We start from the raw sequence: 57,671 nt of genomic DNA, 5'->3' as shown, positions 1-57,671 counted from the left end.
AAAGATGATAAGAATCGCTCTGCTGCTTCTGATACCGGAAAAAGAACAGAGAGGAGAAGACGTTGAAAAAGTGAAACAACTGGTATTAAAACTGGGGAAGAAAGAAAATGCCAGGCGTCTTCTGGAAGTAAGCACAAAACAGGAAGTGCTTAAGATATTAAACGGTGAGGTGAGAAAATGACAAAAACAAAAGTAAAAGTTGTATCAAAATCAGGGCTGCATGCCAGACCGGCAGATACACTGACCAAACTGGCAAGTAAATTTCAGTCAAAAGTAGAACTAATCTGCGATGAAACCAGAATCGTAAATGCGAAATCCATTTTGAGCGTTCTGGCGGCAGGCATTGACTGTGGAATGGAGGTAGAGCTGGTTTGTGACGGCGAGGATGAAAAGGAGGCATGCAGGGAACTTGTTAAAGCCATAGAAGCGGGATTGGGTGAATAATATGAAAGGAATCGGAGTATCCAGGGGCGTCTGTCTTGGAAAAGCATTGGTGTATTCTGAAATACCGGTGAAACTGAACCGGCCCTTTAAAGGAAAAGAGACAGAAGAAGCAGATTTTGAAAAAGCGCGCCTGGAGGTATTGGAAAAGAACCAGAACCTGGCCAGGAAAACAAAAAGGGGGATAGGCCGGGAAGAAGCTGCAATTTTTGAAGCGCATTGTTCCATTTTACAGGATGAAGAAATGATTGTCCCCATCAGAGGAGAGATTTCCTTGGGCGCCAGTGCAGTAGATGCAGTGGAAAAGGTGATGAATCAGTATATGGAACTATTTGCCGCTATGGACAGTGAATATATGAAACAGAGAGCTTCCGATATACAGGACATTAAGATGCAGCTTCAGAGACAGATGCAGGGAATTTCCCTTCCGGACACAGGCTCCCTGCAGGAGCCAACGGTTCTGATAGGGGAAGACATTCCGCCGTCCGTTACGGCAGGGCTGGACTTTCGTCACATTGTGGGCCTTGTTATGGAAGGGGGAGGGAAAACTTCTCACACAGCTATTCTGGCAAGAACCATGGAACTTCCCGCGGCTGTGGGGGTGAAAGGGATTCTGGAAAATGTAAAAAACGGAATGAGAATCGCTCTGGACGGAAACAGCGGAGAAGTCTTTCCGGAACCGGAGAAAAAGGTAACAGAGAGATTTAGAAAAGAAATAGAAAAAGAGAAACAGGAACGGAAACGCAGAGCTGAAAGGGCAAATCTTCCCTGTGTTACCAAAGAAGGAAAGAGGGTGCAGCTTTTCGGAAATATCGGAAATGTGCAGGATGCTCAAAAAGCGCTCCAGTACGGAGCCGGAGGAATCGGACTGTTCCGTTCGGAGTTTCTGTATCTGACCGGGGAATTTCTTCCCACAGAAGAGCAGCAGTATCAGGCTTATGCCTCTGTTTTAAGAAGCATGAAAGAAAAGCCGGTGATTGTAAGAACCCTGGACATAGGCGGAGACAAAGAAGTCCCTGCCCTGCCCATGAAAAAGGAGCAGAATCCTTTCCTGGGAAACCGGGCAATCCGACTGTGCCGGAAGGAAAAAGAGGTGTTTAAAACGCAGCTTCGGGCCCTTTTGAGAGCTTCCGTATATGGAGAGCTTCAGATTATGTTTCCCATGATTTCTTCGGTAGAGGAACTGCGGTGGGCGAAAGGTATGGCAGAAGAGTGCAGAAGAGAATTAGAAAAAGAAGGAAAGGAAGTAAAAGAGAAGATCCCCATGGGAATGATGATTGAAATTCCCTCTGCGGCTGTGATGGCGGAGACTTTTGCAAAGGAGGCAGACTTTTTCTCCATTGGGACAAACGATTTGACTCAGTACACGCTTGCCGCAGACAGGGGAAATGAAGAGATTGCGGATCTTTATACCTATTTCCATCCGGCCGTATTAAAACTGATACAACTGGCCATAGAAGGAGCCCATAAAAACGGAAAACCCTGCGGAATGTGCGGGGAAGCCGCCGGGGATAAAAAAATGATCCCCATATTGCTGGGGCTGGGGCTGGACGAGTTCAGCGTATCACCGGGAGGAATAGGAGAAGTTAAGGAGTGGATAGGAAGACTTTCTGCCAGGGAGTGCAGAGAAATCGCTCTGGAAGCCATAAAGGCAGAATCAGCAGAAAAAGCAGAACAACTGGCAGAAATATTCTGGGAAAAGCAATGAGATAAAAAAGAGGAGGAAACAAAATGGGAAGAACAGTAAAATTAATGGTTGCCTGTGGCTCAGGGATTGCCACATCCACCCATGCGGCATCTATTGTACAGGAATATATGGATGAAAGGAAAATACCGATTTCGATTATGACATGCAGCGTGCAGGATCTGGCCAACCGGCTGACAGGCTGCGACGTGATCTTAAGTACCGCTCAGGTTTCTTTTGAGTCAGGACTTCCGGTCTTTAACGGAGTTCCTCTTTTAACCGGGGTGGGGGATGAGGAACTGCTGGAGAAACTGGCAGAGAAAATAAAAGAAATTTCGGAGAAGAATTAAAGAACAAAGGACAACGGGGCTATTAGCAAGGAGGAAAACTATGGTTGAAACAATTACAAAAATTTCAAATGCACTTACCAGTTTAGGCGCTTCTGTATTAATTCCGATTTTCATTTTCATTATCTGTATGATTTTCGGGGCGAAACTGAAAAAGTCGCTGATGGCAGGTCTGACATTTGGCGCAGCCTACATCGGACTGAATCTGGTAATTAACCTGATGATGACCACAGTAAATCCCATGATTGAGATCATGGTGGAAGAATGGGGACTGAAAAATGACATTCTGGACGTGGGCTGGGCTGTGGGATCGGCCATTGCCTATAGTACTACCTGCGGTGCACTGATCATTCTGGTGTCTCTGGGGGTGAATATCATCATGCTTGCCACAAAACTGACTAAGACACTGAATGTGGATATATGGAATTTCTGGAATCATGCCTTTACTGCATCAGTTGTCTACATTATATCCGGGAATCTTATTTTAGGCCTGATAGCAGGCGCCATTCATGCGGCTTTCTGTCTGGTGATGGCGGACAGGACGGCCAAACGGGTACAGGACTTCTACCAGGTGCCGGGCGTTTCCATTCCTCATGGATGGGCGGTTACCAGTATTCCTATTATTGCAGGAGTAAACTGGGTGCTGGATCGGATTCCGGTGATAAAGGACATCAACTGGGATGAGAAACATATTCAGGAAAAATGGGGGATTTTCGGAAGTCCGCTGGTACTTGGAACGGTGCTGGGACTGATTTTAGGACTGCTGTCCGGATACTGGAGCGATATTCCTCTGCTTTTAAGCTCTGCCATTTCCATTGGGGCCGTTATGATGATTATACCCAAATTCATCGCCCTGTTTATGGAATCCCTGTCCGTTGTATCGGATGCGGCGAAAAAATTTATGAAAAAACACTTTGGGGACAGAGAATTCTATGTGGGACTGGATTCCGCGATTTTAATCGGACATCCGGTAACTGTGGCGGCAGGCCTGATTCTGATACCGGTTACCCTGATTCTGGCTGTGATTCTGCCCGGAAACAGAGTACTTCCCTTTGGGGATTTAGCTTCCCTGGCCTACTTCGTAGCATTGGTACCCTGTCTGAGTAAAGGGAATTTATTCCGTTCTCTGATTTGCGGCGTCGTGATTATGAGCGTGGTTATGCTGATTTGTACCAGTTTCGGATCCTCTATGACGGAGATGGCAGTATCCGCAGGGTATACCCTTCCGGAAGGAGCGGTAGATATAACGGCATTGTCCGCCGGCAACTGGCTGACCTGGATTTTATCAAAGATTGCGGGATTATTTGCGTAGGAACCAAAAGCAGTCTGGAATAGGAGAGATTTATGAAAGCGGCAGTATATTATACCAACACAGATGTGAGAGTAGAAGAAGTAGAAAAGCCCTCTGCAGGGCCGGGAGAAATCCTGGTAAAGACAGACACCTGCGGCGTATGCGTGGCAGATACCATGGAATGGTACAACAAGCCTAAAGCTCCTGTTATTCTGGGGCATGAAGCGGTGGGAACTGTGGCAGAAGCAGGAGAGGGGGTGACAGATTTCCAGGTGGGCGATCGGGTATTTGTACATCATCATATTCCCTGTATGCGCTGCGAAGAGTGCAGAAAAGGGCATTATACCCTCTGCAGACAGTTTAAAAAGACCCATTATCAGCCGGGCGGTTTTGCAGAATATTTTAAGGCGGGGGCAGAACATGTGAAAAAAGATACTCTGAAACTTCCGGATCACGTGAGTTTCGAGGAGGCTTCTCTGATTGAACCTCTTGCCTGCGCCCTTCACGGAATTGAGAGAATGGACGTGAAACCTTCAGACAGGATTGCAGTTGTGGGAACCGGAACCATAGGATTGATGCTGATTGAGGCATTAAAAGCTTATGGGGTAAGCGACATCGTGGCTTACGAGATTATTCCCTGGAGACAGGAAATGGCAAAGAAGAAAGGTGTTTTGTCTGCCCGCGCAGCAGAAGAAGATCCGGAGAAAGAACTGGAGAAGTTACAAGAGGAATTTGGCTGGAATCAGTTCGACAAAGTGTGCGTTATGGCAAAAGATGTACGGGCTATGGAGACGGGATTCAAGTTGACGGGAAAAGGGGGAAAGCTGCTTTTATTTGCTACCCCGGCTCCGGAAGAATACCTGAAGTTCTATGTCAGTGAAGCGTTTTTTAAAGAGATGGAAGTCCTTTTAACCTATTCGGCTAATCAGAACAATACCAGGGAGGCGCTGCGTCTTATTGCCAGTGGCATGATAGATGCGAAATCTTATATTACCCACCGGTTTTCCCTGGGGGAACTGGATAAGGCCATCGCGCAGACAATCGGCAGAGGACAGTGTCTGAAGTGCATTATAAAAATAGATAAGACGGAAGAAGGGTCGAAATGAGCTATGAGATAGATATGGGAGGCAAAGTTGCGGTAGTAACAGGGGCGGCACAGGGAATCGGAGCGGCAATCGCAGAAAAGCTCACACAGGCAGGGGCGCAGACGGTGATTCTGGACGTATGCCAGGAAGAACAGGTGCAGGAACTCCTGGATAAAACGGAAAAAACAGGAAAACGCGCCGGTTACCGGCAATGCGATATATCCAAAGAAGAGAAGGTAAAGCAGGTTTTTGAGGAAATTGCAGGTACTTACGGACGCGTGGATATTTTAGTGAATAATGCGGGAGTGGTGGCAGACTGGAATACCAGCTATCAGGTCAATGCTCTGGGAACCTACTATTGTTCTGAGGCGGCCAGGCCGTATCTGGAGAAAACAAAAGGAAACATTGTCATTCTCACGTCCGCGTCCGTATTCAGCGGCGGAACCGGAATTCCTCAGTACGTGACCACAAAAGCAGGATCCTATGCGCTGACACGGTTTCTGGCCCGGGAATATGCCAGGCTGGGAATCCGGGTAAACGGGATTGCTCCGGCCGTAGTGATGAGTAAAATGCTTGCCACACGATTCGGTTCAGAGGAAGCTGCCAGAGAACATTATAAGAGCGTGATGCCTCTTGGGAGAATGGGAGAACCGGAAGATATAGCCTCTGTTGCATTATTTCTGGCAAGCGATATGGCTTCTTACCTGTGCGGAGAAGTTCTGATCGCGGACGGCGGAAGAATGCATATTGGATAAGAATCAGGAAAGAAAGGAAACGATATGAATTTTGAAAAAGACATGAGGGAATTGACGGAAATTCCTGCTTTAAGCGGACATGAAGATAAAATGATAGCCTATCTTTTAAAACGTCTGGAAGGGCTGTGCGAGGATGTTCATGTGGATAAGTTGGGAAATATTACTGCAACCTATCCGGGAACAGAAGAAGGCGGGGTTTCCATTGCCTATTTTGCCCATATGGACGAAGTGGGACTGATTGTGAAGAAAGTAGAAGAGAACGGGTTCTTGCGTCTGGAGAGAGTCGGCGGCGTGCCGGAGAAAGTCCTGCCGGCTTCCATGGTGGATGTACATACGCTGGATGAGACGAAGGCATACAGAGCTGTAATAGGAAATACTTCCCACCATCTCACGCCTGCGGATAAAAAGTTTGCAGTGACTCCCATCGGGGAATTGTATGTGGACTTAGGATGCAAATCCAAAGCAGAGGTGCTGGAAAAGGGAGTAGACATCGGAAGTATTGTTACCTACATTCCCAACTTTACCCTGCTGGGGGACTATGTGGCTTCCAAAGCCCTGGATGACCGGATGGGAATCTATACCCTGCTGTATATGGCGGAAGAACTGGGAAAAACAGAGCATAAAGCTACAATACATCTGATTTTTACGGTGCAGGAAGAATTTAATATCCGTTCGGCAACTCCTACCTTTTGCAGGCTGCAGCCGGATGCGGCAATCTGTGTGGATATTTCACCGGCCTGTGATACACCGGAGTTAAAGGGACGCTACGAAATGGCTGTGGGAGAAGGCGTGGCCATTATGTATATGAACTTTCATGGAAGAGGGACTCTGGGAGGCCTCCTTCCGAACCCGAAACTAAATGCGTTTTTAGAGAAAACAGCGAAAGAAGAAGGGCTGAAGTGCCAGAAAGAAGTGGTAATCGGAGTGATTACAGACGATGCGTTTACACAGCATGCGGGCACGGAAGGAATTCCCATGGCCCATCTGTCCATCCCTCTTCGGTATACCCATTCCCTTGCGGAGGTGGCAAGCCGCCGGGATGTGGAAGACTGTGCCAAGCTGATGCTGGCGTCTGCCTGCAGATTCGGAAAAGACATTGACATCTGCAGAGGATAAATAAAAAGAAAAAATAGAAAAGGATAAAGGAGAAAGAATATGAGCGTAAAGTGGACAAAGGAAATTTTAGGAACAGAGAAACCGATTATTGCCATGTGTCATTTCATGGCCCTTCCGGGAGATCCGGGATTTGACAAAGCCGGGGGCATGGATGCTGTGATCTGCCGGGCGAAAAAAGAAATGCTTGCTCTGCAGGAAGGCGGCGTAGACGCTATAATGTTTTCCAATGAATTCAGCCTCCCCTATCTGACGGATGTAAAGACGGAAACTGTAGCGGCAATGGCGAGGATTATCGGGGAATTAAAAGCAGATTTGAAAATTCCCTTTGGGGTGAATGTTTTATGGGATCCGGCAAAGTCTCTGGATCTGGCGGCTGCAACGGGAGCGAAATTTGTGCGGGAGATTTTCACAGGAGTATATGCCAGTGATTTCGGCCTGTGGAATACAAACTGCGGAGAAGTGGTGCGCCATCAGCATGCTATCGGTGCAGAAGATGTGAAATTGCTGTTCAACATTGTGCCGGAAGCGGCAAAATATATTCAGAGAGACGATATTAAACAGATTGCAAAAAGTACGGTATTTAACTGTAAGCCAGACGCCCTCTGCGTATCCGGACTGACAGCCGGATCAGCCACAGACTCTCAGGTTCTGGCAGAGGTGAAAAAGGAAGTGCCGGAAACTCTTGTATTCGCCAATACAGGTGTTAGAATTAACAATGTGGAAGAACAGTTAAGTATTGCAGACGGAGCTGTGGTAGGAACCACCTTTAAGAAGGACGGAAAATTTGAAAATGAAGCAGACGAAAAGCGCGTCAGAGAATTTATGGATGTTGTAAAGAAGTTCAGAGCTTCCTTATAAAGAAAGGGTGAGAGAATATGCAGATTCTTCCTTCCCTGGCATCTGCGGATCAGATGCATCTGGGAGAAGCCATCCGGGCGTTAAAAGGCTGTCCCTGTCTGCATTTTGATATTGAGGATGGCAACTTTGTGCCAAATATCACATTTGGCATGAAAACCATCCGGGCAGCAGCGAAGCTGTGGGAAGGCCGGATGGACGCCCATCTGATGGTGACAAACCCGGCAGATTATCTGGACTTTCTTGCCGAAGCAGGATTCTGTGCGGCGGCCTTTCACTGGGAATCCACAGGGTATCCCCTGTATCTGATTCACCGTATTCATCAATTGGGGATGAAGGCAGGCATTGCTTTAAATCCGCGCACCTCTGCCAGAGAGATCCTTCCCTATAAAAATCGGATTGACTACGTTCTGGTTATGACTTCTGAGCCCGACGGGGAAGGGGATCTCTTCCAGGCAGAGATGCTGGATAAAATAAAGACACTGGCGGAGTGCTCCGGGGGACGATACCAGATTCTGGCGGACGGCGGCATCGGGGAAAAAGAATTTTATGCGGTGAAAGAAGCAGGCGCTTCTGGAGTTGTGATGGGACGGACGGTTTTCCAGTCGGAAGATCCGCTGTCTGTAATTCATAAATTTAAATAGAACGGGGGCTGGGTTATGGCATTGATAGATTCTATCAGAAAAGAAACCTGCTATGTGGGGGTTGAAGGCGCAACGGATCAGGAAGTGCTGGAAATTCTGTCGGACAGATTATTTGAGCTTGGAATTGTAAAAGAAGACTTTAAAGAGAATGTGATTCTGCGGGAGCAGAAATTTTCCACCGGGCTGCCTCTGGAAGGATATAAGGCAGCGATTCCACACACCGATGCGTGCTATGTGAATGAAACCTGCATCTGTGTGGCAGTCTTAAAAAATCCGGTGGACTTCCGGGTAATGGGAAACCCGGACGGAGAGAAGGTGGCGGTACACCTGGTTCTCATGCTGGCCATAAAGGAGCAGCATGCGCAGTTGGATGTATTAAAAGAATTAATTAATTTAGTGGTACAAAAGGAAGAAATGATAGAGAAAATCATTCAGGCGAAAGACGGAGAAGCGGTTTACCGGATTCTGTGCAGCAACCTGAAAAAAACAGAGGAATAAAAAAGAGGAAGTGCGGACTGTCTGCACTTCCTTTTTATATCCCTTATTTCCGGCGTTTCTTTCTGCGGGAAATCAGTTTTATTATCATCACCAGAAGACCCAGAAGGATTAAAACTCCCAGGACGGCAATGATTTTCATATAAGTGGAACGGGAGGCCTGCCGGGCCGCTGCCACTGCTTCGGTGTTTGCCTGTTCCTGCTCCTTCTGTTCCTGAAGCTTTTGTTCTTCCTGCAGTTTCTGCTCTTTCAGATCACTGATAACCTGAGCGCTTCCCTTGGGTACCAGCATATAGCTGTCTCCCTCCAGGGTGAGTTTTTCGTAATTTTCATAGCCGTATTCAAATAATTTTTTGGTATCCAGCACAATCTTGGCTCCGTCCCCTTTAAAGACTGTGGCGATGAACAAAAGGCCGTCTTTTTCGGCAAAGGTAACCAGCGTACTCTGAGAGGCGTCGGTGTAACCGGTTTTGCCTCCGATGGCGTATTCGTAATAATATTCAGTTCCCGGAAACAAAATGGCGTGGTGGTTCTTAAAAGTCCTGGGAGCAGGATTTACGTTGGTGGCCGGGAGGGTGTATTCCTGGGTGTGGATAATCTCCCGGAATAAGTCGTGTTTGATAGCCTCCTGAGAGATTAAAGCCATATCGTGGGCGGTGGTGTAATGATTGTTGTCAGGCAGGCCGTTGGGGTTATTGAAATGGGTTCCGGTACAGCCCAGTTCTTCTGCCCGCTGATTCATCTGCTCCACGAAAGCCGCTTCGGATCCGGCTATGTATTCAGCTACCTGTGCGGAGACCTCATTGGCGGACTGAAGCATAATCAGATAGAGGCACTGCTCGATGGTAATCACTTCCCCAAGCTGCATTCCCGCATTGGTGCTTCCGTAGTTTACATCCCGGATACCGGTTTCTGTAAAAGTGACCTGTTCGTCCAGGGAACAGTTCTCCATTACCAGCAGGGCTGTCATAATCTTAGTAGTGCTGGCAGGAATAATCTGTTTATCCATTTCTTTATCATAAATAATTGTTCCGGTTCCCGCTTCCATCAGACAGGCAGTCTCTTCTGAGATAGAAGGCTGTGCGGCAGCCTCAGGAAGAAGTCCCAGACTTTCGGCTTCATTCAGCAGCGCCTGGGTATCGCCGTTATTGGAAGCGGCGGTTTCTGCCGCAGTTTCTGTCTGAGGGATGGGGGTGGCAGTCTGGCTCGCTGCTCCTGCTGAGACAGCAGTGGAAACAGAGAGAATGAGAGATACTGCCAGGGCTGTCCATTTGTTTTTCATAGAATTTTCTCCTTTATTTTTCAGGTTTGCTTCATTATAGTATGTTTTTTGGCAATACGCAACTGGTAAAAACAGAACAAATGTTTGCAAAAGGCAGATAAGTATAGTATACTCGAACTGACAGATGCGGATGTGTATTTGTCTGAGAAAGAAAGGGAATACTAGATAGAAAGATAGAAAAGAGGTATACTATGCCGGCACAGAAAGTACAAAAGCAGTTTATTAAAATCAGAGGGGCCAATGAAAACAATCTGAAACATCTGGATGTGGATATTCCCAGGAATGAACTGGTAGTATTGACCGGACTGAGCGGTTCAGGGAAGAGTTCCCTGGCATTTGATACCATATATGCAGAAGGGCAGAGGAGATACATGGAGTCACTCTCCTCCTACGCCCGTCAGTTTCTGGGACAGATGGAAAAACCGGATGTGGAAAGCATTGAAGGACTCTCCCCCGCCATTTCCATTGATCAGAAATCCACCAACCGAAATCCCCGTTCGACCGTGGGAACTGTGACCGAAATATATGATTACTTCCGTCTGCTGTATGCCAGAATCGGAATTCCCCACTGCCCGGTATGCAAAAGGGAAATCAGCAGGCAGACGGTGGATCAGATGGTGGATCAGATTATGACCCTGCCTGAGCGGACCAGAATTCAGCTTCTGGCTCCGGTGGTCCGGGGAAGGAAGGGAACCCATGCCAAATTATTTGAACGGGCCAAGAAAAGCGGCTATGTGAGAGTCCTTGTGGACGGAAACATGTATGAGCTGTCAGAAGAAATCAAACTGGATAAAAACATCAAACATAATATCGAAATTGTGGTAGACCGTCTTGTGGTAAAACCGGGGATTGAGAAACGACTGACGGATTCCATTGAAAACGTGCTGGAGCTGTCGGACGGCCTTTTAATGGTGGATAAAATGGACGGAACCGCCATGAATTTCAGCCAGAGTTTTTCCTGTCCGGACTGCGGGATCAGTGTGGATGAAATTGAACCCAGAAGTTTTTCCTTTAATAATCCGTTTGGGGCCTGCCCGGAATGTGCCGGACTGGGATATAAGATGGAGTTTGATCCGTCTCTGATGATTCCCGATGAGAGTTTAAGCATCAGTCAGGGGGCAATCACCGTTCTGGGATGGCAGTCCTGTACAGATAAGGGAAGCTATACCAGAGCCATTCTGGACGCTCTGGCAGAAGAATATCACTTCAGCCTGGATACGCCCTTTGAAGAATATCCGAAAAAAATACGGGACATTCTTCTCTACGGAACCAATGGAAAATCGGTGAAAGTTTATTACCGGGGGCAGCGGGGAGAAGGCATCTATGACGTGGCCTTTGAAGGGCTGATTAAGAACGTGGAACGCCGTTACCGGGAGACCGGATCGGACACTACCAAACAGGAATACGAAACTTTTATGCGGATTACTCCCTGTCATGTCTGCCACGGACAGCGTCTGAAAAAAGAAGCCCTGGCTGTAACTGTGGGAGACAGTAACATTTATGAAGTAACCTCCCTGTCTGTGGATAAGCTGAAAGAATGGCTGGAGAACCTGGAACTGACCAGACAGCAGGAACTGATCGGGGAGCAGGTTCTAAAGGAAATCCGGGCCAGGGTAGGATTTCTCTCCGATGTGGGGCTGAATTATCTGACCCTGTCCAGAGCAACCGGGACCCTTTCGGGAGGAGAAGCCCAGCGAATCCGTCTGGCGACTCAGATTGGATCCGGTCTGGTAGGAGTGGCCTATATTTTAGACGAGCCCAGTATTGGTCTTCATCAGAGAGACAATGACAAACTTCTGAAAACACTGATGCATTTAAGAGACTTGGGAAATTCCCTGATTGTGGTGGAACATGATGAAGATACCATGCGGGCGGCAGACTGCATCGTAGATATTGGGCCGGGAGCAGGAGAACACGGAGGAGAACTTGTAGCCATCGGAACGGCGGAAGAACTTATGAAGAATAAGAATTCCGTAACCGGCGCATACTTAAGTGGTAGAAGGAAAATACCCGTACCGGAAGAACGGAAACAGCCCACCGGATTTTTAAAGGTTGTACAGGCAGCGGAAAACAATCTGAAAAATGTGGACGTTTCCATTCCCCTTGGGGTAATGACCTGCGTAACCGGAGTTTCCGGTTCCGGAAAGAGCTCCCTGGTCAATGAAGTTCTGTATAAGCGGCTGGCCAAAGAGCTGAACCGGGCCAGAACCATTCCGGGAAAACATAAGAAGATTCTGGGAATGGAGCAGCTTGATAAGGTAATTAACATCGACCAGTCTCCAATCGGGAGAACACCCCGATCCAATCCGGCCACCTATACGGGAGTCTTTGATCAGATCCGGGATCTCTTTGCCTCTACGGCCGACGCCAAGGCTAAAGGCTATAAGAAAGGCCGCTTCAGTTTCAACGTAAAGGGCGGCCGGTGCGAGGCATGCAGCGGAGACGGTATTATTAAAATAGAGATGCATTTTCTGCCGGATGTATACGTACCCTGTGAAGTCTGCCGGGGAAAACGCTATAACAGAGAGACTCTGGAAGTGAAGTATAAAGGGAAGAGCATTTATGACGTGCTGGATATGACCGTAGAGGAGGCGCTGGATTTCTTTGATGCCATACCTTCTATAAAACGGAAAATTCAGACCTTATATGATGTGGGTCTCTCCTACATCCGTCTGGGACAGCCTTCGACTACCCTATCCGGAGGCGAGGCCCAGAGGATTAAGCTGGCTACGGAACTGAGCAAACGCAGTACAGGAAAGACCATCTATATTCTGGATGAACCAACGACCGGTCTGCACTTTGCAGATGTGCATAAGCTAATCGAAATCCTGAAACGTCTGTCTGAGGGCGGGAATACCGTTGTGGTCATCGAACATAATCTGGATGTCATTAAGACGGCGGATTATATTATTGACATCGGTCCGGAAGGCGGCGACGGAGGCGGTCAGGTGATTGCTGTGGGAACCCCGGAGGAAGTGGCCCAAAACCCGGTTTCCTATACAGGAAAATATGTGGCCAGGTATCTGCAGACAGAGTAAGCTGAAATTTTCGGTTGGGGGTTCCATTTTCAGAAGTTTTGTATATAATTATCTATATTGGAAAATGTGAGTGAATCTGAGAAAGAAAGGGGACAAGTATGCCGGCAAGTGATATTGGAATTGACCTGGGCACCTGCAGCTGCCTGGTGTATTCTACAGGAAAAGGCATCGTATTAAAAGAACCCTCTGTGGTTGCTTATGATAAAGATACCGAAAAAATTAAAGCAATCGGCGAAGAAGCCAGGCAGATGATAGGAAGAACCCCCGGGAACATAGAAGCGATCCGCCCGATCCGCCAGGGAGTTATTACGGATTATACAGTAACTGAGAAAATGCTGAAATATTTTATATCGAAAGCCATGGGAAGAAGAGCTTTCCGTAAGCCGAGAATCAGCATCTGCATCCCAAGCGGCGTGACAGAAGTGGAGAAGAAGGCGGTGGAAGAAGCCACTTACCAGGCCGGGGCAAGGGAAGTGTTTCTTATTGAAGAGCCCATTGCGGCGGCTATCGGCGCCGGCATTGACATTACCAAGCCCTATGGCAACCTGATCGTAGACATCGGCGGCGGAACCACCGACGTGGCCGTGATTTCACTGGCCGGGATTGTGGTATCCAGCTCACTGAAAGTGGCAGGAGATAATTTCGATCAGGCGATTATGCGGTATGTGAGGAAGAATCACAATCTGTTTATCGGTGAACAGACAGCAGAAGATATTAAAATTAAAATCGGAACGGCCTGCGAACAGGCGAAGACGGCAACCATGGAAGTGAAGGGACGAAATGTAATCACAGGACTTCCCAGGATTGCCACTCTGACATCAGAGGAAATCAGAGAAGGACTAAAAGAAGAAGTCGGTCAGATTGTGGATACGGTTCACGGAGTACTGGAGAAAACACCGCCGGAACTGGCTGCGGATATTGTAGACCGGGGAATCATTCTCACCGGAGGCGGTTCCCTGCTGCAGGGAATGGAGACACTGATCGAAGAAAAAACAGGAATTCACACACTGACTGCCGAGAATCCCATGATGGTAGTGGCGGAAGGTACGGGCATGTATGCCCAGGTGATTTCAGAGATGAAATAAACCAGAATATGGCTGACGGACGGAAGGGATTTCCGGCCGGACAGCCTTTTTTCTATAAAAGATTCCACAGGAAAGAGGCATTGGGATAAGGATGAGCGATACAGTAACGGGATACATTGATCATATCATTTTTCGGAATCAGGACAATGGTTACACCGTTTTGGTTTTAAAAAGTGAAGAGATAGAAGAACTGACCTGTGTGGGGACCTTTGAATATATTTCCCAGGGAGAATGGATAGAAGCCCGGGGACATTATACAGAGCATCCCATGTACGGACAGCAGTTCCAGATCGAATCTTATAAAGAAAAAGCTCCGGAGGACGCCCTGGCTATGGAGCGGTATCTGGGAAGCGGAGCAATTAAAGGAATCGGGCCGGCTCTGGCAGCCAGGATTGTAAAAAAATTCAAAGAAGATACTCTGAGGATTGTACGGGAAGAACCGGAGCGGCTGGCAGAAATTAAGGGGATCAGTATGCGTATGGCCAGAGAGATTTCCCAGCAGGTGGCAGAGAAGGAAGACCTGCAAAAGGCCATGATCTTCCTGCAGCAGTATGGAATCTCTCTGAATCTGGGAGTGAAAATCTACCAGAAATACGGGAACGGACTTTATCACGTGCTGGAGGAAAACCCCTATCGTCTGGCAGAAGACATAACGGGAGTGGGCTTTAAAATTGCAGATGAAATCGCCTCGAAAATCGGCATCCATACAGATTCCGATTACCGGATACGAAGCGGAATTCTCTATGTTTTCGTACAGGCAGTGGGAGAGGGCCATACCTATCTTCCAAAAGAAGAGCTTCTGCTAAGAGCATCCCGGCTTTTGGGGGTGGAGGCTTCCTTTATGGAGAAGCATCTGATGGATTTGGCTATGGATCGGAAAATTATACTGAAAGAAAGAGAAGAACAGGTGATTGTCTATGCCAGTCAGTACTATTATCTGGAATTGAATACGGCCCGAATGCTAAACGAGCTAAACGTCCGCTGTCAGACCGACGAGGCCATGGCCATACGGAGACTGGAAGCTATTGAGAAAAATAACCGGATTGAGCTGGATGAACGGCAGAAAGAGGCGGTATTAAAGGCAGCGGAATACGGATTGTTTATTCTGACGGGTGGACCGGGAACCGGAAAGACCACAACCATTAATACCATTATCCGTTTCTTTGAATCGGAAGGGATGGAAATCCGGCTGGCAGCTCCTACGGGACGGGCGGCCAAGCGAATGACGGAAGCTACCGGCTATGAAGCCCAGACCATTCACCGGCTTCTGGAACTGAGTCAGGGAGGAGAGAATTCCGAACAGATGGGATATTTTGAGAGAAATGAGGATCATCCTCTGGAGGCGGATGTGATTATTATTGATGAGATGTCCATGGTGGATATTCATCTGATGCACGCCCTGTTAAATGCCATCTGCGCCGGAACCCGCCTGATTCTGGTGGGAGACGTGAACCAGCTTCCTAGTGTGGGACCCGGAAACGTGCTGCGGGATGTGATCCGTTCCGGGATTTTTCCGGTGGTGGAGCTCAATAAGATTTTCCGCCAGGCGTCCCAGAGCGACATTGTGGTAAATGCCCACCGGATTAACCGGGGAGAGGCGGTACCCATACATAATAAAAGCCGGGACTTCTTCTTTTTGAAACGATATGATGCAGACGTAATCATCCGGGTGCTGATTGCATTGATTCAGGAGAAACTGCCCCCCTACGTAGACGCGAAACCGTCGGAAATTCAGGTTCTGACTCCTATGCGAAAGGGACTTCTGGGAGTGGAGAGACTGAACCAGATTCTGCAGAGATATTTAAATCCTCCTGATAAGAAAAAGAAAGAGAAGGAAAGCGGAGAACGGATTTTCCGGCAGGGAGATAAGGTAATGCAGGTGAAGAATAATTACCAGTTAGAGTGGGAAGTCCGGGGAAAATACGGAATTCCCATAGAGAAAGGCGTGGGTGTTTTCAACGGGGACATGGGACTGATAAAGGAGATCAATGACTTTGCCGAGCTGGTTACGGTGGAATTTGAAGACGGAAGAACCGCGGAATATTCCTTTAAACAACTGGAGGAGCTGGAGCTGGCCTATGCCATTACCATACATAAATCTCAGGGCAGCGAGTATCCGGCGGTTCTTCTTCCTCTTCTGGGAGGTCCGCGGATGCTGATGAACCGGAACCTGCTGTATACGGCAGTGACCAGAGCCAGAAAATGCGTGACCGTGGTTGGAAGTGAGGAGACATTCCTGGAAATGATACGCAACAGGCAGCAGCAGAAGAGATACAGTTCTCTGGATACTTATATTCAGGAACTGGCATAAAAGAGAGTCTGATTCGGGGTGGAAAGGATGAAAGAAGATGAGAAACGGATGGGATTTATTCTACCCGCCCTGCTGTCCTCTCTGCCATCAGATACTGCAGGGACAGGAGCAGATGATCTGCGTAAAATGCCGGGCAAAACTTCGGCCCATAGGGGAACCCCGGTGCAAAAAATGCGGCAAACCTCTGGAGGACGGACAGGAGGAACTGTGCCGGGACTGTCGGGTACGGCCCCACTGGTTTGAAGAAGGGAGAGGGATTTTTCTCTATGACCAAAAGATGAAAGATTCCATTATCCGCTACAAATACGGAGGAAGAAGAATTTACGGGGAATTCTATATCCGGGCGCTGGCTCTGTACGGAGAATCCTCCATGAAATTATGGAGGCCGCAGGCGGTCTTTCCGGTCCCTATGGAGAAACGAAAGAAACGAAAGAGAGGGTTTAACCAGTCCGAGCAGCTTGCTCTGGGAATCGGCAGGCAATTCGGGATTCCTGTCTGCACAGACTGGATTCAGAAAGTGAAGAAGACCAAAAGCCAGAAAAAGTTAAATGCAGCGGAGAGAAGGCGGAATCTTCAGGAGGCTTTCCGGGGAAAACCGGGCGTCTGGAAGATAGAGAGGGCTTTAATTGTGGACGATGTATATACCACAGGGGCCACCATAGACGCAGTGGCCGGAGAATTAAAGAAACATGGAGTAAAAAAGGTTTATTTTCTGACCATTTGCACAGGCTTTGTCTAAGCCAAAAAATCCTTTTCATGGTTAGAGATCTATGTTACAATCAATCTGTATGAGTATTTGTGGTGAAAGAAGATAAGGAGTTATTTATGTTAAACACAGAGAAAGTAAAACTGATGACGAAGCTTGCCATGTATGAAAACGGAGAAGGCAAACAGTATCTGCCGGTGAGCAAATATTACAGAACAGACTACATCGGACTGGCTCTCATTAAAAATTTCTTTTTAGTGACTCTGGGATACGGTCTTATACTGCTGGCAGGGCTTGGATATTTCGCTGAATATTTAATGGAGAATATACATAAGATGAATCTGGTATCTCTGGGAGTCCGGATATTGCTCGGGTATATTGCCGTTTTAGTTCTTTACAGCATTCTTACGTATATTCAGTATGCATGGAGATACCATAAGGCGAAAAAAAGTGTAAAAGATTATTATGTACAGCTTACCCGACTAAATAAAATGTATAACAAGGAAGAGAAGAAGCTGGGCAGGAGGGGACAGAAATGACAGGATTACTGGAACTAAAACAGAAAATAAAAAACTTTTACGGTCAGTATGAGGTATATCTGCTGCCGTGTCTGAAATTTGCTTTGGCGCTTATCTATTTCTTATGGATTAACACAACCCTGGGCTTTATGGAAAAATTAAACAGCCCCTTTGTGATCCTGGTGCTTGCGCTGATATGTTCAATCCTTCCTTCCAATGCCATTGTTTATCTGGGATTTCTTCTGATTGCAGGGCATTGTTACGGAGTGGGAATTGAAGTGGCAGGCTTTGCCCTGGTATTAATCCTGTTTCTGATGATTCTGTTTCTGCGGTTTTCCGCGAAAAATAATCTGATACTGGCATTTACACCTCTTGGTTTCGCAGCCGGAATTCCTACGGTGATTCCCATGGGCGGCGGTCTTCTTTCCAGCCCTCTGGCATGTATTCCGGCAGGCTGCGGAGCAGTTTTTTACTTCTTTGTAGAGTATGTCAGCGAGCAGGCGAAAGTGCTTCAGAATGCAGATACGGAAATGACAGAGAAGATTAAAATGCTTGCAGACGGACTGATGAAAAACCAGGAAATGTGGATTACAGTGGTGGCATTTGTGGCTGTTACCTTACTGGTGAATCTGATTCGTACCAGAGCCATTGACTATGCATGGAGAATTGCCATAGTGGCCGGAGGCGTACTGTATATCTTTCTGATGCTGGCCGGCAGTCTGTTCCTGAATACGGATACTTCTCTTCTGGGTGTTATTATTTCGTCCGTGGCGGCAATTGCAGTGGGAATTGTGCTGGAGTTCTTTGTATACGGCGGGGATTATACCAGAACAGAACGGCTGGAATATGAAGACGACGAGTACTACTACTATGTGAAGGCAGTTCCCAAGCTGACCGTTGCAACCAGTGAGAGAAATATTAAGAAGATTAACGCAGAACCCATAACAGAAGAACCGGCGCCCAGGCAGCCGGCAGATTATGTGGCGCCTATGTATGCGGACGACAGAATTATTCCTCAGGAGAAAGAAGAGGACAATCCGTCTCCGGCAGAGGGACCGGTGGTTCATGAAATAGACTTTGAGAAAAAACTGGAAGAGTCTCTGAAGGATTTATAGATTCAAAAAAGAGCTGAGAAAGTAAAGCAGAAAGGAGCGCATACATGGATGTCTTAAACCAGATACTGAACGACTATCTGCCGAAAATCTCCCTTCCCAGAATTGGCTTTACAGACATTATCGAGATACTTCTGATTTCGTTTTTTATCTATCAGTTTATGTTCTGGATTAAGAGTACACGGGCGTATGCATTGTTAAAAGGCATAGCGATTGTGCTTCTGTTTATTCTGCTGGCATATATATTCAGGATGAATACGATTTTGTGGATCGGGAAGAATCTGGCGACCATTGCCATTACTGCTGTATTAGTTATTTTCCAGCCGGAGCTGAGAAAAGCGCTGGAACAATTAGGGCAGAAAAATATTATGGCAAGTCTGATTCCTTTCGACAGCGGTAAAACAGAAGGGGAGGAAAGGTTTACCGATAAAACCATTAATGAAATTGTAAGGGCATGTTTTGATATGGGCGAGGTAAAGACCGGCGCCTTAATCGTAATCGAGCAGAATGTGGTTTTAAATGAATACGAGAGAACCGGAATCAATATTGATTCTGTGATTACCAGTCAGTTATTAATTAATATTTTTGAACATAACACCCCCCTTCACGACGGGGCGGTGATTATACGCGGAAACCGCATTGTGGCGGCTACCTGTTATCTTCCTCTGTCGGACAATATGGCTTTAAGCAAACAGCTTGGAACCAGACACCGGGCAGGAGTGGGCATCAGTGAAGTCAGTGATTCTCTGACCATCATTGTGTCAGAAGAAACCGGCCAGGTATCCGTAGCAGTGGAGGGGATTCTTACAAGAGATATTACGGCAGAACAGCTCCGCGGATTTTTAAGGAAGATCCAGAATAAAAAGAAAACCGTAGACAGCAGCAAATTGAAACAGCTTTGGAAGGGGAGAGTGAAACATGAAGAAGAGTGATTTGACCGCGAACCTTTCATTAAAAGTGTTTTCAGTTGTCATTGCAGTTATTATCTGGCTGCTGGTGGTTAATATTGATAATCCCATTATTACCCGTCATTTCCGGGTTCCTGTAGTAGTCCAGAACGAAGCCTATATTGAGAGCGGCGGGAAAATGTGTCTGATTCAGGAGGAGCAGGATACTACCCTGGTATCTGTTACCGGACAGAGAAAAACAGTAGAAAATCTCACTGCCGAAGATATTACAGCTACGGCAGATCTGAAGCAGATTGTGGATATGAATACAGATCCGGTTATGGTACCCATCAGCGTTTCCTGTGATCAGATAAGCAGCGGAAACTTATCGGCTTCTCCCGGAAATATGGAAATTATTATTGAAGAAATGATGACGCAGGAGTATATTATTAATGTGACTCAGGACGGACAGCCGGGAAAGGGGTACGAAATCGGTACAGTACAGGCAAACCCTGAGAAAGTGAGGATCACAGGCCCCAGTTCCCTGATACAGAAAATTGATACAGTAACAGCCACTGTTAAAGTGGACGGAGCGACCTCTGATATTAATGCGACGGCCAATCTTCAGATTATTGATAAGAATCAGGAAAATCTGTCCGAGAGCCAGATGCGGTATCTGAAATATGATATTGCCAACCCTTCTGTGAATGTGACAGTAAACCTGTGGAAGGTACGGAGCAATATAAGTATCAAAGCAGATTATACAGGAACACCGGCGGCCGGCTATAAAGTGGACGGCGTGACGATGACCCCAAGTGAAGTCAGCGTGGCAGGAAGCGATGAGGCTTTAAACAGTCTGAACCAGCAGGGGAATGTTATCTGGATACCGGCAGACTATGTAAATGTGAGTGAGAAGAGAGAAGACTTTGAGACAAAAGTAAATCTGGTGGATCTGCTGCCGGAAGACTTAAAACTCACCACAGGTACGGCAGAGACGGTGATTGTACACGCGGATATTATGCCTGAGAACAGTCAGGAGTTTACAATTCCCACCAGGGACATCAAGATAGAAAAACTCTCAAAGGGACTGGATGCAGTATTTGAAACGGATAAGATAGACGTGCGTGTGGAGGAAAACGGCGCAAGCCTTTCTGCACTCAGCACAGACGACATTGAAGCATCCATTAATCTTTCAGATAAGGAAGAGGGAAGTTATGAAGTTCCGGTGGAAATCAAACTTCCGTCCGGCTATAAGCTGCTTACAGAGGTAAAAACAGAGATCAAGATTTCCGGAGAAGCAGATGCCGAAGAATAGGGGGAAAGGATACTATGATTAGCAGAAAAGTAGTTATCAAGAATCCCACAGGCCTTCATCTCAGGCCGGCCGGGATTTTGTGTAAAGAAGCTATGAAATATAAATCTCTGGTTACATTCACATTTGAAGGGGGTACTGCCAATGCCAAAAGCGTTTTAAGTGTTCTCGGCGCCTGTGTGAAGTGCGGAGATGAGATTGAGCTGGTATGTGAAGGGGTTGATGAAGAAACAGCAATGGAAGCGTTAGTAAAAGCGATTGAAGATGGATTGGGAGAATAATGAAGGAGGAAGAAAAGTGAAGAAAAGAGTACTGGCATTTATGCTGAGTGTATGTATCTGTGCCTGCACAGTGCTGGAAGTAGGAGCCGCTGTGATCACAGACGGCCAGACAGTGCAGGAGGAAGACAGTGTACAGACCGATAGTACAGATGAAGGTTCTCAATCAGAACAGGAACAGGAACCGGCAGATACTTCTTCAGATGAGACAGAGGATGACGAGACAGTAGATACCGACGAAGAAGAACAGGAAGATGAGGAAGAAGCTGTTCAGGAAACAGAGGAGACACAGGAGACACAGGAGATACAGGAAGACCCGTCAAATGAATTAGTGGCCGAAGAGGAGCCCATTTCCACTTTGGAGCCCCAGGCAGCCGTTTATGCAGCAAAAGCCGCAGACAGCATCGTGGTACAGGAGAAGGATGCGGTATGGGAACAGGATGCAGCAAGCGGACTTTACAAACTGAGAAGAGTTCAGCCTCAGGACGGACAGCCGGAATATTATGTACAGGAAGACGGACTGGTTACTGTGGCCTATGCCCAGGGAGCAGCAGGCTACTATTTTGATGAGAACGGAGTTCTTCAGACAGGTGAAGTAGAAGTGCCGGCCGGCACCAGAGGATTTTCCAATACAAAAGATACCTCTTACTATTTTATGCCAAATGACAGCGTGGACTATGTAGGCGGTGCCATGAAGACATCCAATCTGGGAAGACTGCAGAAGAACTTCTGGTATTATACAGGAAGCGCCTGGAGATTTTTCTGTGCCGGAGACGGAAGCTTTATGAGTGTTACCGAATACTGGAACCGGTATACCGATGGAAAACAGGACTGGATTAAAGTCAAAGACAAATACTTTATTTTCCCCAATGCAAATGGTGTGCCGAGAACCGGCGTACAGATAATTCCGGGACATAACAACCAGAGATATTATATGGAGAAAGAAAGCGATCCGGTATACGGAGCTCCCGGAAAGATGGTACAGGGAGAATGGAGACAGGTTCCGGGTGCAGAAGGAACCGTAGCTCCCCGTTGGTGGTATTTCGGACCCTATGGTTACTGGGTAAAGAAATATGACAAACAGAGAATTCCTCAGTTAGACGGCGGAAAATACTATTATGTATTGTCTGAAACAGGATATTTGTTTAAAAATACCATGAAAGAGGCAATTTCTGCCAAAAGCACGGTAAGTAAAAAGAAATACTGGTATTTTGTAGACAGCAATTACCGTGTTGTACAGAATAAACTTTATACATATAAGGGAAAAAGATATTATATCAATGAATACGGCCACCGCGCAGAATATACAAGCGGATGGCATATGGTAAAACCTGCCGGAAACAGATTCTATAAATTCGGCGCAGGCAGTGCGGTTGTAGAAGTGAAGAACCAGTTTGCCATTGTAACCTATAATGGAAAGAAGGCCTGGTATTACTTTAACGCCAACGGAAATCATTATAAAAACCTTTGGAATGTAGGTTCCATTTCCCATTATTACTTCCTGCCAAGCGGTGTTCTGGCAAGCGGAGTGACAGAATATAACGGAAACAAATACTTCTTTAAGAAATCCAGCACCAAGAAGGTGGAAGGCGCAAGGCTGACCGGCTGGATTGGAAGTGCGGGACATTACTACTATGCAAATCCTAAGACGGCGATCCTGGCCAAAGGCTGGACAGCCATTGACGGAGCATGGCATTATTTTGATCCCAATACCTGCGCTGCCGTTTCCAATAAAGTGGTAACCAGAAACGGTGTGAAAGGATGGCTGGATTCCAAAGGAAAATTCTGTACCGGCTGGATTGTAACCAGCAACGCCAACAACCAGGTAAAATATTTCGACAGCGCCTCCGGTTCCTTTGTGAAGTCTAAGTGGAAGACCATCAATGGATTAAAGTATTACTTTGACGCCAACGGATACCGCAGAAATGATGTAAGCAATGTAATCAAAGGACCATACGCTTTACAGGTAGACAGAAAGAACGGAGTTATTACTATTTATACTTCCGACTGGAAGACGCCGGTAAAATCAGTGAGAACCTCTGTAGGAGCCGCATCTACGCCGACACCGCTGGGGAATTATCACATCTACCGGGCAGGCCGGTGGCAGCTTCTGATGGGACCGTCCTATGGACAGTATGCAAGCCATGTATCGGGCGCCGGCCAGGGTGGAATCTTCATTCATTCGGTAGCCTGCACAGCACCAAGCAGTTATGCACTGCCGGCTAATGAATTTAATAAGCTGGGCAATCCGGCATCCCACGGATGTATCCGTACCAATGTGGCAGATGCATTATGGATTTATAACAACTGTAACGGCGCTGCAATCAGCATCGTAGATAAGGCAGTAGTTGCCAATGATGCTTTAAAGGGACCACTGGGAAAACCGAAAAAGATTACCATACCAAACAGTCAGAAGTATGATCCTACGGATCCGGCAGTTTAATAAGTAAAAAGCAGGCGTGTTCTAAAACAGTTCCTATAAATGGCAGGAGGTTTTAGAACACGCCTTTTGTTTGGCGGAAGAAAGGAAAAAGAAAATGGAAAAATGGAAGAACTATCTTTTGCTGCATTTGAATATTCTGCTGTTTTCGTTTACAGGAGTTTTTTCAAAAGCAGCTTCCATACAGTATAATGAACACGGACTCAGAGGAGCGGGCGTCTATCTGTTTGCCGGACTGATGATTCTCAATTGCTTTATTTATGCATTGGCCTGGCAGAAGGTAATCAAGAGATTTGATTTGAATGTAGCCTATGCCAATAAGAGTGTCTATCTAATCTGGTCTCAGGTGTGGGCGGCTCTGATTTTCAGGGAGAATTTGTCCATTCGAAACATTTTGGGACTGTTAGTGGTGCTGATTGGAGTATTGGTGGTGACGAGAAATGAATAGAATGTATATGCTGTTAATGTTTGCGGGGACGTTTTTCACAGCGATTTCCCAGGTTCTTCTGAAACAGAGTGCAAACCGTTCCCATAAAAGCTGGATTTATGAATATTTAAACTGGAGAGTGATTTTATCTTACGGGATATTCTTCGGCGTCCTGTTATTGAATACCTATGCCTATACCCGGGTGGATATGAAATACGGGGCAGTAATTGATACCTTCAGTTATGTGTTTGTGATGCTGCTTTCTTTCTTTTTGCTGGGTGAGAAATTTACCAGAAGAAAGGTGATAGGAAATCTGATTATTATCGGAGGAGTACTTCTGTATACCCTCTGAATAAAAAGGCCGTTTGCCAGAGCCGGAAAAATTTTGGTCTCTGGTAAACGGCTTTTATGTATGGTATCAGCTCCAGCTCTCCTGATAAAAAGAATAGAGGGTCTGAATGACGTATTCCTGATCTTCCCGTTTCAGTCCGTAGTAAAGAGGCAGGCGCAAAAGACGGGAGCTCTCCCTGGTAGTATAGACGTCTTCCCCGTGGAAACGTCCGAACCGCTGACCTGCCGGGGCGTTGTGAAGAGGGATGTAGTGGAAAACGGCCAGAACTCCGTGCTCCTTGAAATAGGTGAGAAGCCGGTTGCGAACCGTTTCATTTTCCGCTTTCAGGTAATACATATGGGCGTTGTGTTCTGCATAAGGAGGAATGTACGGCTGAACGATATATCCTTTTTCCGCCAGGGGGCGCAGGGCCTCATGGTAGAAATTCCAGCTCTCCATCCGGTTGTTCTGAATCTTGTCCGCCTGTTCTAACTGGGCCCAGAGATAGGCGGCATTCAGATCGCTGGGAAGGTAGGAAGAACCGTAATCCACCCAGGTATATTTATCAATCTGTCCACGGAAGAATTTGCTTCGGTTGGTTCCCTTTTCCCGGATAATCTCTGCCTGTTCTCTCCATCTCTCGTCCTGGAATAAAAAGGCACCGCCTTCCCCCATGGTGAGGTTTTTCGTTTCGTGAAAACTAAGACAGCCGAAATCACCGATGGTTCCCAGGGAACGGCCTTTATAATAAGCGTCAAAGCCCTGGGCGGCATCTTCAATAACCAGAAGATTTCTTGCTTTGGCAATGTCTGTAATGGTATCCATTTCACAGGAGACGCCGGCATAGTGAACCGGAACAATGGCCCTGGTTCTGGCAGTGACTGCGTCTTCAATCAGGCGTTCATCCAGATTCATGGTTTCCGGACGGATGTCTACAAACACAATATTTGCACCCCGCTGAACAAAAGCGTCTGCTGTGGATACAAAGGTATAGGAAGGCATAATTACTTCATCGCCTTCTTTCACCTGGGCCAGCAGAGCCGACATTTCCAGCGCATGTGTGCAGGATGTGGTAAGAAGGGAATAATTCACATGAAAATGAGAATTGATCCATTCGCTGCATCTGTGTGTAAACGCCCCGTCACCGCATATCTTCTGGTTCTGAATCGCTTCTTTTATATATTTTTCTTCTGTTCCCACATAGGGAGGTACGTTAAAATCAATCATATGGCAATTATAGTATAGTCTTTTGGAAATGTAAAGATTGTTTCAAAAGATCAGAAAGAGGTTGATTTTTTTGATAGACCGTGTTTTAATGGAGGTGAAAATTAATGAAAAATTAAAAAAAATGTAATATCTGGAAAACGGGAGTTGAAATTATGAAAAATGAGAGGATTTGGAAACGGTGTCTGATGGGCATTTTGGCTGTGGGAAGCGCAGTGGCGCTGTCTGCATCTGTGTATGCCATGGGCGGTCAGACAGAGGCAGAACGGGCACAGCAGAGTCGGGACGCCGTGGCAGAAGAAGAACTGACAGCAGAAAACTCGATGGATACAAGAGCCCTGTCTCCCAACCGTTGGGCAAAAATAGACGGAAAATGCTACAATGGCAGCGGACAGGTGATTCCCGGAGCCATAACAAGGGGAATTGACGTCTCTTTCTGGCAGGGAGAGATTGACTGGGACGCTGTGGCCGGCGACAATGTGGACTTTGCCTTCATCCGGGCAGGCGGATATGGCGGCACCACCTATGATTCTCAGTATGTAAACAATATGAAGGGAGCCAATGCAGCCGGTCTTCCGGTGGGCGTTTATTATTACAGCACAGCCAAGACCACAGAGCAGGCCCTGGCAGACGCCCAGTGGGTCATTGAGAAAATGCGGGGATATAAAGTTTCCTATCCGGTAGTTGTGGATATGGAAGACGGATCCCTTACTTCTCTTTCCCCTACGCTTTTATCTGAGCTGGCAAAGACTTTTTGTGATGAAATTGAAAAAGCCGGATACTATCCCATGATTTACTGCAACACGAACTGGTATAAGAATTATCTGGTTCCCAGTATTATCAGCGGGATCGATGTATGGATTGCCAGCTATGGGGATAAAATCATGGCGCCTTCAGGAAACTATTACACCATCTGGCAGGCCACAGACGGAGACGGCGGAGGAACGATGAATCCTACTATGGGATTGATTGACGGCATTGATCCTTATAATAATGTGGACATCGATTTCGGCTTTACGGATTATACAAAGATCATTGTTCCGAGGACTGCGCCTGTTTCTACCTACGAACCGACTGTGGATCCTTCCAAAAAGAACGGGTTTGTTACAGAAAACGGATACAAATACTATTACCAGAACGGGGTCAAGGTAAAGGGCAAATGGGTCAAAGATAACGGAAAGTACTATTACTTTACCAAAAATACAGGACTGATGGTGACTTCCACCTTACTGGCCAATTCCGATAAATCGGTGATCTATTATGTGAATCGTTACGGCGAGAGGGTAACCAATCTGCTGGGAACGGTAAACGGGGATAAATACTACTTTGGAACCACGGGAAACGCAGTGCGGGGATGGAAGGGAACGAAAGGGAACTTCTATTATTTCAATCCTTCCGATGGAAAGATGGTGAAAAATAAGTTTATCACCTCCTCTCTGGGAACCAGATACGTGAAGGCTGACGGCGTAATGGTAGACACCTACGGAACCTTTGATGTGGGAAAGAATACCTATTTCGCCCTGGGGAAAAACAACGGTTATTTCATTCAGAAGGGATGGCTGCAGACCAAGGCAGGAAACTGGTATTATTTTACCCTGGGAACAGGAATTATGCTGAAGAATACTACTCTTACCAATACGGCAGGATATACGTATAAGTTTTCCGCATCAGGAAGATGTACCAATAAAATATAAACCAGACAGGGACGAGTCAGAAGAGCGGACGAAAGGGGAAAGACCTTTTCGTCCGCTTTGCCTTGAATCGCCTATATAAAAATGCTATACTATCATTAAATATGACCATTTTTGAGAAAAGGAGAAAAAACATGAGAACCTATCTTGTGACCGGAGGAGCAGGTTTTATCGGCTCTAATTATATCCATTATATGTTTGAGAAATACGGAGAAGAGATTCGGATTATCAATGTGGACAAACTGACCTATGCAGGGAATTTAGAGAATTTAAAAGACGTGGAAGGAAGGGAAAATTATACCTTCGTAAAGGCCGATATTTGCGACAGCGAAAAGATTAACCAGATATTCGCGGAAAATGACATTGACCGGGTGGTGCATTTTGCAGCAGAAAGCCATGTGGACAGAAGTATTAAGAATCCTACTGTGTTTGTGGAAACCAACGTACTGGGCACTCTGGTTATGCTTAATGCTGCCAAGGCAGCCTGGGAACTTCCCGATGGAACTTACAAAGAGGACAAGAAGTTTCTTCATGTTTCCACCGATGAAGTCTATGGTTCTCTGGAAGAAGACGGGGGATATTTCTATGAGACTACCCCGTATGCGCCTCACAGCCCCTACTCTGCAAGTAAGGCTTCTTCCGATATGCTGGTAAAGGCCTATATGGATACCTATAAATTTCCGGCCAATATTACCAACTGCAGCAACAATTACGGTCCCTATCAGTTCCCGGAGAAACTGATACCGCTGATTATCAACAATGCTCTTCACGGAAAGAAGCTTCCTGTATACGGAGACGGAAAGAATGTCAGGGACTGGCTGTATGTAATGGATCATGCCAAGGGAATCGACATGGTACAGGAGAAAGGACGTCTGTTTGAAACCTATAATATCGGAGGCCATAACGAGAAACAGAACATCCAGATCATTCATATCATTCTGGATACGCTGCAGGAGATGCTTCCCGAGGGAGATCCCAGAAAAGAACTGGTAAGCGAGAAACTGATCACTTATGTGGAAGACAGAAAAGGCCATGATCGCCGTTACGCCATTGCGCCGGATAAGATTAAAGAAGAAGTGGGCTGGTATCCGGAGACCATGTTTGAAGACGGAATCCGCCTGACCATCCAGTGGTTCTTTGAACATGAGGACTGGATGGAACATGTAACCAGCGGAGATTATCAGAAATACTACCAGGAAATGTACCAGGATAAATAGAGGAGAAAACGAGTATGAAAGGAATTATTTTAGCCGGAGGTTCCGGAACCAGATTATATCCCCTGACCAAAGCCATCAGCAAACAGATTATGCCGGTGTACGACAAACCGATGATTTATTATCCTCTTTCTACGCTGATGCTGTCGGGAATCCGGGAAATTTTAATCATTTCCACCAGAAGAGACCTGCCTGTTTTCCAGGAACTGTTCGGAACAGGAGAGCAGCTTGGCCTGTCCATGTCCTATGCGGTACAGGAGACTCCAAGGGGGCTGGCGGATGCCTTTCTGGTAGGAGAAGAATTTATCGGCAATGACAATGTGGCCCTTGTACTGGGAGATAATATTTTCTATGGACAGAGTTTCTCCCGGGTTTTGCTTCAGGCAGCTTCCAGAGAAAGCGGGGCTACCATCTTCGGATACTATGTGCGGGATCCCAGAGAGTACGGTGTGGTGGAATTTGATGAAAACGGTAAAGCACTATCTATAGAAGAGAAGCCGGAACATCCCAAATCCAATTATGCCGTTCCGGGACTCTATTTCTATGACAACGATGTGGTTGAAATTGCAAAACATGTGAAACCTTCCGCCAGAGGCGAGATTGAGATTACCAGCGTCAATAACGAATATTTAAGAAGGGGCACTCTGCATGTGGAGACTCTGGGACGGGGATTTGCCTGGCTGGATACGGGAAATCATGATTCTCTGCTGGATGCGGCAGACTATGTGGCCGCCATTCAGAAACGGCAGGGACTTTACGTCTCCTGTATTGAAGAGATTGCTTATAAACGAGGCTTCATTACCAGAGAACAGCTGGTAGAGCTTGCCCAGCCTCTTTTAAAGACGGCCTACGGCCAGTATCTGATAGAGGTATCTGAGGGATTGTAGAATACAAATAAAGAGAGGAAGAAAAAAATGGGTAAAATTACAGTAACACAGTGTGGAGAAATTGAAGGACTTAAAGTAATTGAACCTGCCGTATTCGGCGATGAACGCGGATATTTTATGGAAACCTATAATTATAATGATTATAAAGCGGCAGGTATTGATATGGAGTTCGTCCAGGACAACCAGTCCAGTTCTAAAAAGGGAGTTCTCAGGGGCCTTCATTTCCAGATTCAGTATCCACAGGACAAACTGGTGCGTGTGGTCAGCGGGGAAGTTTTTGACGTGGCCGTGGATCTGCGTCCCGGTTCCGCGACCTACGGGCAGTGGTATGGCGTGGTGCTTTCAGCGGAGAATAAGAAACAGTTCTTTATTCCCAAGAATTTTGCCCATGGATTTTTAGTGCTGTCCGATTACGCAGAGTTTGCGTATAAGTGCACAGATTTTTACCATCCTAACGATGAGGGCGGAATTGCATGGAACGATCCGGATCTTGCTGTCAAATGGCCCATTCCGGAAGGAATGGAACTGATCCTTTCAGAAAAAGATAAGAAATGGGGAAGTTTCCGGGAATTTTCGAAACGATAGGATGGGTGTAATTCATGTTGAAGAAACTATTTTCTTTGCCTGCGGAGGTGTACCAAAACCGCAGACTGGTATTAAAGCTGGCAAAAAACGACTTTAAAACAAAATACGCAGGCTCTTATCTGGGAATTGTATGGGCTTTTATCCAGCCCATCGTCACAATTCTGGTTTACTGGTTTGTATTTTCAGTGGGCTTTCGGGCGGATACCGGAGATCTGGGAATTCCCTTTGTGCTGTATCTGGTGGCAGGAATTGTGCCCTGGTTCTTTTTTCAGGATGCGCTGAACGGGGGAACCAATGCCCTTTTGGAATACAATTACCTGGTCAAAAAAGTAGTGTTTAAAATCAGTGTTCTTCCCATTGTAAAAATCGTATCCGCCGCATTTGTACATGTGTTTTTTGTTGCGTTTATTATTCTTCTTTATATATTTTACGGACGCTTTCCGGATTTCTACTACCTGCAGCTTGTGTACTATTCCGGCTGTCTGTTTGTACTTGTACTGGGACTGTGTTATATGACCTGTTCGGTGGTGGTGTTTTTCCGGGATTTAACCCAGATCATCAATATTGCCCTTCAGGTAGGGATCTGGCTGACGCCCATTATGTGGGTATCAGAAAATGTTCTGGGACCGGATTCCCTGCTGGGAAAGATACTGAAGCTGAACCCGATTTATTACGTGGTATCCGGGTATCGGGATGCGTTTATATTTAAAGAATGGTTTTGGGAACATCCCTGGTGGACCCTTTATTTCTGGGTCTTTACAGCCGTGTGTTTCCTGTTTGGCGGATGGGTGTTTAAGAGACTGAAAATCCATTTTGCCGATGTATTATAAGATTAATAGAAAGGATTTTTTTCGTGGGCAAAAAAGTCATTCAGGTTCGGAATTTAGATAAAATGTATAAGCTCTATGAGAAACCTTCTGACCGACTGAAGGAATCTCTGGGGCTTACCAGAAAAAAGTGTTATCGTGAACATTATGCGCTCCATGACATTAATTTTGAAGTGGAGCAGGGGGAAACGGTAGGTATTATCGGAACCAACGGTTCCGGTAAATCCACAATTTTGAAAATTATCACCGGCGTGTTAAATCCTACGGCGGGAGAAGTGGTGGTGGATGGAAGAATTTCAGCTCTTCTGGAGTTGGGAGCAGGATTCAACCCCGAATATTCCGGGCTGGAGAATGTATATTTAAACGGCACCATGATTGGATTTTCCAAAGAGGAGATCGAACAGCGTCTGGATGATATTTTAAGTTTTGCAGATATTGGGGACTTTATCCATCAGCCGGTAAAGATGTATTCCAGCGGTATGTTTGTACGGCTGGCTTTTGCCGTTGCCATTAATATTGAACCGGAAATTCTCATTGTAGACGAGGCCCTGTCTGTGGGCGATGTGTTCTTCCAGGCCAAATGTTATCATAAATTTGAAGAATTTAAGAAACAGGGAAAAACAATTTTATTCGTAAGCCATGATTTAAGCAGCGTTTCCAAATACTGTGACCGGGTAATTCTGCTGAACAAAGGCCAAAAGCTGGATGAAGGAGAACCGAAAGAGATGGTAGACCTCTACAAACAGCTTCTGGTGAAGCAGGATCCGGTGAAACAGGGAACCCAAGGGGCAGAGGCAGAGGTGCAGGCCCAGTCCCAGACTCAGACCGGAAGCTGGCAGAGCAGTTTCCAGACCAATCCCAATACCCTGGAATACGGGGAAAAACAGGCGGAGATTGTAGATTTTGTGGTGGAGGACGCAAGGGGCCGGTATACAAATACCATTGAGAAAGGTGAACGGTTTAAAATTAAAATGAAAATTCATTTTAATGAAGACATTCAGGAGCCGATTATGGCCTTTACTTTTAAAAATATCCGGGGAACGGAAATTACCGGAACCAATACCATGTATGAAAAAGCAGTCGTACCCCATCCTGAGGCCGGGAAAGAATGTATTGTGACATTTCAGCAGAAAATGGATCTGCAGGGAGGGGAGTACCTCCTTTCCTTCGGCTGTACCGGGTATAAAGAAGGAGAGTTCCGGGTATTTCACAGACTGTATGACGCCTGCAATGTGACAGTAATATCTGCAAAGAATACGGTAGGATTCTATGATATGAACTCCAAAGTCACCATAGAACAGGAAGGGGAATAAGATGGAGAGGGAAACGATAGGAAAGGTGTCTCTGGATTATACGTATTATCCGGGGAAAGATTTATACAGCGATGGGCCTGTGGAGGAAGAACTATTAAAAATTGCCCAGACCTGTACGGAAGAGCAGTTGAATCAGGTGATTGCAGAACGAAAAAGCTGGCCGGTTCTGTACCACTTTTCTCATATCCGGCAGAACATCGTAAACTGGCTGCCCATCACAAAAGAAGATTCCATTCTGGAAATCGGTTCCGGATGCGGGGCCATTACAGGCGCTCTGGCTGAGAAAGGAAAAGACGTTACCTGCATAGAGCTTTCCAGAAAGCGCAGCCTGATTAATGCCAATCGAAATAAAGAGTATGGAAATATCGAAATTCTGGTGGGGAATTTCCAGGACATTGAAAAAAATCTTCCGGAAACCTACGACTACATTACTTTAATCGGAGTATTTGAATACTCGGAAGGGTATATAGGAGGGGAAAATCCCTATACAGAGATGATGACCCGCATCTCCAGGCATCTGGCGCCGGGGGGCAAACTGGTGATTGCCATTGAAAATCAGTTAGGTTTAAAATACTGGGCAGGATGCACGGAAGATCATGTGGGAAAATATTTTGAGGGACTGGAGGGGTATCCACAGACGGAAGGTGTGAAGACTTTTTCCAGGAAAGCATTAAAAGACTTAATTGAAAGTGCGGGAAACTTCCGCACAGAATTTTATTATCCCTATCCGGATTATAAATTTCCGATGATTCTGTTTTCCGATGATTATCTTCCAAAGAAAGGAGATCTGAGCCAGAATTTCAGTAATTTCGACAGAATGAGAATTCAGTTGTTCGATGAGCCCAGAGTATACGATACGCTGACGGAGAGCGGACTGTTTCCCGAGTTTTCCAATTCGTTTCTGGTTCTGGTGGAGAGAGTGTAGCTATGGCAAAGGTGATATATGCAAAATATTCCAATGAACGAAGCCGGAAATTCTGTATTCGCACAGAAATTTTAGAAGAGCAGGATAAAACCCGGTATGTGCGGAAACTGCCTGCAAATCCGCAGGCCAGAGAGCACGTAAGCAATTTATATAAATGGTACGAGCTGTTTTCCAGTGAAAAAGGCCAGAGTGCTGTTGTCTACAATAAATGTCAGAAGCAGAAAGAAGCCGTCTGCCTGGAATATGTGGAGGCCCCCAGTCTGGAGACGGTTCTGGATTCCTGCCTGGAAAATGCAGAAGTGGATAAGGCGGCGGAGCTGTTCCGGAAATATCTGCGGATCATACAGGAATTATATGAAAAGGTTCCTTTTGTAAAAACTCCCCGTTTTCAGGAAGTGTTCGGCGATGCCAGGCTGCCGGAAGGATTAAAGTGCGCACTGGTTACCAATATTGATACAGTCTGTGGAAACATTGTTCTGACCGAACCGGCCACCATTATTGATTATGAATGGACCTTTGATTTTCCGGTTCCGGCAGGTTATGTAATTTACCGGATGATTCATTATTACATTGACTGCCGTAATATCCGCAGTGTGTTAAAAAGTTATAATCTGTATGAGGAGTTTCAGATCACCCCGGAGCTTCAGAATACGTACAAAAAGATGGAAAAAGCCTTCCAGGCATACATTACGGGAAAGCATGTGCCTATGCGGGAAATGTTCCGGTCCATCACTCCCGGAGTGGGAAGAATGGACTTTCTTAAGGAAGAACGGCTGCAGGTGTATTATTCATTCGGGGAAACTTACTGCGAAGAAAATACCCTGAACTACCCTATTAAGGAAAATAAAGTTGCGGTAACTGTGGTTCTTCCGGAAAACGTACGGAAAATCCGACTGGATCCGGGCGATAAGGCATGTGCGGTAAAAATCAGAACACTGATGTTTAAAGGAAAGAAAAAACAGCCGGACTTTCAGGTTCCGGAAGGAACAACCCTTGGCGGCTGGATTTACATCGGAAAAGACGATCCGAATATTGACGGAATACAGGTTCCCAAAGGCTGCACACAGTTAAGGGTGGAAATGGAAATTCATCCCTTTAACGGGGAATGTATTCGTGAACTGGTGCGTGATACCAGGAAACTGGAAGAACAGAACCGGCGTCAGAAACGGCTGATCGAAGACATGCAGAATACAAAAGTATGGAAGTTATATCAGAGTTATCGTAAGAAAGTGGAAAAAAGATAGGAGGATTTGTATGGAACAGCAGGTTTGCGAAATACGCAGGGAGAGGTTTCATCTCCTGGAACCGGATGTGTATCTTTTGCAGGGAACCATACCGGAAGGAAGCGAAGTTACCGCATATCTGGATGAAGTCAGAATTGAGGCAGATACAGAAGACTGGGTTGCTGAGAGCGCGCTGGAGAGATTCCGGGAGGATGAGCTTTTAAATGGAAGAAAAGTTACGGTTTCCGTGCGGTTTCCATCGAACCTGGAAGAATATAAAGAGCTGAAAGTTTACGTTTCAGACCAGGAAGAGAAGGTCCTGTGGTTTTGCATTAAAGTAAAAGAACTGCTGAAAAGAAAAGACAGACCCCAGTATTATGTGGATGAAGAAGCCATTGACTTAAAAAACAAAACCTGCCGTCTGCGGGGATGGGCTGCATCGGCCAGTCATGTCTCCATTAAAGTTTTTGACGAAAAGAAACAGCCCATAGACTGCGAAATCCAGAGAAACAGCCGGGTGGATGTGGTTCAGGTATATAAAGAGTGCCAGGTGGAAGAAAAATGCGGCTTCTATACAGAAGTGAAAAATATCCAGGGGAAAATGCTCTATCTGGTATTCTGGACGCCCCAGGGAAAGGCTATTCATCCCATCGATTTAAGACGTTCTGTTATCCTGAAAAACCAGTGGGCCAAGTATCAGCGTAAAGGTGTGGATTACTGGCACAGATACGGCGTCCGGGGACTGATTTCCAGAAGCTATAATAAGCTGAAAGAAATAAGGAATAAGCCGGAGGAATATGGAAAATGGCTGAAGAAACATCTTCCCACCCAGGAAGAGTTAAAGAAACAAAGAAGCACTACCTTTTTGAAAAAGCCCCGGATCAGCATTGTAGTTCCCCTCTATAAAACAAAGAAAGAGTATCTGGAACAACTGATTGCATCGGTTCAGGATCAGACGTATACCAACTGGGAGCTGTGTCTGTCCGACGGAAGCGGAGCGGATTCCCCCATTGCAGATCTGCTGGCAGATTATGGAGCAAAGGATAAGAGAATCAAGGTGATTTCTCACAGGGAGCCTCAGCATATCTCCGCCAATACCAATGCAGCCATAAAAGCTGCCACAGGAGACTTTATTGCCTTTGCAGATCATGACGATGTGCTGACGCCCAACGCCCTTTATGAATGTGTAAAGGCGTATAATAAAAACCCGAAAATCCAGGTGTTCTATTCAGACGAAGATAAGATGACCATGGACGGAAATAAATTCTTCCAGCCTCATTTTAAACCGGATTTCAACATCGATCTTCTCTGTACGGTAAACTATATCTGCCATTTGTTTGTGGTAAATAAAGAAATTATCGGGAAAGTGGGAATGCTGCGTCAGGAATTTGACGGCGCTCAGGATTATGATTTTATTTTCCGCTGCATTGAGGCTACCAGGGAAATTTATCACATTCCTAAGATCCTCTACCACTGGAGATGTCATGAGGACTCCACGGCAGAAAATCCGGAAAGCAAGATTTATGCTTTCGAGGCAGGACAGAAAGCGGTGCAGGCTCATTATGACAGAATCGGCGTGAAAGCAGAAGTGAGCAAAGGCGAATTCCTGGGACTGTACAGAACCCGTTTTCTGAGGGAGTACGATCCGCTGATTTCCATTTTGATTCCCAATAAGGATCACATTGAAGATTTGAAGCGGTGCATTGACTCTCTGGAGAGTAAGTCCACCTATAAAAACTATGAGTATATTATTATCGAAAACAACAGCGAGGAAGAGGAGACATTTGCTTATTATAAAGAGCTGGAAGCAGAAAATGAAAAAGTGCATGTAGTTTACTGGGACGGCCCATTCAACTATTCAGCTATCAATAACTTCGGAGAGACCTATGCAAAGGGAGAATATCTCCTCCTGCTGAACAACGATACAGAATTTATTAATGAAGACTGTCTGGAGGAACTGCTGGGTTACTGTATGCGCCGGGATGTGGGAGCCGTGGGAGCCCGTCTGTACTACGATGACGATACCATTCAGCATGCGGGTGTGGTTCTGGGATTCGGCGGAATTGCAGGACATTGTTTCGTTCAGCAGCCCAGAGGATTTACCGGTTATTGTCACAGAATTATCTGTGCCCAGGATTACAGTGCGGTAACAGCCGCCTGCATGATGGTAAAAAGAGAAGTCTTTCATGAAGTGGGCGGATTCAGTGAAGATCTGGCAGTTGCCTTTAATGATGTGGATTTATGCATGAAGATTACAGCGGCAGGGTATCTGGTTGTTTATAATCCCTATGCAGAGCTGTACCACTACGAATCCAAATCCAGAGGGCTGGAGGATACTCCGGAGAAAATCGCAAGATTTAATAAGGAAATTGCAACTCTGGAGAAACACTGGCCGAGAATCTTCAAAGATCCGGACCCCTATTATAACCCCAATCTGACACTGGAAAGTCAGGATTTTTCATTAAAGAAGTTATAGGAGGTAGAAAACATGCGTGTGTTAGTAACCGGAGTAAAGGGCCAGTTAGGCCATGATGTGATGAATGAACTTGCAAAGCGCGGTTATGAAGGAATCGGCGTGGATGTGGAAGAGATGGATATTACGGACGCAGAAGCGGTGGAAAAAGTCATGCGAAAGGCAAACGCAGATAAAGTAGTACACTGCGCCGCCTGGACAGCCGTGGATGCGGCGGAAGATCAGGAAGAGATCTGCAGAAAAGTCAATGCACAGGGAACGGAAAACATTGCCCGAATGTGCAAAGAGCTGGATTTGCCTATGATTTATTTAAGTACTGATTATGTATTTGACGGGGAAGGGACAAGACCCTGGGAACCGGACGATGAACGCCACCCCCTGAATGTATACGGACAGACCAAATACGAAGGAGAGCTGGCAGTAGAAAAATATCTGGACAAGTATTACATTGTGCGGATTGCCTGGGTGTTTGGTTTAAACGGCAAGAACTTCATTAAGACCATGCTGAATCTGGCTAAAACTCATGACACCCTTACGGTAGTAAACGATCAGACAGGTTCTCCTACTTATACCTATGACCTGGCAAGACTGCTGGTGGACATGTTGGAGACGGATAAATACGGCCGCTACCATGCTACTAACGAGGGACTTTGCACCTGGTATGAGTTTGCGAAGGAGATTTTCCGGCAGGCCGGTGTGGATGTGAAGGTAGTTCCCGTATCCAGCGAGAAATTTGCAGCTAAGGCGAAACGTCCTCACAACAGCAGGATGAATAAAGAAAAACTCAGCCAGATGGGATTTGAACGTCTGCCCGCCTGGCAGGACGCCCTGCAGAGATACTTAAAAGAGATTCAGGAATAAGGATAAGAAATGAAAAAGGTAAAGCAACAGGAACTTTTATTTATTTTGGGAATCGGTTTGTTTGCCCTGCTCTGGGCAGTGGTTCAGCCCTTTAATTCTTCACCGGATGAAAAAATGCGGTACGAGGTGGCGGAGTATATGTATCGGTACGGACGGATTCCTCATGGCGGTGATCCGCAGCTGCGTAATGTAAACTGGGGAATTTCTTACGCATTTTCCCCGGTTTTATCGTATATGTTTTCGGCAGTGTGTATGAAGATTACATCCCTGTTTGCAGATACAAAGGAGGCGCTTGTGATAGCGGCCAGAATCCCCAATGTTTTATTTACGGCGGGAACGGCGGCCTTTACCCTGCAGATAGGAAAGAGAATGCTTTCTGAGAAAGGCAGATGGTTGTTTGCGGCTCTGGTTACGTTACTTCCGGGCTTTCTGTTTCTGGGGTCTTATACCAATACAGATGCCATTGCCATTTTTTCCACTGCCTGGATCTTCTATAGCTGGGTTTGTTATCTGAAGGAAGGATGGAGCTGGAAGAACTGCATTTTACTGGCTGCGGGGATGTCGGTCTGCTTTCTGTCGTACTATAATGCCTACGGATGGATTCTGACCAGTTTTCTCTTTTTTACAGCAACCATTTTTCTGTGTTCCAGAGAGGCCATAGGAAAGCGCTTTAAATTCTGGCTTTCCAGAGGCTCTGTGATAGCTGCGATTGTGGCTGTGCTGGCCGGATGGTGGTTTATCCGCAACGGGATCATTTATGACGGCGACTTCCTTGGAAGGAAGACATCGGCTCTCTATGGAGAACTGTATGCCAGAGAAGACCTAAAACCTTCTGTGAAGGCTACGCCGCAGAAACTGGGCTGGAGCCTTAAGGATATGTTTCTTTATGTGGAACCGGGGTGGGGACACAACTGGGTGATTACGGTTCTGGTAAGTTTTATAGGAACCTTTGGTTATATGAAGATTTTTATGCCTTACTGGTTAAGCAAGATATACTTTTTCTACTTTGTCATCGGATTTTTCTCAATGGCGCTGGCTCTTCGGGAATTTCGCTGGAGAGAGCGCTATCAATGGAAGGTAAATAAGAGAGAGAAAGGAAGAGAGATTTCTGTACAGGAAGAGCATAAAGCGGTAAAAACGGTATGGAACAAGGTGGGATTTTTCCACACAGGATTGTTTTTAAACCTGGTTATTCCTGTGATTCTGCTGATTTCCTATGCTTATTCCAGTGATTTGCAGGCCCAGGGACGTTATCTTATGCCTGCGCTTCTGCCCCTGATGTATTTTGTAACCCGGGGCTATGAGGCTCTATTGGAAAAACTGGTGAGAAACGAGACAGGACGCAGAGTTTTCTATGGAATCAGCATGGGATTTCTCCTTGTCTCAGCCATAGGGACTTATGCTTTCGTATTTCTGCCCAATTACATATAAAAAAGCGATTCAGAAAACTGCGTTTTCTGGATCGCTTTTTTATATGCTTTATTACCCCGCTCAGGACTTTGCAACTTTCCGAATCAGGAAAATAAGAAGTCCGAATAAGAGAACGCCTGCAGCGGCAATTCCTGCATAAGGAAGGGGAGACTTATCGCTGCTGTACTGTCTGGCTTCTTCCAGTGCCTGCTCATGATCCGAGGCGGAGAAACCGGGGGAATCGTTCATTTCATCCAGAACAGCAGTTCCCACCGGTACGTTTTCGTACAGATACTGGCAGGAAACCGTTCCGTCATCCAGAGGCGTTTCCTGAGCGGTAAGCGCATCTGCAGTAACGCCTGCAGGTACGAAAACGGTTCCGCCGGAAACAGTGGAAAGGCTGTCTGATACAGACAGAGGCTGGAAGTTCTCAAAGCCGTAATTGAATAAGGCGGCCGCATCTGCGGAGTCTGAAGCGTCGGCAGACAAGACACAGATTAAGGTGGTTCCGTCTTTTTCAGCGGCTCCGGCCAGAATGGCCCCGGCGCTGTATTTTCCTCCCAGGCTGCCCTCATAAGGGGCAGAACCGGAGACAGGAAGCAGGGGATAATTATTGGTAAGCTGTCTTTCAGCAGCAACGTTAGTTGCCGGGATGGTATAAGCTGTTGCAGAAGCCATAGTACGGAAGGTTTCGTTCTGGAAGGCGGCTCTTAATATCAGAGCCATATCGTGAGGTGTGGTATGCTGACTCCCATCCGAAATTCCGGTGGGATTGGTAAATACCGTATCGGTACAGCCCAGCTCCTGAGCCTTTGCATTCATCATCTCCACGAAAGGTTCCACGGTTCCGCCGCCGATATGGGCTGCCGCCTGAACCGCAGAGTCATTGGCAGAGGCAAGCATGACGGCATACAGACACTGCTCCAGGGTAAACACTTCTCCGTTCTGGCTGCCGATATTGATATTGGCAGAAGCCACCTGATTGACGCCCAGTTCGTTGATGGTGATTTGATCCTCCAGTTGTCCGTTTTCCAGAGCGACCAGAGTGGTCATAATTTTAACGGCTCCGGAAGGATCGATCTGGCCGTCTGCATTTTTGGCATATACAACGGTTCCTGTGGAACTCTCCATCAGGATGCCGGCCCCGGCTGCGTTCTCTGGAGCAGCGGGCCATCCGGCAGCAGAAGAAGGATCTGTGGTTTCTGCCGAAACAGGGACAAAGAGGCAGAGAAGAAGACAGATTCCCATAAGACTGCTTAAAAAGATTTTCCTATTCATTTCCAGGTCCTCCAATAACATGTGTTCTTAAAAAGATTTTGCAATATTATATCATAGGATCTCCTTCCTTGCAAAATATATAAGTTAATGATAAAATAAAAAATATTGTAAAATAGCAGGGTTTCAGTACATGGACACTGCTGAAAATCGGTGAATGGGGAACGAAAACAGATGAGGAAAAAGACAGACGCATCTTCCGCGAAAATTCAGTGGGGGAAGATGTTTAAGAAATTATCGCCTTATACCATTCAGAAAGGGTTTCGTTATTTAAAGCACTATGGACCGAAAGAGTTCTGGGTACGCCTTCACGAACGCTTTGAACAGGAAGAAATTCCTTACGGGCCCTGGTATGAAGAGTCGCTTCCGTCCGGGGAAGAATTAGCCAGACAGAGGGAACGGGCTGCCAGATGGGATACTTTAGTAAGTGTGGTAGTTCCCGCTTACCGTACGCCCGGACTTTTCCTGCGCCAGATGATGGATTCCATGATACAGCAGACGTATCCCAACTGGGAGCTCTGCATTGCCAACGGAAGTCCGGAGGATCAGGAAATGCAGGAAATACTCAGGGAATACGCGGCCAAAGACAGCCGGATACGCTATCAGAATCTCAGGGAAAACCTGGGAATCGCCCAAAATACCAACGCGGCTTTTGCCATGGCGAAAGGAGAATTTATCGGGCTTTTGGATCACGATGACCTGTTAGCCAGCGATGCCCTGTATGAAATTGTGAAAGCGCTGAAAGAGCATCCACAGGCGGATGCGATCTATACAGATGAAGATAAGGTGACTACAGATTTACAGGAGCACTTTCAGCCCCATTTTAAACCGGATTTTAATCTGGATTTGCTGCGTTCCAATAATTATATCTGTCATTTTTTCACAGTCCGCAGAAGCGTTGTGGAAAAGGCGGGAGGATTCCGGAAGGAATTTGACGGTGCACAGGACTACGATTTTGTCTTCCGCTGCGTGGAGAACTCCCGGGAGGTACTTCATGTTCCCCGGATTTTATATCACTGGAGAACCCATAAAGCGTCTACAGCAGACAATCCGGCCAGTAAGATGTATGCGTTTGAAGCGGGAAAACGGGCGATAGAGGCGCATCTGCAGAGACAGGGAGTCAGAGGACTGGTCAGTCATACTAAGGATCTGGGATTTTACCGGGTGCAGTATCCGGTGAAGGGGGAACCTCTGATTTCCATTATCATACCCAACAAGGATGAAAAGGAAAGTCTGAAAGCCTGCCTGGAATCCATATGGGAGAAGTCTACCTATAAAAACTATGAAATTCTCATCGTAGAAAACAACAGCCAAACGTCAGAGATTTTCCAGTATTATGAAGAACTGAAAGAACAGAAAAAGGCGAGGATTCTGTACTGGAAACAGGGATTTAATTATGCGGCAATTAATAATTTTGCTGTAAAAGAGGCAAAAGGACAATACTATCTGTTTCTGAATAATGATATTACCGTGATTGCTTCCAACTGGATGGAAGAGATGCTTGGGAACTGCCAGAGAGAAGAAGTGGGGGCAGTAGGAGCAAAACTTTATTATCCCGATAATACCATTCAGCATGCCGGCTGCGTTGTGGGACTTGGAGGCATAGCCGGTCATTTATTTATCAATATGCCGCGAAACCGTACAGGGTATCTTCATAAAGCGTCTATTCAGCAGGATCTCAGCGCTGTGACGGCGGCCTGTATCATGGTGAAGAAAGAAGCCTTTGAAAAAGCAGGGGGATTTACTGAGGAGCTGGCTGTGGCCTTTAATGATGTGGATTTATGTCTGAAAATCAGAAAGAACGGATATTTGATTGTTTATAACCCTGCTGTGGAAATGTACCATATGGAGTCGAAAACCAGAGGAGCGGAAGACAGTAAGGAAAAGGTCAGACGTTTTCAGAAAGAAATCGAATATATGCGGTGTCATTGGATAGAGATCCTGAAAAACGGGGATCCCTGTTATAATAAAAATTTGTCATTGACGAAATGGAACTATTCCCTTCGTCCCCATAGAAAGTAGAGGAAAACCATGAGGGAAGAAGTATCAATTGTAATTCCGAATTTTAATGGAAGGAAATATCTGGAGGGATGTCTGAAAAGTCTGGACAGGCAAAAGATGAAACAGTTTGAGGTGATCTTAGTGGACAACGGATCCACTGACGGAAGCAGTCAGTGGGCGCTGGCTCAGTATCCCCAGATTAAAATTATACAGTTTTCAGAAAACACAGGATTCTGCAAAGCAGTAAACGAGGGAATCAAAGCTGCGGAAACACCGTATGTGCTCCTGCTGAATAATGATATGGAAGTGAAAGAAAACTTTGTTTCTGAAATGCTGGCGGCCATTAAACGCCATAAGAAAGCCTTTGCCTGCCAGGCTAAGATGGTCAGCTTCTATGACCGCTCTCTGATTGACGATGCGGGAAATTATTACTGCGCCCTGGGATGGGCTTTCGCCAGAGGGAAAGGAAGACTGGAAAATCACTATCAGAAAGAGGAGAAAATCTTTGCCTGCTGCGGAGGGGCCTCCATTTACCGGAAAGAATTATTTGACAGGATTGGATATTTTGATGAAGAGCACTTTGCCTATCTGGAAGATCTGGACATTGGTTATCGGGCCAGGATTTTCGGCTATCAGAACTGGTTCGTGCCCCGGGCAGTTGTTTACCATATCGGAAGCGGAACCACCGGTTCCCGGTATAATCAGTTTAAGACCCGTTATTCCTCCAGAAATAATGTCTATATGCTTTACAAGAATATGCCGGCAGGACAGATTGTTCTGAATCTGCCTCTTCTGGTTCTGGGGTTCGGGACCAAGATTATGTTTTTTACGGTCAAGGGATTCGGAAAAGAGTATCTGGCCGGGATAAAAAACGGGCTGTGCCTGTGTAAAAGAGACAGAAAAGTCCCCCGAAAAAGCGGGAGAATATCTGTTTACTGTAAGATACAGTTGGAATTATGGTATAATATCCTGAGAAAACTGATGAATAATTAGAAAATATACCGGATTTTTTTCTGTTAAAAAAGAATAACTTGTTGCCTTTTGAAAGCAACTATTATATAGTAGTAATGATAAAATCAGTAGGGGTGATAAACCGTTGATTAAGGATAATCAGAAGAATTTCAATCGCCTGTGTGTACTGATTGATGGAGCGGTAATTATCATATCCTATTTAAGCGCCTGGTTTCTTCGTTTTGTGGCGCCCATATGGGAATCTACGGTTCTTACCTTATCCTTTCGGCAGTATATGCTGGCGCTTGTGTTTATTGTACCCGGCTTTTTGATTCTGTATCAGGCCTTTAATTTATACGCCCCTAAAAGAATACAGGGACGAAGACTGGAACTTGCCAATATTATCAAGTCCAATACTCTTGGCGTGCTTTTGATTATGTTTGCGCTGTATATGCTGAAGGAAAATAACTTTTCCCGAGGCCTTATTTATATTTTTGTGTTTATTAATATCAGTGCAGACTGGATTGTGCGGCTTATAATCCGCTATGTCCTCAGAGATATGCGCAAGAGGGGACTGAATCAGAAACAGATCCTGCTGGTGGGATACAGCCGAGCGGCGGAAGAATTTATTGACAGGGTACTGGCAAATCCGCAGTGGGGATATGTGATTCGGGGAATACTGGATGATAACATTCCATCCGGGACAGAATATAAAGGAATTAAAGTTATCGGAAGAATTGCAAATCTGATGATTATTCTTCCTGCGAACCGTCTGGATGAGATAGCGATTACGCTGGGATTAAGCGAATACTATCGTCTGGAAGAGATTGTTGCCCTTTGTGAGAAATCAGGAGTGCATACAAAATTTATTCCTGATTATAATAACATTATTCCTACGAAACCTTACACAGAAGATATACTGGGATTACCGGTAATTAACATCCGGTATGTGCCCCTTTCCAATAATTTCCAGGCGGCTCTGAAACGTCTGATGGATATTGTTGGTTCCATCTGCGCGATCATTCTGTTTTCTCCTGTGATGCTGACAGCATCCATTCTGGTGAAGGCCACTTCCAAAGGACCGCTGATTTATAAGCAGGAACGGGTAGGACTTCATAATAAAACCTTCCGGATGTATAAGTTCCGCTCTATGGAGATCCAAAAAGAAAGCGAAGAAAAGAAAGCCTGGACGGTGAAAAACGATCCCAGGGTGACGAAAATTGGAAAGATTATGAGGCGGACAAGTATTGATGAGCTTCCGCAGCTTTTCAATATTTTAAAAGGAGATATGAGCCTTGTGGGACCGAGACCGGAAAGACCATTTTTCGTGGAGAAATTCCGAGAGGAAATTCCCAGATATATGGTGAAACATCAGGTTCGTCCCGGTCTGACCGGATGGGCGCAGATAAACGGGTATCGCGGCGATACCTCTATCCGTAAGCGTATCGAATGCGACTTATATTATATCGAGAACTGGTCCATTGGATTGGACATTAAAATACTTTTTTTGACCGTATTCAAAGGATTTGTAAACAAAAATGCTTATTAGATAAGGGGAAAACATAATGGCTAAGAAAAAACACGGAAAAGGAAGAAAAGTCCTGTTTGCAGTAGAAATCATTATACTGATTCTGTTTATCGGTTGTCTGGTTGCATATGGGCAGATTAATTCCAAGCTGAATAAAATCCAGACCCAGGAACTGGATTTAAACAAAGTACAAATGAACAACGTGGATTCTTCTCTGTCCGGATATTTGAATATTGCACTCTTTGCAATTGACTCCCGGGGAGAAGGTTCTGATTATTCGGCAGAGAACAGCGACACCATTATTGTGGCCAGCATTAATAACGACACCAAACAGGTGAAACTGACCTCCGTATACAGGGACACTCTGTTGGATGTGGGAGAGGGCTCCTACCAGAAAGCCAATGCCGCCTATGCTTACGGCGGACCGGAGCAGGCGCTGTCCATGCTGAATACCAACCTGGATTTGCAGCTTACAGAGTATGCCACTGTGGACTTTAACGCACTGGCTACCACGATTGACCTGCTGGGAGGACTGGATGTCCCCTTATCATATGCAGAAATCGTATTTATGAACGACTATTGTATTGAAACCTCGGAAGTAACGGGGAAAGATTACACACCCATAGAACTTCCTGCGGAGAAACCGGAGGATGAGGACGCTGATCTGGGTACTTATCATCTTAACGGCGTACAGGCCACCTCCTATTGCCGTATCCGTTATACGGCCGGTCTGGATTTCAAACGTTCGGAACGTCAGCGTGAGATCATTCAGATGATGGTAGCGAAAGCGAAGAAATCAAGTCTTTCCACCTTGTTCAGTATCATGGATCAGGTTTTCCCCATGATTCAGACCTCTCTGGACAAACAGGAAATTGTAAGTATGATTCCCAATATGCTTTCTTATGAAATCGGAGAAACGGCAGGTTTCCCCTTTGATCATTATGAAATGCAGGTGTCCCAGAAAGGTGATGTGGTTGTCCCGGTAACACTGGAAAGCAATGTACAGCAGCTTCATGAGTTCTTATTTGATGACAGCAGTTATACGCCTTCTGTGGAAGTACAGGATAAGAGCAGCCAGATTACTTCTATTACCGGATTGGGAATTGAGTCTGTCTGGCAGATACCGGGGTATGCGGACAAAGTAGCCCAACAGCAGGAACAGACCCAACAGACGGAAACAACGGGAACACAATAAAGATCACAGGCAGGCCTGCATCAGCAGGTCTGCCTTTTCCATGTAACAGGAAATTCCGTAGGATTTTCTGTTACATAAAAATCGCTCCGCTGTGGATGCGACCAGAAAAGACGAAAGGAAAAAGGAAATGAAAGCAGCGACTGCAGATATTCTGATTCCGGCCTATCATCCGGGAGCTGAGATGGAAGAGCTTCTGAAACGGCTGAAGAAACAGACATATCCCATTGAACGGATTTATATTATAAATACAGATGAAAAGGGTTGGAATCCCAGGTGGCAGGAAATAGATTCCCGCATTCTTGTGACCCATATTTCAAAAAAGGAGTTTGACCATGGGGGAACCAGAAAAATGGCGGCCGAAAAATCAGAAGCAGACTATATGATTTTTATGACTCAGGATGCAATGCCTGCGGATACCCGTCTGGTGGAACATCTGATAAAGGCCTTTGAACAGCCGGGGGTAAAAGCCGCATATGCAAGACAGCTTCCCAGGGAAGACTGCCGCCTTGCAGAGCGATATACCCGTTCTTTTAATTATCCGGCAAAAAGCTTCTGCAAAGGGAAGGAAGATCTTCCCCGTCTGGGAATCAAGACCTACTTCTGCTCCAATGTCTGTGCCGCTTATGAGAAGAAGGCCTATCAGGAGCTGGGCGGATTTATTGACAGAGCGATTTTTAATGAAGACATGATTTTTGCGGGAACTTTAATTCAGAAGGGATATCAGGTGGCTTACGTATCGGAGGCCAGAGTGATTCATTCTCACAACTATAACTGTATGCAGCAGTACCGCCGGAACTTTGATTTAGGCGTATCTCAGAAGGAACATCCGGAAATTTTTGAGGGAATCCGTTCAGAGGGAGAGGGAATGCGTCTGGTACTTTCTACGGTTAAGTACTTAATCCGAAAAGGAAAACCTTATCTGGTGCCGGGAGTTTTTCTGCAGAGTGTCTTTAAATACCTGGGCTATTTTTGCGGCAGACATTATGAAAACCTGCCGGGAAAATTTTTGCTCTGGAGCACCATGAATAAGGAATACTGGAAGAAGTAAAATTGTGTCCTGGTTTCACTTATTTTTAAAAAAATCATCACATTTTAAACACAATTGGCTGATAGACTAAAGTCATCGTAAAGAGAATGAAATGATTTGAGATAGATGGTCTGAAGGAGGAAAAGTTATGAGTGACGAATTTAACAGAAACAGCCAGGAGAGCAGTTCGGGGAAGACAGGAGGTACTTCCGGGGAAACCTTCTCCAATACCGGAAGCAACGGATTTGTGATGCGCCCCGCATCAGAGAAAAAGGAAACAGCCGGCCAGACCCCTTCATCGGAGACACAGGGAGCCGGCCAACAGAAGCCATACAGTTATGGAAATCAGAGCCAGCGTTATTCCCAGACGTCGGGAAACTCTCAGTATACCGGACAGCAGCAGAACGGACAGAGTTCGTCAGCGGGAAACAAATATTCCCATTATCAGGTACATCAGAACTGGCCCGGCAGTCAGATGAGTCCGTCCAAACCGGCGCCCAAGAAGAAAAAGAAATCAGGCATCGGCAGTAAATTCGGGATTACCGTGGCTCTCGCCCTGGTATTCGGTCTGGTTGCAGGTGTGGTTTTCCAGGGAGTGAATCTGGTAAGCGAAAGACTCATGGGTGATAACAGGAAAAGCGAAGTCCGGATCGAAAGCACAGAAACTTACGAAAACGATTCCGAAGGCTCTTCCGATTCCCAGGAAGCAAACGCCAGCACCGTTTCTTCCGGCGGCTATTCGGTAGCTCAGGTAGCGGACAATGCCCTGCCTTCTGTTGTAGCCATTACTTCCGTAAGCGTTCAGCAGATACCGGATTTCTTCGGATTCGGAGGTCAGGAATATGAGGGGACAAACGCAGGTTCCGGTATTATCGTGGGCGAAAATGACGATGAACTTTTAATTGCAACTAATAATCACGTAATAGAAGGTGCGAATACCCTGAGTGTGTGCTTCTTAAATGAAAATGCAGATGCCGGGGGAACAGATACAGAGAGCGCAGAGAGCACGGCTGCTTCTGTGGATTCTGAGGGAAGTGTTGATACGGAAAACGCTGTGTCTGCAAAAGTAAAAGGCACAGATGAGAAGAACGATCTGGCAGTGGTTGCAGTACAGAAAAGTGATATTCCTGATGATATTTACAGCCAGATTAAAATTGCATCCCTGGGAGATTCCGGCAGTCTTAAGGTTGGAGAACAGGTAGTGGCTATCGGGAATGCTCTGGGATACGGTCAGTCCGTAACTTCCGGCTATGTGAGCGCCTTAGACCGTCAGATTAGCGTGGATGATGAGAACATCAGCGGAACGTTTATTCAGACAGACGCGGCCATTAACCCCGGAAACAGCGGTGGAGCCTTATTAAATATGAAAGGGGAAGTTATCGGAATCAATTCAGCCAAACTGGCAGACAGTACGATAGAGGGAATGGGATATGCAATTCCGATTTCGAGAGCTCTTCCTATCCTGGAAGATCTGATGAGCCGGGAAACAAGAGATAAAGTAGATGGAAACAATGCAGCTTACATGGGTGTTGTAGTAGCAGATTTAACAGAAGAGGCCACACAGATGTACAGTATGCCCGAGGGAGCTTTTGTTATCAGCGTAACGGAAGGCGGAGCCGCAGACAAAGCGGGAATCCGCAAGGGAGATATTATTACTACTTTTGACGGTCAGTCTGTAAGCGGCAAAGAAGATCTGGTGGATAAACTCAGCTACTATAAATCAGGCGAGACTGTGGAAGTAACGGCACAGAGAACCGATAACGGAGAATATAAAGAGCAGACATTTGAAGTGACTCTGGATTCCAAATCCGATCAGGAGGAGGACAGTTCCCTGCAGCAGCAGGCAGAGAAATCCGCTCTGTTTGAATAAAGGTCATAATAGCGAAAGAGAATGCCATGGTTGAAAGGCATTCTCTTTTGTAATGGGAGAAACTGTCTGCTGCGCTGTAAACAGGCTATTTTAGAAAAAGTTTATTTTATATCTGGAAAGTTCATGCTATAATTAGCGGTAGTAGAAATTAGCAGGAGGATCAGGGATTATGTCAGAGAAACATGAAAATGAAGAGCAATTGGAAAACGTTTCCCAGGAAAATGAACAGAAAAACGAAGATTATGAGGAAGTATGTTTTCTCTGCCGCCGTCCGGAAAGTATAGCGGGAAAGATGATAGAACTTCCCAATAATATACATATTTGTACTGACTGTATGCAGAAAAGTTTTGATACCATGAATAATGGGAATATAAATTATATGGACTTAATGAACAACATGCCCAATATCAGCATGATTGATTTAAGCAGTCTTCAGGGACAGATTCCCCAGAACCAGAAAGTAAAGAAAAAAGCCAGGAAAGAGGAAGAAAAGCCGGAGTTTCAGTTAAAGGATATTCCGGCGCCTCATAAAATCAAGGCAAGTCTGGATGAATATGTGATAGGACAGGAACATGCGAAAAAGGTAATGTCCGTAGCAGTCTATAATCACTATAAACGGGTGGCTACAGATACCATGGATGAGATTGAGATTGAGAAGTCCAATATGCTGATGATTGGACCTACCGGAAGCGGCAAGACGTATCTGGTGAAAACACTGGCCAGACTGTTAAATGTACCCCTGGCTATTGCAGACGCCACGTCTCTGACGGAGGCAGGGTATATCGGGGACGATATTGAAAGCGTACTTTCCAAGTTACTGGCGGCCGCCGATAATGATGTGGAGAAAGCAGAACGGGGGATTGTCTTTATTGATGAAATTGACAAAATAGCCAAGAAAAAAAACACCAATCAGAGAGATGTCAGCGGAGAGGCGGTGCAGCAGGGGCTTCTGAAACTGCTGGAAGGGGCAGAAGTGGAAGTTCCGGTGGGAGCCAACAGCAAAAATGCGATGGTACCTCTGACCACAATAAATACCAGAAATATTCTTTTTATCTGCGGCGGGGCATTTCCGGATCTGGAAAATATTATTAAAGAGCGTCTGAATAAACAGGCGTCCATTGGGTTCCAGGCAGATTTAAAGGATAAATACGACGAAGACGAACATCTGTTGGAGAAGGTGACTGTGGATGACATTCGGAATTTCGGCATGATACCGGAATTTATCGGGCGGCTTCCCATTATCTATACCCTTAACGGACTGTCGAAAGACATGCTGGTGAAGATTCTGAAAGAGCCGAAAAACGCCATCCTGAAGCAGTACCAGAAACTGCTGGCTCTGGACGAAGTAAAACTGGAGTTTGACCAGGGGGCTTTAGAAGCCATTGCGGAAAAGGCAATGGAGAAAAAGACGGGAGCCAGGGCGCTGCGCGCAATTCTGGAGGAATTCATGCTGGATATTATGTATGAAATTCCCAAAGACGACAGTATCGGTCAGGTAATTATAACAAGGGAATACATTGAAGGGACAGGAGGACCGCGGATTTTACTGCGCGGACAGGAAGTTCCTCAGATTGAAGCCGGAAATTATTAAGAAAGGAGCAGTTTTATGGGCAGTGATTTTTTTGATGAATTAGGAGAAACTCTGACACGGACAGCGAAGGAGATCGGTGAACGTGCAGATTCTTTCTTTGAAGTTCAGAAGCTGAGGAATAAGATTTCTACAGAACAGAGGATGGTAAATAAGAGAAAAATGGATATTGGCACCCTGATTTTTCAGAGGTATCTCCAGGGAGAGGCTCTGGATGATGAAGTGGCAGCCCTTTGTGAGGAAATCAGCTGTCATAAAAAAACGGTCTTTGAATACCAGGAAGAAATCGCGAAAATGCGGGGAGAGAGAATCTGTCCCTGTTGCGGAGCATCCGTAGATAAAGAAGCGGCCTATTGCCCGAAATGCGGAACGCCCTGCGCTCCACAGGAAAACAAAGGAAAAGCAGAGGACGAAGCAGCAGAGGTCGCTGACTATGAATGGGAAGAAGAAACAGAGGAAGAAACAGAAGAAATCACGGAAGAAGAATCTGAAGAAAAAGACGGGGAAAACCAAAAAGAGCAGAAAGAAGAGGAGTAAACATATGGTACAGGCAGCAGTTCTTGCGGCGGTTTTCGGATTGGATACAGCCGTGAAAAATTTTATTAACAATCATAAGCTGCAGGGAAGTGAAACACGGATTCTAAAGGAAAAAGTGTTTATTCGAAATCTCCATAATCCGGATGGGATTTTCGGCATTATGAAAGGTCATAAAGAGGCAAGCCGGAAACTGTCCCTTCTGATTCTGGGAGGCGTTTTATGGGAATTTTTCCGGAACTTCTTTAAGAAAGGAAGCAGGGTGCCCCAGTGGGGGCTGGCTCTGGTGCTTGGAGGAGGACTGTGCAATTACTGGGAGCGGGAGACCAAAGGATATGTAACAGATTATTTAAGCGTCAACGCCGGACCGGAGAAATTCAGAAAAATTGTCTTTAACCTCTCGGATGTCTGTATTCTGGTTGGGGCCATCCTTTATGCAGTTGGACAAATGAAAAGAAAGAAATAAGTAGAAAACCGGATCGCAGACTTTTTGACTGTGATCCGGTTCCTTTTATGGGATAAGTAGAGATTAGCAGGTTGCGCCCCCGGTTACATGGAGACTTGCATCGATGATTTCCTGTCTGCGTTCCAGCAGATCGTTGGAGAGTAATTGCTTCTGTACGTTTTCAAAGCCCAGGCGTTCAATGGTCTGAGAGAAACGTTCCCCGGTTTTTCCCTGTTCCCGGTATAATAAAATGGCTTTTTCGATTACATCCAGAGCCTCTTCTTCACTGGTAAATATTTTATCCAGTTCTTTTCCAATGGCAATGCTCTTTCCCCAGCGTCCGCCGATATAGATTTTGTAGCCGGTGGTGCCGCTTTCCAGGGCGTCAAAGTGGCAGGTTCCGATACAACGTCCACAGTTATTGCAGACATCTTTGTTAATTTCCAGCAGTCCGTCTACGACTTTAGCTGCCTTCATTGGACAGGCTTTTTCCACAGAACATTTTTTACAGCCGTTGCATTCGTCTTCATCAAAATTGGGGATTCTCTGGCCAATGATGCCAATGTCATTCAGGTTTGGCTTTACGCAGTTGTTCGGACATCCGCCTACTGCAATTTTAAATTTGTGAGGCAGCTTTACTTCATGGTATCCCAGGAAGAAGCGTTCGTGGATTTTTTCGGATAAGGCAAAGGTATCAATGAGACCGTACTGGCAGGTGGTTCCTTTACAGGAAACGACCGGACGAACAATGGATCCGGTACCTCCGGTCATGAGTCCTTCCTTTGCTACAAAAGCCCGGAATTCTTCAATTTTGTCAAAGGGAATTCCCTGTACTTCTACGGTGAGACGGGTAGTAAATGTGATATTGCCGTTTCCGAATTTCTCTGCCGCTTCGGCAATGCATTTCTGCTGTGCAGCGGTAATTTTTCCGTTTACCGTGATTAAGCGGGCGGAGAAGTTATCCGTTCCCTTATTGCTGAGAAAGCCCAGGGCTTTTACTCTTTTTTCTTCTTCTTTGCTGACTGTAAGTGTTGCCATAGATATAATCCTCCTAAAATATGTAATTTATGTGGGAGATGGAGGCATTAAGCCTCTATCTCAGTTCCGTTAAATGTGGTGCCGCCTTCCAGAACTCTGGTATTGGTATAACCCAGGGACTTCAGACGGTTCTGGGTAAGATAAGCCCGTTTTCCTTTGGCGCATACAAGGAAGAGGGGTTCCTCTTTGGAGTGTCCCGGAAATTCGCCGGTTAATGAGGTGTAGTCCAGGTATTCTGCTCCTTCCAGAGAGGGCGCAGGTGAGCAGTCAATCAGAGTATAACCTTCAGCCGCACCGGCCTGATATTCCACCGGTGTGAAAGTTTCAAATTCGCCGCTGATTTTATTAAGAAGTACGTTCAGGGTATGGGCGAATGGATGGATGGCTGTGGAAAATGGGGGAGCATAGGCAAAATCCAGATATTCCATATCAGTTAGGGCAGCGCCCAGGCTGATTCCCATAACGGCAATATCAATCATCTTATCTACCTCTCCGGATCCCATACACTGTAGGCCCAATAATTTCCGGCTGTTTCTGTCAGCAATCATTTTAACAAGAAAAGAGGAAGCGCCGGGATAGTAGTGGGCTTTGTCATCTACCACAGTGATTACGCTGACCGGATCGAATCCGGCCTCTTTTGCCGCAGCTTCTCCCAGACCGGTTCTTCCGCAGTTCAGGCCGGGAAGTTTGCATACGCCTGTTCCAAGAACGCCGGGATACTGACCGGAATGACCGTTTAAATTCTGAGCCAGCAGACGGCCTTCGATATTGGCAGAAGATCCCATGGGGGACCAGGCCGGTTTCTGAGTAATGCGGTTTGTAACCATGGCACAGTCGCCCAGAGCATAAATATCGGGATCATTGGTCTGGAAAGAATCGTTGACTTTTACAGTTCCGTTGTCGTTTAATTCAATGCCAGAGTCAGCAAGAAAACCGGTATTGGGACGGATTCCAAGGGCCAGAATCAGTGCGTCGGCCTTCATGGCTTTCCGGCTGGTTTTGACTTTTTCTACTTTGGTTTCACCCAGAACCGCTTCTAAACGGGTGTTGGTAAAGGCCATGATTCCCAGGTCGGCCAGATGATTTTCTGCATATTCAGCCATCTCCGGGTCGAAAGGAGGCATAATCTGAGGAGCCATATCAATGACGGTGGTACGGATTCCCTGGCTGTGAAGATTTTCGGCTACTTCCAGACCGATGAAACCGCCGCCGGCCACAACCGCCCGTTTTATCTGTCCGGCTTCAATGGCGGCTCTGAGGGAAACGGCGTCTTCAGGAGTCCTCATGGTGAAAACATTTTCCAGATGGATTCCCTCTACAGGAGGTACAACCGGGGAAGCTCCTGTGGCAATAATCAGTTTATCATAAGAATAGGTGAGAGTTTCCTGAGTGGAAAGGTTTGTGGCAGAAACAGTCTTAGACGACCGATCCACTTTTGTAACCTCGATGCCGGTTTCCACAGAAGCTCCGGTTAATTTGGAAAATTTAGCAGGAGAATTGACAATCAGCTCTTCCCGTTCTTTGATCAGCCCTCCCACATAGTAGGGAAGACCGCAGCCTGCGTAGGAAATATCCTGGCTTTTGGTCAGGATCTGTACTTGGGCAGAGGGATTTTCCCTTTTTAATTTTGCGGCAACTTTCGTTCCCGCGGCCACTCCTCCGATGATCAATACCTTCATGATGATTCCTCTTTTCTTTTGGTTTTGTTCCCAGATTCTGGGAAGTTTTTCTTTTATTATAGCACTTGTATTGTTATAGGTAAATTATTATAATATTATATGAAACATAATAAATACCTATAATGGAGGCGCCTATGACCATACGTCATTTAAGAATTTTTATAGAGGTGGCGGAAAGAGGAAAAATGAGTCTTGCCGCCCGCAGTCTTTTTATTACGCAGCCGTCTGTAAGTCAGGCCATCCGGGAGCTGGAAGAGCATTATCAGGTACTGCTGTTTGAACGTCTTTCCAAAAAGCTTTATATCACCAAAGAAGGAGAGTTTTTCTATGAATATGCCAAACAGGTAGTCACCCAGTTCGATAAGATGGAAGAGGCTATGCTGTCTAATGTCAGAGAGAAGTTAAGGATTGGGGCTACAGCTTCTGTCTGTGTGGGAGTGCTTCCTTATCTGGCCGGACAGTTCCAGTCTCTGCATCCCCGGGTGGATCTGTATTCCTTTGGAGGAAATACAGTGGAAGTGGAAAGAAAAATTAAAAATATGGAGCTGGACGCGGGAATTATTGAAGGACAGGTGGATGAGAAGGACTTAATCAGTATACCCATGATTGAAGACTATATGGTACTGGCGGTGGGAAAGGATCATCCCTTTGCTTCACGGAAGACCATTCATGCCAGAGAGCTGGAAAACCAGAAATTTGCCATCCGGGAACAGGGAAGCGGAAGCCGGGCGCTGTTTGAAAATTATTTAAAACGCCACCAGATAAAAGTAAAAACCGTATTTGAAGAGAACTCTCCTACGGCCTTAATCAGCGCCGTGAAAATGAACGGATGTATGACAGTTATTTCTGTGCGGCTTGTGGAAGAGGAAGTAAGAAAAGGAGAAATTTCGGTCTTTCTCCAGGAAGAAAAAGAATGGAACCGGCATTTTTGCTTTGTGTATCATAAAGACAAGTACCGGACCTCTGCCATGAGAGAGATGGAGAAACTGGTGAGAAACTACGGAAAAGAGAAGACCCTGGAAGGAATTTTAGCCGGGCGGCTGGTCAATGACTGAAGGAAAAATGTCACAGGAAAGCGGGCATGTAACGAAAGGCTCAATCCTGTGACATTTTCGGCAGTTAAAATTTAAGAAAAATCGGGAAGCCGGATTTCCCCGTCAAATACGGTAGCAGCCGGTCCGGTCATGAAGACTGTGTTTTGCTCCTGATCCCAGAAAATCTCCAGATCGCCTCCCACCAGTTTCACAGTCACAGGCCGGGAAGGATCTGCATAGCCATTTAATACAGAGGCAACGGCAACGGCGCAGGCGCCTGTACCACAGGCAAGTGTTTCCCCGGAACCGCGTTCCCAGACACGCATCTGTAATGTATGGGAATCCAGAATCTTTACAAACTCTGTGTTAATCCGGTCGGGGAAGGCAGGATGAAATTCAAATTTAGGTCCCAGTTTTTCCAGATCCAGAGACTCCACATCCTCCACATAAGTCACTGCGTGGGGATTTCCCATGGAGACGCCCGTAATATAGTAGTCCGTTCCATCTACGGAAATCGGCTGATGGATTACCTGTTCATTGGAAGAGACAATGGGGATCTCTTTGGCAGCCAGAATGGGAGTTCCCATATTTACCCGTACCTGGGAAACCTTACCGTCAGAGACCGTCAGATCCAGTTCTTTGATTCCGCTTTTCGTATCCACGGTGATATGAGTCTTATTTACAATGCCGTAATCATAGGCATATTTGGCCACACAGCGGATTCCGTTTCCGCACATAGAACCCTGGGATCCGTCCAGATTGTACATCTCCATTTCGCAGTCTGCCACAGAAGAGGGCTTGATGAGAATCAGACCGTCGGATCCGATTCCGAAATGGCGGTCGCTGACAAACCTGGCTGTTTCAGCGGGATTCTCCACCGTTTCCTGAAAACAGTTTACATATACGTAGTCATTTCCGATTCCATGCATTTTCGTAAATTTCATATTGAGAAGTTCCTTTCTGATTGATTCTTACCGGCCGCTGAGAAGTTCTGCAATCCCGGGAAACGGTTCCAGGCTTCTCTTTAAAATACCGGAAACATAGGCGATTACAATACCGTAGTTGGTAATGGGTACATTCTGATCCAGGGAACACTGAATCCGGTATTTCATCTCTCTTGGATTCAGCATGCATCCTCCGCAGTGGATTACCAGGCGGTAGGGGGAAAGATCTTCCGGAAACTCAGTCCCGGATACAAAGGAAAAATTCAGGTCTTTCCCGGTATAGTTCCGGATCCAGCGGGGGATTTTGACGGTTCCGATGTCATCGCATTGTCTGTGATGGGTGCAGCCTTCTGCAATCAGAACCGAATCCCCATCCTGGAGATAATCCAGAGCTGCCGCTCCGATAATGGAAGACTCCAAATCTCCTTTATACCTTGCCATAAGAATGGAAAAGGAGGTCAAAGGTACGTCTTCGGGCGTGTCTTTGTCTACCTGGGAGAACACCTGACTATCGGTGATAACCATACGCGGCTTCACAGAAAGTCTGGAAAACAGATCCTTTAATTCAGTATCCCGTGTAACTACCGGACAGGCTCCGGCTTCCAGAATATCCCGGATGGTCTGCTGCTGAGGGAGAATCAGCCGTCCCTTGGGAGCCGCTTTATCAATGGGAACCACAAGTACAACCAGATCCAGAGGATCTAATAAATCCTGTACCAGAGGACAGTTATGGGAGTCCTCCGGCTTTAATGAGGCGATTTTCTCCTTTAGCTGGTGGATGTTCAGACCGGTGTGGGCACTTACCCAGATTTCCCGCTCTTTGGCCTGTGGAACCTCAGAAAGCAAATCGCTTTTGTTGTAAACCACCAGATAGGAAATTCCTTTTTGGCAGAAACGCCGGATGAGAGCTTCGTCCTCCGGAGATTTTCCGGCTGCCGCATCTACAATTAAAACGGCAATATCCGTTTTATTCAGTACCTGATAGCTCCTTTTTACACGGAGTTCACCCAGTTCTCCCTCATCGTCAATGCCGGGAGTGTCAATCAGCATTACGGGACCCAGGGGAAGCAGCTCCATGGTTTTATAAACGGGATCGGTGGTGGTTCCCTTCTGGTCAGAGACAATCGAGAGACTCTGAGAAGTGACAGCATTTATAATACTGGATTTTCCGGCATTTCTTTTTCCGAAAAAGCTGATATGCGTCCGTTCAGAGGCCGGTGTCTGATTCATACTCATACGTACCCCTCCTTTTTATGTTTCTCCTATTATAGAAAAATTTTTCATAATATGCAAGTGGCGGGACTCTGACCTTTGTGTAGAGAAAACAAAAAAGAGATGAATAATAAGGAAATCCTGTAAATAATTATAAAATCCCAGGATTTACTTGCTTTTTGAAAAATAGATGTTAAAATTAAGTAAATAAATATGCAAGAATTTTGAATAAAAGTTGGAGGAAGAGAAATGAAGAACAGCAAAAAATTTGCAGCCC

The 57,671-nt window shown here is 46.1% G+C and carries 51 protein-coding genes (1 of these 51 running past the window's edge); 44 read left to right on the top strand and 7 right to left on the bottom strand.

The window, feature by feature from the left end; translation table 11 throughout:
• The 11 genes in view from B5F53_RS05350 to B5F53_RS05300 are tightly spaced (at most 40 nt apart) and all read left to right on the top strand, a layout consistent with a single transcriptional unit that may run on beyond the window.
• Positions 1-181, top strand: the 3' portion of a protein-coding gene (locus tag B5F53_RS05350; RefSeq protein ID WP_162610528.1) for a BglG family transcription antiterminator. Its footprint begins 2,159 nt before the window's first position; only the last 181 of its 2,340 coding nucleotides appear in the window; its start codon lies off the left edge, out of view; the stop codon is at positions 179-181.
• Positions 178-444, top strand: coding sequence for an HPr family phosphocarrier protein (locus tag B5F53_RS05345; RefSeq protein WP_087220929.1), 267 nt, complete (start codon positions 178-180; stop codon positions 442-444). Before B5F53_RS05350 ends, B5F53_RS05345 begins: the two co-directional genes overlap by 4 nt.
• 1 nt (position 445) lies before the next feature.
• Positions 446-2,149 (top strand): phosphoenolpyruvate--protein phosphotransferase, encoded by a 1,704-nt coding sequence (ptsP, locus tag B5F53_RS05340; RefSeq protein ID WP_087220926.1) that lies wholly within the window; start codon positions 446-448, stop codon positions 2,147-2,149.
• A gap of 23 nt (positions 2,150-2,172) precedes the next feature.
• Entirely contained in the window at positions 2,173-2,475 is a 303-nt protein-coding gene (locus B5F53_RS05335) for a PTS sugar transporter subunit IIB (RefSeq protein WP_087220924.1), read from the top strand.
• A gap of 40 nt (positions 2,476-2,515) precedes the next feature.
• On the top strand, positions 2,516-3,784 hold the full coding sequence (locus B5F53_RS05330) for a PTS galactitol transporter subunit IIC (RefSeq protein ID WP_087220921.1): 1,269 nt from the start codon (positions 2,516-2,518) through the stop codon (positions 3,782-3,784).
• Positions 3,785-3,816: 32 nt separating this feature from the next.
• The gene (locus B5F53_RS05325; RefSeq protein WP_087220918.1) at positions 3,817-4,869 is read left to right on the top strand and encodes an alcohol dehydrogenase catalytic domain-containing protein; all 1,053 of its coding nucleotides are present in this window, start codon (positions 3,817-3,819) and stop codon (positions 4,867-4,869) included.
• Positions 4,866-5,603: an SDR family NAD(P)-dependent oxidoreductase gene (locus B5F53_RS05320; protein ID WP_087220915.1), complete on the top strand. Its 738-nt coding sequence runs from the start codon at positions 4,866-4,868 to the stop codon at positions 5,601-5,603. The genes B5F53_RS05325 and B5F53_RS05320 overlap by 4 nt, the downstream gene beginning before the upstream one ends.
• Positions 5,604-5,627: 24 nt before the next feature.
• Entirely contained in the window at positions 5,628-6,719 is a 1,092-nt protein-coding gene (locus B5F53_RS05315) for a M42 family metallopeptidase (protein ID WP_087220912.1), read from the top strand.
• A 39-nt stretch (positions 6,720-6,758) separates the two neighbouring features.
• On the top strand, positions 6,759-7,577 hold the full coding sequence (locus tag B5F53_RS05310) for a BtpA/SgcQ family protein (protein WP_087220908.1): 819 nt from the start codon (positions 6,759-6,761) through the stop codon (positions 7,575-7,577).
• 17 nt (positions 7,578-7,594) lie between these two features.
• Positions 7,595-8,218, top strand: a complete 624-nt coding sequence (locus B5F53_RS05305) for a ribulose-phosphate 3-epimerase (RefSeq protein WP_087220906.1) — start codon at positions 7,595-7,597, stop codon at positions 8,216-8,218.
• Positions 8,219-8,233: 15 nt separating this feature from the next.
• A complete protein-coding gene (locus tag B5F53_RS05300) occupies positions 8,234-8,716 on the top strand; it encodes a PTS sugar transporter subunit IIA (RefSeq protein WP_087220903.1) in 483 nt (160 codons plus the stop codon).
• 43 nt (positions 8,717-8,759) lie between these two features.
• Here the strand turns inward: B5F53_RS05300 and B5F53_RS05295 are convergent, their stop codons facing one another.
• Positions 8,760-9,995 (bottom strand): D-alanyl-D-alanine carboxypeptidase family protein, encoded by a 1,236-nt coding sequence (locus tag B5F53_RS05295; RefSeq protein ID WP_087220900.1) that lies wholly within the window; start codon positions 9,993-9,995, stop codon positions 8,760-8,762.
• A 191-nt stretch (positions 9,996-10,186) separates the two neighbouring features.
• Here B5F53_RS05295 and uvrA point away from each other — a divergent pair, with 191 nt between their 5' ends.
• The 12 genes from uvrA to B5F53_RS05235 all read left to right on the top strand — a co-directional run bounded on the left by uvrA (position 10,187) and on the right by B5F53_RS05235 (position 24,461).
• Positions 10,187-13,033, top strand: coding sequence for an excinuclease ABC subunit UvrA (gene uvrA, locus B5F53_RS05290; protein ID WP_087220897.1), 2,847 nt, complete (start codon positions 10,187-10,189; stop codon positions 13,031-13,033).
• A 98-nt stretch (positions 13,034-13,131) separates the two neighbouring features.
• The gene (locus B5F53_RS05285) at positions 13,132-14,118 is read left to right on the top strand and encodes a rod shape-determining protein (RefSeq protein ID WP_087220894.1); all 987 of its coding nucleotides are present in this window, start codon (positions 13,132-13,134) and stop codon (positions 14,116-14,118) included.
• Between the two features lie 91 nt (positions 14,119-14,209).
• Positions 14,210-16,429, top strand: a complete 2,220-nt coding sequence (gene recD2 / locus B5F53_RS05280; protein WP_087220891.1) for an SF1B family DNA helicase RecD2 — start codon at positions 14,210-14,212, stop codon at positions 16,427-16,429.
• 37 nt (positions 16,430-16,466) lie between these two features.
• Positions 16,467-17,168, top strand: coding sequence for a ComF family protein (locus B5F53_RS05275; protein WP_087220888.1), 702 nt, complete (start codon positions 16,467-16,469; stop codon positions 17,166-17,168).
• An 86-nt stretch (positions 17,169-17,254) separates the two neighbouring features.
• Entirely contained in the window at positions 17,255-17,674 is a 420-nt protein-coding gene (locus tag B5F53_RS05270; RefSeq protein WP_087220885.1) for a hypothetical protein, read from the top strand.
• A complete protein-coding gene (locus B5F53_RS05265; RefSeq protein ID WP_087220882.1) occupies positions 17,671-18,768 on the top strand; it encodes a hypothetical protein in 1,098 nt (365 codons plus the stop codon). The genes B5F53_RS05270 and B5F53_RS05265 overlap by 4 nt, the downstream gene beginning before the upstream one ends.
• A 44-nt stretch (positions 18,769-18,812) precedes the next feature.
• Complete coding sequence (gene cdaA / locus B5F53_RS05260) at positions 18,813-19,697, top strand: diadenylate cyclase CdaA (protein ID WP_087220878.1); 885 nt, start codon at positions 18,813-18,815, stop codon at positions 19,695-19,697.
• Entirely contained in the window at positions 19,684-20,967 is a 1,284-nt protein-coding gene (locus tag B5F53_RS05255) for a CdaR family protein (RefSeq protein ID WP_087220875.1), read from the top strand. Before cdaA ends, B5F53_RS05255 begins: the two co-directional genes overlap by 14 nt.
• A 14-nt stretch (positions 20,968-20,981) precedes the next feature.
• Positions 20,982-21,245, top strand: coding sequence for an HPr family phosphocarrier protein (locus B5F53_RS05250; RefSeq protein ID WP_087220872.1), 264 nt, complete (start codon positions 20,982-20,984; stop codon positions 21,243-21,245).
• A 16-nt stretch (positions 21,246-21,261) separates the two neighbouring features.
• Entirely contained in the window at positions 21,262-23,685 is a 2,424-nt protein-coding gene (locus B5F53_RS05245) for a L,D-transpeptidase family protein (protein ID WP_140398205.1), read from the top strand.
• Positions 23,686-23,779: 94 nt separating this feature from the next.
• Positions 23,780-24,130, top strand: a complete 351-nt coding sequence (locus tag B5F53_RS05240) for an EamA family transporter (protein WP_087221324.1) — start codon at positions 23,780-23,782, stop codon at positions 24,128-24,130.
• On the top strand, positions 24,123-24,461 hold the full coding sequence (locus B5F53_RS05235; RefSeq protein ID WP_087220866.1) for an EamA family transporter: 339 nt from the start codon (positions 24,123-24,125) through the stop codon (positions 24,459-24,461). Before B5F53_RS05240 ends, B5F53_RS05235 begins: the two co-directional genes overlap by 8 nt.
• A 66-nt stretch (positions 24,462-24,527) precedes the next feature.
• Here the strand turns inward: B5F53_RS05235 and rffA are convergent, their stop codons facing one another.
• On the bottom strand, positions 24,528-25,667 hold the full coding sequence (gene rffA, locus B5F53_RS05230; RefSeq protein ID WP_087220864.1) for a dTDP-4-amino-4,6-dideoxygalactose transaminase: 1,140 nt from the start codon (positions 25,665-25,667) through the stop codon (positions 24,528-24,530).
• Between the two features lie 152 nt (positions 25,668-25,819).
• On the opposite strand from rffA, the gene B5F53_RS05225 reads away from it, so the two are divergent.
• The 11 genes from B5F53_RS05225 to B5F53_RS05175 all read left to right on the top strand — a co-directional run bounded on the left by B5F53_RS05225 (position 25,820) and on the right by B5F53_RS05175 (position 39,094).
• The gene (locus B5F53_RS05225) at positions 25,820-27,358 is read left to right on the top strand and encodes a GH25 family lysozyme (protein WP_087220861.1); all 1,539 of its coding nucleotides are present in this window, start codon (positions 25,820-25,822) and stop codon (positions 27,356-27,358) included.
• 131 nt (positions 27,359-27,489) lie between these two features.
• On the top strand, positions 27,490-28,572 hold the full coding sequence (gene rfbB / locus B5F53_RS05220) for a dTDP-glucose 4,6-dehydratase (protein WP_087220858.1): 1,083 nt from the start codon (positions 27,490-27,492) through the stop codon (positions 28,570-28,572).
• 14 nt (positions 28,573-28,586) lie between these two features.
• On the top strand, positions 28,587-29,456 hold the full coding sequence (rfbA, locus tag B5F53_RS05215; protein ID WP_087220855.1) for a glucose-1-phosphate thymidylyltransferase RfbA: 870 nt from the start codon (positions 28,587-28,589) through the stop codon (positions 29,454-29,456).
• 27 nt (positions 29,457-29,483) lie between these two features.
• The gene (rfbC, locus tag B5F53_RS05210) at positions 29,484-30,041 is read left to right on the top strand and encodes a dTDP-4-dehydrorhamnose 3,5-epimerase (RefSeq protein WP_087220852.1); all 558 of its coding nucleotides are present in this window, start codon (positions 29,484-29,486) and stop codon (positions 30,039-30,041) included.
• A gap of 14 nt (positions 30,042-30,055) precedes the next feature.
• A complete protein-coding gene (locus tag B5F53_RS05205; protein WP_087220849.1) occupies positions 30,056-30,871 on the top strand; it encodes an ABC transporter permease in 816 nt (271 codons plus the stop codon).
• A 23-nt stretch (positions 30,872-30,894) separates the two neighbouring features.
• Positions 30,895-32,181 (top strand): ABC transporter ATP-binding protein, encoded by a 1,287-nt coding sequence (locus tag B5F53_RS05200; protein WP_330396159.1) that lies wholly within the window; start codon positions 30,895-30,897, stop codon positions 32,179-32,181.
• 1 nt (position 32,182) lies between these two features.
• A complete protein-coding gene (locus tag B5F53_RS05195; protein ID WP_087220846.1) occupies positions 32,183-33,106 on the top strand; it encodes a class I SAM-dependent methyltransferase in 924 nt (307 codons plus the stop codon).
• A 2-nt stretch (positions 33,107-33,108) separates the two neighbouring features.
• Complete coding sequence (locus B5F53_RS05190) at positions 33,109-34,350, top strand: hypothetical protein (protein ID WP_087220843.1); 1,242 nt, start codon at positions 33,109-33,111, stop codon at positions 34,348-34,350.
• 10 nt (positions 34,351-34,360) lie between these two features.
• Positions 34,361-36,805, top strand: a complete 2,445-nt coding sequence (locus B5F53_RS05185; RefSeq protein ID WP_087220841.1) for a glycosyltransferase family 2 protein — start codon at positions 34,361-34,363, stop codon at positions 36,803-36,805.
• Positions 36,806-36,817: 12 nt separating this feature from the next.
• Entirely contained in the window at positions 36,818-37,663 is an 846-nt protein-coding gene (gene rfbD, locus B5F53_RS05180; RefSeq protein WP_087220839.1) for a dTDP-4-dehydrorhamnose reductase, read from the top strand.
• 9 nt (positions 37,664-37,672) lie between these two features.
• Positions 37,673-39,094 carry an ArnT family glycosyltransferase gene (locus tag B5F53_RS05175; RefSeq protein ID WP_087220836.1) on the top strand — a complete coding sequence of 474 codons (1,422 nt, stop codon included), beginning with the start codon at positions 37,673-37,675 and terminating at the stop codon, positions 39,092-39,094.
• Positions 39,095-39,154: 60 nt separating this feature from the next.
• On the opposite strand, the gene B5F53_RS05170 is transcribed toward B5F53_RS05175, so the two are convergent.
• Entirely contained in the window at positions 39,155-40,351 is a 1,197-nt protein-coding gene (locus B5F53_RS05170; protein WP_162610527.1) for a D-alanyl-D-alanine carboxypeptidase family protein, read from the bottom strand.
• Positions 40,352-40,522: 171 nt separating this feature from the next.
• Between B5F53_RS05170 and B5F53_RS05165 the strand changes: the two genes are divergently transcribed.
• From B5F53_RS05165 to B5F53_RS05125, 9 genes are all read left to right on the top strand, one after another.
• On the top strand, positions 40,523-42,370 hold the full coding sequence (locus tag B5F53_RS05165) for a glycosyltransferase family 2 protein (RefSeq protein WP_087220830.1): 1,848 nt from the start codon (positions 40,523-40,525) through the stop codon (positions 42,368-42,370).
• A gap of 9 nt (positions 42,371-42,379) precedes the next feature.
• Complete coding sequence (locus B5F53_RS05160) at positions 42,380-43,342, top strand: glycosyltransferase family 2 protein (RefSeq protein WP_087220827.1); 963 nt, start codon at positions 42,380-42,382, stop codon at positions 43,340-43,342.
• 103 nt (positions 43,343-43,445) lie between these two features.
• Positions 43,446-44,849, top strand: coding sequence for an undecaprenyl-phosphate glucose phosphotransferase (locus B5F53_RS05155; RefSeq protein WP_087220824.1), 1,404 nt, complete (start codon positions 43,446-43,448; stop codon positions 44,847-44,849).
• Between the two features lie 16 nt (positions 44,850-44,865).
• Positions 44,866-46,023, top strand: coding sequence for an LCP family protein (locus B5F53_RS05150; protein ID WP_087220821.1), 1,158 nt, complete (start codon positions 44,866-44,868; stop codon positions 46,021-46,023).
• 127 nt (positions 46,024-46,150) lie between these two features.
• On the top strand, positions 46,151-47,071 hold the full coding sequence (locus B5F53_RS05145) for a glycosyltransferase family 2 protein (protein WP_087220818.1): 921 nt from the start codon (positions 46,151-46,153) through the stop codon (positions 47,069-47,071).
• Between the two features lie 127 nt (positions 47,072-47,198).
• Positions 47,199-48,920, top strand: coding sequence for a S1C family serine protease (locus B5F53_RS05140; protein ID WP_087220815.1), 1,722 nt, complete (start codon positions 47,199-47,201; stop codon positions 48,918-48,920).
• A 169-nt stretch (positions 48,921-49,089) separates the two neighbouring features.
• On the top strand, positions 49,090-50,511 hold the full coding sequence (clpX, locus tag B5F53_RS05135) for an ATP-dependent Clp protease ATP-binding subunit ClpX (protein WP_087220812.1): 1,422 nt from the start codon (positions 49,090-49,092) through the stop codon (positions 50,509-50,511).
• A gap of 15 nt (positions 50,512-50,526) precedes the next feature.
• Positions 50,527-51,045: a zinc ribbon domain-containing protein gene (locus B5F53_RS05130; RefSeq protein WP_087220809.1), complete on the top strand. Its 519-nt coding sequence runs from the start codon at positions 50,527-50,529 to the stop codon at positions 51,043-51,045.
• 4 nt (positions 51,046-51,049) lie between these two features.
• Positions 51,050-51,508, top strand: coding sequence for a signal peptidase II (locus B5F53_RS05125; RefSeq protein WP_162610526.1), 459 nt, complete (start codon positions 51,050-51,052; stop codon positions 51,506-51,508).
• A gap of 63 nt (positions 51,509-51,571) precedes the next feature.
• Here B5F53_RS05125 and B5F53_RS05120 read toward each other — a convergent pair whose 3' ends face one another.
• Positions 51,572-52,525: a (4Fe-4S)-binding protein gene (locus B5F53_RS05120; protein ID WP_087220803.1), complete on the bottom strand. Its 954-nt coding sequence runs from the start codon at positions 52,523-52,525 to the stop codon at positions 51,572-51,574.
• Positions 52,526-52,572: 47 nt separating this feature from the next.
• Positions 52,573-54,204: an FAD-dependent oxidoreductase gene (locus tag B5F53_RS05115; RefSeq protein ID WP_087220800.1), complete on the bottom strand. Its 1,632-nt coding sequence runs from the start codon at positions 54,202-54,204 to the stop codon at positions 52,573-52,575.
• A gap of 134 nt (positions 54,205-54,338) precedes the next feature.
• On the opposite strand from B5F53_RS05115, the gene B5F53_RS05110 reads away from it, so the two are divergent.
• Positions 54,339-55,259, top strand: coding sequence for a LysR family transcriptional regulator (locus B5F53_RS05110; RefSeq protein WP_087220797.1), 921 nt, complete (start codon positions 54,339-54,341; stop codon positions 55,257-55,259).
• 71 nt (positions 55,260-55,330) lie between these two features.
• Here the strand turns inward: B5F53_RS05110 and dapF are convergent, their stop codons facing one another.
• Both dapF and hydF read right to left on the bottom strand, forming a co-directional pair.
• On the bottom strand, positions 55,331-56,182 hold the full coding sequence (gene dapF / locus B5F53_RS05105; RefSeq protein WP_087220794.1) for a diaminopimelate epimerase: 852 nt from the start codon (positions 56,180-56,182) through the stop codon (positions 55,331-55,333).
• A 27-nt stretch (positions 56,183-56,209) separates the two neighbouring features.
• Positions 56,210-57,418 (bottom strand): [FeFe] hydrogenase H-cluster maturation GTPase HydF, encoded by a 1,209-nt coding sequence (gene hydF / locus B5F53_RS05100; RefSeq protein WP_087220791.1) that lies wholly within the window; start codon positions 57,416-57,418, stop codon positions 56,210-56,212.
• Positions 57,419-57,671 lie beyond the last annotated feature (253 nt).

It is taken from the genome of Blautia sp. An249 (genome assembly GCF_002159835.1).
Classification (GTDB): Bacteria; Bacillota; Clostridia; order Lachnospirales; family Lachnospiraceae; genus Blautia_A; species Blautia_A avistercoris.
The sequence above is the reverse complement of the archived record's forward strand: the minus strand, read 5'-3'. Positions and strand labels throughout refer to the sequence as shown.

Excerpts from the sequence above, each read along its gene's own strand:
- B5F53_RS05225 (WP_087220861.1), top strand. The coding sequence starts at position 25,820 with ATGAAAAATGAGAGGATTTGGAAACGGTGTCTGATGGGCATTTTGGCT.
- B5F53_RS05305 (WP_087220906.1), top strand. The coding sequence starts at position 7,595 with ATGCAGATTCTTCCTTCCCTGGCATCTGCGGATCAGATGCATCTGGGA.
- B5F53_RS05175 (WP_087220836.1), top strand. The coding sequence starts at position 37,673 with ATGAAAAAGGTAAAGCAACAGGAACTTTTATTTATTTTGGGAATCGGT.
- B5F53_RS05265 (WP_087220882.1), top strand. The coding sequence starts at position 17,671 with ATGACAGGATTACTGGAACTAAAACAGAAAATAAAAAACTTTTACGGT.
- B5F53_RS05160 (WP_087220827.1), top strand. The coding sequence starts at position 42,380 with ATGAGGGAAGAAGTATCAATTGTAATTCCGAATTTTAATGGAAGGAAA.
- B5F53_RS05330 (WP_087220921.1), top strand. The coding sequence starts at position 2,516 with ATGGTTGAAACAATTACAAAAATTTCAAATGCACTTACCAGTTTAGGC.
- B5F53_RS05140 (WP_087220815.1), top strand. The coding sequence starts at position 47,199 with ATGAGTGACGAATTTAACAGAAACAGCCAGGAGAGCAGTTCGGGGAAG.
- B5F53_RS05165 (WP_087220830.1), top strand. The coding sequence starts at position 40,523 with ATGAGGAAAAAGACAGACGCATCTTCCGCGAAAATTCAGTGGGGGAAG.
- B5F53_RS05275 (WP_087220888.1), top strand. The coding sequence starts at position 16,467 with ATGAGAAACGGATGGGATTTATTCTACCCGCCCTGCTGTCCTCTCTGC.
- cdaA (WP_087220878.1), top strand. The coding sequence starts at position 18,813 with ATGGATGTCTTAAACCAGATACTGAACGACTATCTGCCGAAAATCTCC.
- B5F53_RS05325 (WP_087220918.1), top strand. The coding sequence starts at position 3,817 with ATGAAAGCGGCAGTATATTATACCAACACAGATGTGAGAGTAGAAGAA.
- recD2 (WP_087220891.1), top strand. The coding sequence starts at position 14,210 with ATGAGCGATACAGTAACGGGATACATTGATCATATCATTTTTCGGAAT.
- B5F53_RS05110 (WP_087220797.1), top strand. The coding sequence starts at position 54,339 with ATGACCATACGTCATTTAAGAATTTTTATAGAGGTGGCGGAAAGAGGA.
- B5F53_RS05310 (WP_087220908.1), top strand. The coding sequence starts at position 6,759 with ATGAGCGTAAAGTGGACAAAGGAAATTTTAGGAACAGAGAAACCGATT.
- rfbB (WP_087220858.1), top strand. The coding sequence starts at position 27,490 with ATGAGAACCTATCTTGTGACCGGAGGAGCAGGTTTTATCGGCTCTAAT.
- dapF (WP_087220794.1), bottom strand. The coding sequence starts at position 56,182 with ATGAAATTTACGAAAATGCATGGAATCGGAAATGACTACGTATATGTA.
- rfbC (WP_087220852.1), top strand. The coding sequence starts at position 29,484 with ATGGGTAAAATTACAGTAACACAGTGTGGAGAAATTGAAGGACTTAAA.
- ptsP (WP_087220926.1), top strand. The coding sequence starts at position 446 with ATGAAAGGAATCGGAGTATCCAGGGGCGTCTGTCTTGGAAAAGCATTG.
- B5F53_RS05185 (WP_087220841.1), top strand. The coding sequence starts at position 34,361 with ATGGAACAGCAGGTTTGCGAAATACGCAGGGAGAGGTTTCATCTCCTG.
- B5F53_RS05120 (WP_087220803.1), bottom strand. The coding sequence starts at position 52,525 with ATGGCAACACTTACAGTCAGCAAAGAAGAAGAAAAAAGAGTAAAAGCC.
- hydF (WP_087220791.1), bottom strand. The coding sequence starts at position 57,418 with ATGAGTATGAATCAGACACCGGCCTCTGAACGGACGCATATCAGCTTT.
- uvrA (WP_087220897.1), top strand. The coding sequence starts at position 10,187 with ATGCCGGCACAGAAAGTACAAAAGCAGTTTATTAAAATCAGAGGGGCC.
- B5F53_RS05130 (WP_087220809.1), top strand. The coding sequence starts at position 50,527 with ATGGGCAGTGATTTTTTTGATGAATTAGGAGAAACTCTGACACGGACA.
- B5F53_RS05250 (WP_087220872.1), top strand. The coding sequence starts at position 20,982 with ATGATTAGCAGAAAAGTAGTTATCAAGAATCCCACAGGCCTTCATCTC.
- B5F53_RS05205 (WP_087220849.1), top strand. The coding sequence starts at position 30,056 with ATGTTGAAGAAACTATTTTCTTTGCCTGCGGAGGTGTACCAAAACCGC.
- B5F53_RS05195 (WP_087220846.1), top strand. The coding sequence starts at position 32,183 with ATGGAGAGGGAAACGATAGGAAAGGTGTCTCTGGATTATACGTATTAT.
- B5F53_RS05300 (WP_087220903.1), top strand. The coding sequence starts at position 8,234 with ATGGCATTGATAGATTCTATCAGAAAAGAAACCTGCTATGTGGGGGTT.
- clpX (WP_087220812.1), top strand. The coding sequence starts at position 49,090 with ATGTCAGAGAAACATGAAAATGAAGAGCAATTGGAAAACGTTTCCCAG.
- B5F53_RS05240 (WP_087221324.1), top strand. The coding sequence starts at position 23,780 with ATGGAAAAATGGAAGAACTATCTTTTGCTGCATTTGAATATTCTGCTG.
- B5F53_RS05320 (WP_087220915.1), top strand. The coding sequence starts at position 4,866 with ATGAGCTATGAGATAGATATGGGAGGCAAAGTTGCGGTAGTAACAGGG.
- rfbD (WP_087220839.1), top strand. The coding sequence starts at position 36,818 with ATGCGTGTGTTAGTAACCGGAGTAAAGGGCCAGTTAGGCCATGATGTG.
- B5F53_RS05285 (WP_087220894.1), top strand. The coding sequence starts at position 13,132 with ATGCCGGCAAGTGATATTGGAATTGACCTGGGCACCTGCAGCTGCCTG.
- B5F53_RS05115 (WP_087220800.1), bottom strand. The coding sequence starts at position 54,204 with ATGAAGGTATTGATCATCGGAGGAGTGGCCGCGGGAACGAAAGTTGCC.
- B5F53_RS05315 (WP_087220912.1), top strand. The coding sequence starts at position 5,628 with ATGAATTTTGAAAAAGACATGAGGGAATTGACGGAAATTCCTGCTTTA.
- B5F53_RS05145 (WP_087220818.1), top strand. The coding sequence starts at position 46,151 with ATGAAAGCAGCGACTGCAGATATTCTGATTCCGGCCTATCATCCGGGA.
- B5F53_RS05150 (WP_087220821.1), top strand. The coding sequence starts at position 44,866 with ATGGCTAAGAAAAAACACGGAAAAGGAAGAAAAGTCCTGTTTGCAGTA.
- B5F53_RS05190 (WP_087220843.1), top strand. The coding sequence starts at position 33,109 with ATGGCAAAGGTGATATATGCAAAATATTCCAATGAACGAAGCCGGAAA.
- B5F53_RS05335 (WP_087220924.1), top strand. The coding sequence starts at position 2,173 with ATGGGAAGAACAGTAAAATTAATGGTTGCCTGTGGCTCAGGGATTGCC.
- B5F53_RS05125 (WP_162610526.1), top strand. The coding sequence starts at position 51,050 with ATGGTACAGGCAGCAGTTCTTGCGGCGGTTTTCGGATTGGATACAGCC.
- B5F53_RS05255 (WP_087220875.1), top strand. The coding sequence starts at position 19,684 with ATGAAGAAGAGTGATTTGACCGCGAACCTTTCATTAAAAGTGTTTTCA.
- B5F53_RS05295 (WP_087220900.1), bottom strand. The coding sequence starts at position 9,995 with ATGAAAAACAAATGGACAGCCCTGGCAGTATCTCTCATTCTCTCTGTT.
- rfbA (WP_087220855.1), top strand. The coding sequence starts at position 28,587 with ATGAAAGGAATTATTTTAGCCGGAGGTTCCGGAACCAGATTATATCCC.
- B5F53_RS05345 (WP_087220929.1), top strand. The coding sequence starts at position 178 with ATGACAAAAACAAAAGTAAAAGTTGTATCAAAATCAGGGCTGCATGCC.
- rffA (WP_087220864.1), bottom strand. The coding sequence starts at position 25,667 with ATGATTGATTTTAACGTACCTCCCTATGTGGGAACAGAAGAAAAATAT.
- B5F53_RS05270 (WP_087220885.1), top strand. The coding sequence starts at position 17,255 with ATGTTAAACACAGAGAAAGTAAAACTGATGACGAAGCTTGCCATGTAT.
- B5F53_RS05235 (WP_087220866.1), top strand. The coding sequence starts at position 24,123 with ATGAATAGAATGTATATGCTGTTAATGTTTGCGGGGACGTTTTTCACA.
- B5F53_RS05170 (WP_162610527.1), bottom strand. The coding sequence starts at position 40,351 with ATGAATAGGAAAATCTTTTTAAGCAGTCTTATGGGAATCTGTCTTCTT.